General features: G+C 72.2%; 46 protein-coding genes (2 of these 46 running past the window's edge). 36 read left to right on the forward strand and 10 right to left on the reverse strand.

Translation table 11 applies throughout. The features are described from left to right. From CcI49_RS08255 to CcI49_RS44100, 12 genes are all read left to right on the forward strand, one after another. Positions 1–582 carry the 3' portion of an ArsR family transcriptional regulator gene (locus tag CcI49_RS08255; RefSeq protein ID WP_054566954.1) on the forward strand. Its footprint begins 252 nt before the window's first position, so only the last 582 of its 834 coding nucleotides appear in the window; the start codon falls outside the window, past its left edge; the stop codon is at positions 580–582. Continuing rightward, the gene (gene sufB, locus CcI49_RS08260; protein WP_054566955.1) at positions 579–1991 is read left to right on the forward strand and encodes a Fe-S cluster assembly protein SufB; all 1413 of its coding nucleotides are present in this window, start codon (positions 579–581) and stop codon (positions 1989–1991) included. Before CcI49_RS08255 ends, sufB begins: the two co-directional genes overlap by 4 nt. Then, entirely contained in the window at positions 1991–3136 is a 1146-nt protein-coding gene (sufD, locus tag CcI49_RS08265; RefSeq protein ID WP_076825464.1) for a Fe-S cluster assembly protein SufD, read from the forward strand. Before sufB ends, sufD begins: the two co-directional genes overlap by 1 nt. Continuing rightward, the gene (locus CcI49_RS08270) at positions 3133–3537 is read left to right on the forward strand and encodes a non-heme iron oxygenase ferredoxin subunit (RefSeq protein ID WP_076825466.1); all 405 of its coding nucleotides are present in this window, start codon (positions 3133–3135) and stop codon (positions 3535–3537) included. Before sufD ends, CcI49_RS08270 begins: the two co-directional genes overlap by 4 nt. A gap of 8 nt (positions 3538–3545) precedes the next feature. Continuing rightward, on the forward strand, positions 3546–4334 hold the full coding sequence (gene sufC / locus CcI49_RS08275; RefSeq protein ID WP_054567268.1) for a Fe-S cluster assembly ATPase SufC: 789 nt from the start codon (positions 3546–3548) through the stop codon (positions 4332–4334). Next, positions 4331–5656 carry a cysteine desulfurase gene (locus CcI49_RS08280; RefSeq protein WP_076825470.1) on the forward strand — a complete coding sequence of 442 codons (1326 nt, stop codon included), beginning with the start codon at positions 4331–4333 and terminating at the stop codon, positions 5654–5656. Before sufC ends, CcI49_RS08280 begins: the two co-directional genes overlap by 4 nt. Beyond that, a complete protein-coding gene (gene sufU, locus CcI49_RS08285) occupies positions 5653–6120 on the forward strand; it encodes a Fe-S cluster assembly sulfur transfer protein SufU (RefSeq protein ID WP_076825472.1) in 468 nt (155 codons plus the stop codon). The genes CcI49_RS08280 and sufU overlap by 4 nt, the downstream gene beginning before the upstream one ends. Before the next feature lie 2 nt (positions 6121–6122). Beyond that, positions 6123–6617, forward strand: coding sequence for a metal-sulfur cluster assembly factor (locus CcI49_RS08290; protein ID WP_054566959.1), 495 nt, complete (start codon positions 6123–6125; stop codon positions 6615–6617). Positions 6618–6841: 224 nt separating this feature from the next. Next, a complete protein-coding gene (gene glgC / locus CcI49_RS08295) occupies positions 6842–8080 on the forward strand; it encodes a glucose-1-phosphate adenylyltransferase (protein ID WP_076825474.1) in 1239 nt (412 codons plus the stop codon). A gap of 109 nt (positions 8081–8189) precedes the next feature. Then, on the forward strand, positions 8190–9392 hold the full coding sequence (gene glgA, locus CcI49_RS08300; protein ID WP_076825476.1) for a glycogen synthase: 1203 nt from the start codon (positions 8190–8192) through the stop codon (positions 9390–9392). A 469-nt stretch (positions 9393–9861) separates the two neighbouring features. Beyond that, a complete protein-coding gene (locus tag CcI49_RS08305; protein WP_235497933.1) occupies positions 9862–10497 on the forward strand; it encodes an ABC transporter ATP-binding protein in 636 nt (211 codons plus the stop codon). A gap of 11 nt (positions 10498–10508) precedes the next feature. Continuing rightward, positions 10509–13040, forward strand: coding sequence for an ABC transporter permease (locus tag CcI49_RS44100; protein WP_083473280.1), 2532 nt, complete (start codon positions 10509–10511; stop codon positions 13038–13040). Here CcI49_RS44100 and CcI49_RS08315 read toward each other — a convergent pair. From CcI49_RS08315 to rfbB, 4 genes are all read right to left on the reverse strand, one after another. After that, entirely contained in the window at positions 13037–19924 is a 6888-nt protein-coding gene (locus tag CcI49_RS08315) for a type I polyketide synthase (protein WP_076825478.1), read from the reverse strand. The genes CcI49_RS44100 and CcI49_RS08315 overlap by 4 nt on opposite strands. Before the next feature lie 73 nt (positions 19925–19997). Further along, complete coding sequence (locus tag CcI49_RS08320; RefSeq protein WP_116437362.1) at positions 19998–21800, reverse strand: PfaD family polyunsaturated fatty acid/polyketide biosynthesis protein; 1803 nt, start codon at positions 21798–21800, stop codon at positions 19998–20000. After that, positions 21797–23002 carry an SDR family oxidoreductase gene (locus tag CcI49_RS08325; protein ID WP_054566964.1) on the reverse strand — a complete coding sequence of 402 codons (1206 nt, stop codon included), beginning with the start codon at positions 23000–23002 and terminating at the stop codon, positions 21797–21799. The genes CcI49_RS08320 and CcI49_RS08325 overlap by 4 nt, the downstream gene beginning before the upstream one ends. 286 nt (positions 23003–23288) lie before the next feature. Further along, entirely contained in the window at positions 23289–24293 is a 1005-nt protein-coding gene (gene rfbB, locus CcI49_RS08330) for a dTDP-glucose 4,6-dehydratase (protein WP_054566965.1), read from the reverse strand. 270 nt (positions 24294–24563) lie between these two features. Between rfbB and CcI49_RS08335 the strand changes: the two genes are divergently transcribed. The 3 genes from CcI49_RS08335 (at position 24564) to CcI49_RS08345 (ending at position 28115) form a co-directional block, all read left to right on the forward strand. Next, positions 24564–26177: a circularly permuted type 2 ATP-grasp protein gene (locus tag CcI49_RS08335; RefSeq protein ID WP_076825480.1), complete on the forward strand. Its 1614-nt coding sequence runs from the start codon at positions 24564–24566 to the stop codon at positions 26175–26177. Then, positions 26171–27115, forward strand: a complete 945-nt coding sequence (locus tag CcI49_RS08340) for an alpha-E domain-containing protein (protein WP_054566967.1) — start codon at positions 26171–26173, stop codon at positions 27113–27115. Before CcI49_RS08335 ends, CcI49_RS08340 begins: the two co-directional genes overlap by 7 nt. Positions 27116–27269: 154 nt before the next feature. Then, positions 27270–28115: a transglutaminase family protein gene (locus CcI49_RS08345; RefSeq protein WP_054566968.1), complete on the forward strand. Its 846-nt coding sequence runs from the start codon at positions 27270–27272 to the stop codon at positions 28113–28115. 28 nt (positions 28116–28143) lie between these two features. On the opposite strand, the gene CcI49_RS08350 is transcribed toward CcI49_RS08345, so the two are convergent. Then, a complete protein-coding gene (locus CcI49_RS08350) occupies positions 28144–28338 on the reverse strand; it encodes a ferredoxin (protein ID WP_054566969.1) in 195 nt (64 codons plus the stop codon). Positions 28339–28556: 218 nt separating this feature from the next. After that, a complete protein-coding gene (locus tag CcI49_RS08355) occupies positions 28557–29123 on the reverse strand; it encodes a YceI family protein (protein WP_006538890.1) in 567 nt (188 codons plus the stop codon). A 231-nt stretch (positions 29124–29354) separates the two neighbouring features. On the opposite strand from CcI49_RS08355, the gene CcI49_RS39550 reads away from it, so the two are divergent. The 4 genes from CcI49_RS39550 to CcI49_RS08375 are packed head-to-tail and all read left to right on the forward strand — an operon-like array spanning position 29355 to position 34465. Next, positions 29355–30614, forward strand: coding sequence for a ComEA family DNA-binding protein (locus CcI49_RS39550; RefSeq protein WP_083473281.1), 1260 nt, complete (start codon positions 29355–29357; stop codon positions 30612–30614). Then, on the forward strand, positions 30615–33107 hold the full coding sequence (locus CcI49_RS08365; RefSeq protein ID WP_083749371.1) for a ComEC/Rec2 family competence protein: 2493 nt from the start codon (positions 30615–30617) through the stop codon (positions 33105–33107). It begins immediately after the preceding gene. 39 nt (positions 33108–33146) lie between these two features. Then, positions 33147–34184 (forward strand): DNA polymerase III subunit delta, encoded by a 1038-nt coding sequence (gene holA, locus CcI49_RS08370; protein WP_076825595.1) that lies wholly within the window; start codon positions 33147–33149, stop codon positions 34182–34184. Further along, positions 34181–34465 carry a hypothetical protein gene (locus CcI49_RS08375; protein ID WP_054566971.1) on the forward strand — a complete coding sequence of 95 codons (285 nt, stop codon included), beginning with the start codon at positions 34181–34183 and terminating at the stop codon, positions 34463–34465. The genes holA and CcI49_RS08375 overlap by 4 nt, the downstream gene beginning before the upstream one ends. A gap of 174 nt (positions 34466–34639) precedes the next feature. On the opposite strand, the gene rpsT is transcribed toward CcI49_RS08375, so the two are convergent. Continuing rightward, entirely contained in the window at positions 34640–34906 is a 267-nt protein-coding gene (gene rpsT, locus CcI49_RS08380; RefSeq protein WP_054566972.1) for a 30S ribosomal protein S20, read from the reverse strand. Between the two features lie 378 nt (positions 34907–35284). On the opposite strand from rpsT, the gene lepA reads away from it, so the two are divergent. Beyond that, entirely contained in the window at positions 35285–37144 is a 1860-nt protein-coding gene (lepA, locus tag CcI49_RS08385) for a translation elongation factor 4 (protein WP_054566973.1), read from the forward strand. 224 nt (positions 37145–37368) lie between these two features. Here lepA and CcI49_RS08390 read toward each other — a convergent pair whose 3' ends face one another. Continuing rightward, positions 37369–37572: a hypothetical protein gene (locus tag CcI49_RS08390; RefSeq protein WP_054566974.1), complete on the reverse strand. Its 204-nt coding sequence runs from the start codon at positions 37570–37572 to the stop codon at positions 37369–37371. A 230-nt stretch (positions 37573–37802) separates the two neighbouring features. Here CcI49_RS08390 and hemW point away from each other — a divergent pair, with 230 nt between their 5' ends. The 15 genes from hemW (at position 37803) to CcI49_RS08465 (ending at position 55375) form a co-directional block, all read left to right on the forward strand. Continuing rightward, positions 37803–39032, forward strand: a complete 1230-nt coding sequence (gene hemW / locus CcI49_RS08395) for a radical SAM family heme chaperone HemW (protein WP_054566975.1) — start codon at positions 37803–37805, stop codon at positions 39030–39032. A 318-nt stretch (positions 39033–39350) separates the two neighbouring features. Beyond that, positions 39351–40370, forward strand: a complete 1020-nt coding sequence (hrcA, locus tag CcI49_RS08400; protein WP_006538881.1) for a heat-inducible transcriptional repressor HrcA — start codon at positions 39351–39353, stop codon at positions 40368–40370. Further along, on the forward strand, positions 40370–41515 hold the full coding sequence (gene dnaJ / locus CcI49_RS08405; protein ID WP_076825482.1) for a molecular chaperone DnaJ: 1146 nt from the start codon (positions 40370–40372) through the stop codon (positions 41513–41515). The genes hrcA and dnaJ overlap by 1 nt, the downstream gene beginning before the upstream one ends. Then, the gene (locus CcI49_RS08410; protein ID WP_076825484.1) at positions 41512–42336 is read left to right on the forward strand and encodes a 16S rRNA (uracil(1498)-N(3))-methyltransferase; all 825 of its coding nucleotides are present in this window, start codon (positions 41512–41514) and stop codon (positions 42334–42336) included. Before dnaJ ends, CcI49_RS08410 begins: the two co-directional genes overlap by 4 nt. 205 nt (positions 42337–42541) lie before the next feature. Beyond that, complete coding sequence (locus CcI49_RS08415; RefSeq protein ID WP_054566977.1) at positions 42542–43579, forward strand: PhoH family protein; 1038 nt, start codon at positions 42542–42544, stop codon at positions 43577–43579. Positions 43580–43616: 37 nt separating this feature from the next. Next, on the forward strand, positions 43617–44096 hold the full coding sequence (gene ybeY, locus CcI49_RS08420) for an rRNA maturation RNase YbeY (protein ID WP_006538877.1): 480 nt from the start codon (positions 43617–43619) through the stop codon (positions 44094–44096). 15 nt (positions 44097–44111) lie between these two features. Continuing rightward, a complete protein-coding gene (locus tag CcI49_RS08425) occupies positions 44112–45470 on the forward strand; it encodes a hemolysin family protein (RefSeq protein ID WP_054566978.1) in 1359 nt (452 codons plus the stop codon). Next, complete coding sequence (locus CcI49_RS08430; RefSeq protein ID WP_054566979.1) at positions 45467–45862, forward strand: hypothetical protein; 396 nt, start codon at positions 45467–45469, stop codon at positions 45860–45862. The genes CcI49_RS08425 and CcI49_RS08430 overlap by 4 nt, the downstream gene beginning before the upstream one ends. Positions 45863–45867: 5 nt before the next feature. Continuing rightward, the gene (gene era, locus CcI49_RS08435) at positions 45868–46785 is read left to right on the forward strand and encodes a GTPase Era (RefSeq protein WP_054567273.1); all 918 of its coding nucleotides are present in this window, start codon (positions 45868–45870) and stop codon (positions 46783–46785) included. 134 nt (positions 46786–46919) lie between these two features. Beyond that, positions 46920–47651 carry a DNA repair protein RecO gene (recO, locus tag CcI49_RS08440; RefSeq protein WP_198955469.1) on the forward strand — a complete coding sequence of 244 codons (732 nt, stop codon included), beginning with the start codon at positions 46920–46922 and terminating at the stop codon, positions 47649–47651. A gap of 188 nt (positions 47652–47839) precedes the next feature. Beyond that, on the forward strand, positions 47840–48637 hold the full coding sequence (locus CcI49_RS08445; protein WP_006538872.1) for an isoprenyl transferase: 798 nt from the start codon (positions 47840–47842) through the stop codon (positions 48635–48637). Continuing rightward, a complete protein-coding gene (locus CcI49_RS08450) occupies positions 48630–49103 on the forward strand; it encodes an antibiotic biosynthesis monooxygenase family protein (protein WP_054566981.1) in 474 nt (157 codons plus the stop codon). The genes CcI49_RS08445 and CcI49_RS08450 overlap by 8 nt, the downstream gene beginning before the upstream one ends. A 65-nt stretch (positions 49104–49168) precedes the next feature. Further along, entirely contained in the window at positions 49169–52288 is a 3120-nt protein-coding gene (locus tag CcI49_RS08455) for a glycine--tRNA ligase (RefSeq protein WP_076825487.1), read from the forward strand. A 57-nt stretch (positions 52289–52345) separates the two neighbouring features. Then, positions 52346–53032: a YdcF family protein gene (locus tag CcI49_RS08460; RefSeq protein ID WP_054566983.1), complete on the forward strand. Its 687-nt coding sequence runs from the start codon at positions 52346–52348 to the stop codon at positions 53030–53032. A 459-nt stretch (positions 53033–53491) separates the two neighbouring features. Next, entirely contained in the window at positions 53492–55375 is a 1884-nt protein-coding gene (locus CcI49_RS08465) for a transketolase (protein ID WP_054567274.1), read from the forward strand. Positions 55376–55589: 214 nt separating this feature from the next. Here the strand turns inward: CcI49_RS08465 and CcI49_RS08470 are convergent, their stop codons facing one another. Beyond that, entirely contained in the window at positions 55590–56129 is a 540-nt protein-coding gene (locus tag CcI49_RS08470) for a PH domain-containing protein (protein ID WP_054567275.1), read from the reverse strand. A 40-nt stretch (positions 56130–56169) separates the two neighbouring features. Then, complete coding sequence (locus tag CcI49_RS42480; protein ID WP_006538866.1) at positions 56170–56325, reverse strand: hypothetical protein; 156 nt, start codon at positions 56323–56325, stop codon at positions 56170–56172. 1005 nt (positions 56326–57330) lie between these two features. Between CcI49_RS42480 and dnaG the strand changes: the two genes are divergently transcribed. Next, positions 57331–57671, forward strand: partial view of a DNA primase gene (gene dnaG / locus CcI49_RS08475; protein WP_076825489.1) — the start only. 1627 nt of this gene lie beyond the right edge of the window; only the first 341 of its 1968 coding nucleotides appear in the window; its start codon is at positions 57331–57333; the stop codon falls past the right edge of the window.

Consider the following 57671-nt stretch of genomic DNA (forward strand, 5'->3'; position numbering starts at 1 on the left):
GCGCTGACCGAGGCCGGGCACCGGGCCGGGCCGACGGCCTACTCCGATCTCGCGGCCAACGCGCTGAGCTTCCTCGCGAAGGCCTGCGGCCCGGACGCGGTGGCCGAGTTCGCCCGGGCTCGCGGAGTCGACCTGGAACGCCAGATCCGCGACGAGGTCGTCGCGGTCCCGCCGGCGGAACGCCCGGAGGCGATCGCCGCGGCCATGACCCAGGCCGGGTACACCGCCAGCGTCTCCGAGCTGCCGTCCGGCACCCAGATCTGTCAGCATCACTGCCCCGTCCAGCACGTGGCCGAGCAGTTCCCGGCCCTGTGCGAGGCCGAGACGGCGATGCTGTCGCGCCTGCTCGACACCCACGTGCAGCGGCTGGCGACGATCGCCCATGGCGACGGCGTCTGCACCACGCACATCCCGGTGATCCCCGTGGAGGCGATCACGGTGCTTCCCCCACCGTCAGCGGGGGGCGCCGTGGCCGCCGAGCCCGGGCCGGCGCCGGCCAGGTCGGCACAGGGTGCATCGCCCGACATGGCCCCGTCCGGGCAGACATCACAACCATCCAATATTTCGGAAGGTTCTCTATGACCACCTCTGCCGAGACCGCCCTTGAGGGCCTTGGCTCCTACCGGTTCGGCTGGGCAGACACGGACGCCTACGCCGTCGACGTGGAACGCGGCCTCTCCGAAGCAGTCGTGCGCAGCATCTCGGCAAAGAAGAGCGAGCAGTCCTGGATGACGGATCTGCGGCTCAAGGGGCTGAAGCTGTTCGAGCGCAAGCCCATGCCGACCTGGGGCGCCGACCTGTCCGGCATCGACTTCGACAACATCAAGTACTTCGTCCGCTCGACGGAGAAGCAGGCCGCCGACTGGGACGAGCTGCCCGAGGACATCCGCGCCACCTATGACCGGCTCGGCATCCCCGAGGCGGAGAAGCAGCGCCTGATCGCCGGTGTGGCGGCGCAGTACGAGTCCGAGGTCGTCTACCACAAGATCCGTGAGGACCTCGAGGAGCAGGGTGTCATCTTCCTCGACACCGACTCGGGCCTGCGGGAGCACCCGGAGATCTTCCAGGAGTACTTCGGTTCGGTGATCCCGGTCGGCGACAACAAGTTCGCCGCGCTGAACACCGCCGTGTGGTCCGGTGGCTCCTTCATCTACGTGCCGCCGGGCGTGCACGTGGAGATCCCGCTGCAGGCCTACTTCCGGATCAACACCGAGAACATGGGCCAGTTCGAGCGGACGCTGATCATCGTCGACGAGGGCGCGTACGTCCACTACGTCGAGGGCTGCACCGCGCCGGTCTACTCGTCCGACTCGCTGCACTCCGCGGTGGTCGAGATCATCGTGAAGAAGAACGCGCGCTGCCGTTACACGACCATCCAGAACTGGTCGAACAACGTCTACAACCTGGTGACCAAGCGGGCCGCGTGCCACGAGGGCGCCACCATGGAGTGGATCGACGGCAACATCGGCTCCAAGGTGACGATGAAGTACCCGGCCGTGTGGATGCTCGGCGAGCAGGCCCACGGCGAGGTGCTCTCGGTCGCCTTCGCAGGTGAGGGCCAGCACCAGGACGCCGGCGCCAAGATGGTGCACGCCGCGCCGCGCACGTCGTCCACCATCGTGTCGAAGTCCGTCGCCCGCGGCGGCGGCCGGACCTCGTACCGTGGCCTGGTCCAGATCAACGAGGGCTCGCACTCCGCGAAGTCGACGGTGAAGTGCGACGCGCTGCTGGTCGACACGGTCAGCCGCTCCGACACCTACCCGTATGTCGACGTCCGCGAGGACGACGCCTCCATCGGGCACGAGGCCAGTGTCTCCAAGGTCGGCGAGGACCAGCTCTTCTACCTGATGAGCCGTGGTCTGTCCGAGGAGGAGGCCATGGCGATGGTGGTGCGTGGCTTCATCGAGCCGATCGCGCGCGAGCTGCCCATGGAGTACGCCCTCGAACTCAACCGGCTCATCGAGCTCCAGATGGAAGGCGCAGTCGGCTGATGGCCGTCATCGATGCCACGGGACGCCCTCCCGCGCAGGCTGGCGCAGCTCCGCGTCCCGTCCGGTCCCGTGACCCCGAGGACCACGCAGTACCCGGCGGCCGTGAGGAGGCGTGGCGGTTCACCCCGCTGCGCCGCCTGCGCGGCCTGCTGAACGGCCCGGCCGCCGACAGCAGGATCGACGTGAAGGTCTCCGCGCCGGAAGGCGTGGAGATCGAGCGGCTCGCGCCGACCGACTCCCGGATCGGCCGCGTGCTCACCCCGGCCGACCGCCCGGCGGCGTTCGCCATGGCCCGGTCCGACGGCGGCCTGTCCGTCACCGTCCCGGCCGAGGCGGCGCTGACCGAGCCGGTCGTCATCCGCCTCGGCGGCAACGGCGGGGTCAGCTATGAGCACGTGCTCGTCGAGCTGGGCCCGTTCGCCACCGCGACCGTCGTGCTCGACCACGTCGGCAGCGCCACCTTCGCCGGCAACGTCGAGGTGTACATCGGCCACGGCGCCGCGCTGACGTTCGTCACCGTCCAGGACTGGGCCGACGACACCGTCCACCTGGGGGCGCACGCCTACTCGGTGGGGCGCGACGCCCGCCTGCGCTCGTTCACGGTGACCCTCGGCGGCGACCTGGTGCGGCTCAACCCGACGGTGGAGTACCGCGGGCCCGGCGGTGACGCCGAGCTCTACGGCCTGTTCTTCACCGAGGCCGGCCAGCACCAGGAGCACCGCCTGTACGTCGACCACCAGGCGCGGAACTGCCGCAGCCGGGTCGCCTACAAGGGCGCGCTGCAGGGCGACGGGGCGCACGCGGTGTGGATCGGCGACGTGATGATCGGCGCCGACGCCGTCGGCACCGACACCTACGAACTGAACCGCAACCTGGTGCTCACCGACGGCGCGCGCGCCGACTCGGTGCCCAACCTGGAGATCCTCACCGGCGAGGTGGTCGGCGCGGGTCACGCGAGTGCCACCGGCCGGTTCGACGACGAGTCGCTGTTCTACCTGATGTCGCGCGGCATCCCCGCCGACGAGGCGCGCCGGCTCGTGGTCCGCGGCTTCTTCGCCGAGATCGTGGACCGGATCGACATCCCCGAGCTGCGCGAGCGCATCATGGCGAGGGTCGAGGCGGAGCTGGCGGCGGTGGGCGTATGACCCCGTCGAACAGCCCGGCCAGCACGGCCGCCGCCGGCACCGACAGCACGGCCGGTGCCGCTGACAGCGGCGGGCCGGCCTGGCGGCGGGCCTGCGCCGCCTCCGACCTGGCCGACGAGTCCGCGCTCGGCGTGGAGATCGACGGCCAGCCGGTGTGCGTCGTCCGGTCGGGCGGCCGGTTCTACGCCGTGCGGGACGAGTGCTCGCACGCCGAGGTGATGCTCTCCGAGGGTGAGGTCGAGAACGGCCTCATCGAATGCTGGTTGCACGGCTCCCAGTTCGACCTGACCACGGGTGAGCCGACCAGCCTGCCGGCGATCGAACCGGTGCCCACCTACCCAGTGACCATCGACGGCGACGACGTCCTCGTCGACCTTCACACGAACCCGAAGCGAGGGTGACGACAGCGGTGTCTGTTCTCGAGATCCGCAACCTGCACGTGTCGGTCGACACCGACACGGACGGCCCGCGCGAGATCCTGCGCGGCGTCGACCTCACCGTCCGCAAGGGCGAGACCCACGCGATCATGGGGCCGAACGGCTCCGGCAAGTCCACGCTCTCCTACTCGATCGCCGGCCACCCGAAGTACACCGTCACCGAGGGCACCGTGACCCTCGACGGCGAGGACGTCCTGGCGATGTCCGTCGACGCGCGGGCGCGGGCCGGGATCTTCCTGGCGATGCAGTACCCGGTCGAGGTGCCCGGCGTCTCGGTGTCGAACTTCCTGCGCTCGTCGGCGACAGCGGTGCGCGGCGAGGCCCCGAAGCTGCGGCTGTGGGTCAAGGAGGTCAAGGAGGCGATGGCCGGGCTGGAGATGGACCCGGCGTTCGCCGAGCGCAGCGTCAACGAGGGCTTCTCCGGCGGTGAGAAGAAGCGCCACGAGATCCTGCAGATGGCGCTGCTCGCGCCGAAGATCGCCATCCTCGACGAGACCGACTCCGGCCTGGACGTCGACGCGCTGCGCATCGTCTCCGGTGGCATCGAGGCGGTCCGGGCCAAGGGGGAGACGGGCATCCTGCTCATCACCCACTACACCCGCATCCTGCGGTACGTGAAGCCCGAGTTCGTGCACGTCATGGCGGGCGGGCGGATCGTGGACGCGGGTGGCCCGGAGCTCGCGGCCAAGCTGGAGGAGTCCGGCTACGACAAGTACGTCAAGGCCGCGGATGTCATCGCGCAGCCGGCGGCGGTGTCATGACGATCATCGAGACCCGCCAGCCGGGAACCGTCGCGGCGAGCAGTCTGGGCTTCGACGTCGAGCGGGTCCGTCGCGACTTCCCGATCCTGGCCCGGACCGTGCACGACGGCCTGCCGCTGGTCTACCTCGACAGCGCCGCGACGTCGCAGAAGCCGCTGGCCGTCCTCGACGCCGAGCGGGCCTACTACGAGCGGCACAACGCCAACGTCCACCGCGGCATCCACGTGCTCGCGGAGGAGGCCACCGCCCTCTACGAGGACGCCCGGGACAAGATCGCCGCGTTCGTCGGGGCTCCCGACCGGCGCGAGATCGTGTTCACGAAGAACTCGTCCGAGGCGCTGAACCTCGTCGCCTACGCGATGAGCAACGCGGTGTCGGGTGGGGCGGAGGCGGAGCGGTTCCGTCTCCGCCCCGGCGACGAGGTCGTCATCACCGAGATGGAGCACCACTCCAACCTGGTGCCGTGGCAGATGCTGTGCGCGCGCACCGGCGCGACGCTGCGCTGGATCGGGCTGACCGAGGACGGCCGGCTGGACATCGCGCACCTCGACGAGGTCATCACCGAGCGGGCGAAGGTCGTCTCCTTCGTGCACCAGTCCAACATCCTGGGCACGGTGAACCCGGTCGCGAAGATCGTCGCCCGGGCCCGCGAGGTCGGTGCGCTCACCGTGCTCGACGGCTCGCAGTCGGTGCCGCACATGCCGATCGACGTCGTCGAGCTCGGGGTGGACTTCCTCGCCTTCACCGGGCACAAGATGTGCGGGCCCACCGGCATCGGTGTGCTGTGGGGCCGGCGCGAGCTGCTCGAGGTCATGCCCCCGTTCCTCGGCGGTGGTGAGATGATCGAGGTCGTCACCATGGAGGCCTCGACCTACGCGGCTCCGCCGCACCGCTTCGAGGCCGGCACGCCGATGATCTCCCAGGCGGTCGGGCTCGGTGCGGCGGTCGACTACCTGACCGGGCTGGGCATGGGCGCCATCGCCGCGCACGAGCACGACGTCACCGCGTACGCCATCGACGCCCTGTCGGCCGTGCCGGGCCTGCGGATCATCGGCCCGCCGACGGCGCAGGACCGCGGTGGGGCGATCTCGTTCGTCCTGCGTGACTCCGACGACCGCCCGCTGCACCCGCACGACGTCGGTCAGATCCTCGACGAGCAGGGCATCGCCGTTCGGGTCGGGCACCACTGCGCCCGCCCGGTCTGCCTGCGCTACGGCGTGCCCGCGACGACCCGGGCGTCGTTCCACCTCTACTCGACGACCGCCGAGGTCGACGCCCTGGTGGAAGGACTGGACCAGGTCAGGAGGTTCTTCCTGAGGTGAAGCTCGACTCGATGTACCAGGAGATCATCCTGGACCACTACCGCAACCCGCACCACCGTGGACTGYGCGACCCGTTCGACGCCGAGGTGCACCACGTCAACCCGRCCTGTGGCGACGAGGTGACCCTGCGGGTCCGCGTCGCCGACGGTGTCGTGGCGGACGTCTCCTACGAGAGCGAGGGCTGCTCGATCAGCCAGGCCTCGGCCAGCGTGATGGCCGACCTGGTGATCGGGAAGTCGGTGGCGGCGGCGCTGGAGCTCGAACGTGAGTTCCTGGCCCTGATGCAGTCGCGCGGCACCCAGGAAGGTGACGAGGACGTCCTGGAGGACGCGGTGGCGTTCTCGGGTGTGTCCAAGTACCCCGCCCGGGTGAAGTGCGCGCTGCTGTCCTGGATGGCCTGGAAGGATGCGACCGCGCAGGCCACCGGCGCCGCCCAGGCCGCCGTCCCCGAGCAGGAGAAGTAGCCATGAGTGATTCCGTCGCCACCGCCGAGGAGACCGTGGACGCGGTGTCCGCGGGCGAGGCGCCTGCCAGCGAGGCGCCCGTGAGCGAGGCGCCTGCCAGCGAGGCGCCCGCGGCCGCCGAGTCGGCGCAGGCACCTGCGGCAGCGCAGGCCGCCGAGCGGGCCCTGGTCGTGGAGAAGGCGTCGTTCGACGACGTCGAGGAGGCCATGCGCGACGTCGTCGACCCCGAGCTGGGGATCAACGTCGTCGACCTCGGCCTCGTCTACGGCATCAACATCGCCGACGACAACACCGTCACGCTCGACATGACGCTGACCTCGGCGGCCTGCCCGCTGACCGACGTCATCGAGGACCAGACCCGTTCGGCCCTGGTCGACGGGCCGGACAACCTGGTCAACGACGTCCGGATCAACTGGGTCTGGATGCCGCCGTGGGGTCCGGACAAGATCACTGACGATGGTCGCGAGCAGTTGCGGGCGCTCGGCTTCAACGTCTGATCTCCGCGCCGGTGTGATCCAGCCGTCCTCCCGTCGATGACGGGAGACGGCTGGATCGGTTAACTCTTTTGACGTGTAGCTACTGGCGGCCTCGCGCCCTTGTAGGCTCCGGGATGACCGGAATTCGGCGAAACCAGAGCACCTGTCCGGTTGCCGAACGGCCGGTCCCTGCCGGGTCGGATCCATCCCGGATCCGGGCGTACGAGGGGAAGCCGGGCCGAAAAATGCGCAGCCCGCGGGTGCTGGGTCTTGTTTTGGCAGGTGGCGCGGGGCGACGGCTGGCGCCGTTGACCGCTGACCGGGCGAAGCCGGCTGTGCCTTTCGGTGGCATCTACCGCCTGGTCGACTTCGTGCTGTCGAACCTGGTGAACGCCGGGTATCTGCGCATCGCGGTGCTGACCCAGTACAAAAGTCACAGCCTGGACCGGCACATCACCACCACCTGGCGGATGAGCAACCTGCTCGGCAACTACGTGACCCCGGTGCCGGCGCAGCAGCGCCTCGGCCCGCAGTGGTACGCCGGCAGCGCCGACGCCATCCACCAGTCGCTCAACCTGGTCCACGACGAGTCACCCGACATCGTCGTCGTCTTCGGTGCCGATCATGTCTACCGGATGGACCCGCGCCAGATGGTCGCCCAGCACCTGGAGACCGGGGCCGGGGTCACCGTCGCGGGCCTGCGGGTTCCCCGCTCGGAGGGCAGCGAGTTCGGGGTGATCAGCACGGCGCCGGACGGGCTCACCGTCACCGAGTTCCTGGAGAAGCCGGCGAATCCGCCGGGGCTGCCGGGCAGCCCGGACGAGATCTTCGCCTCCATGGGCAACTACGTGTTCACCACCGACGTGCTGATCGACGTCCTGCGCGCCGACGCCGCGAACTCCGACAGCCTGCACGACATGGGCGGGAACATCGTCCCGATGCTGGTCGAGCGGGGCATGGCCGCGGTGTACGACTTCGCCTCCAACGAGGTGCCCGGGGCGCTCGCCCGTGATCGCGGCTACTGGCGCGACGTCGGCACGCTCGACTCCTACTACGAGGCGCACATGGATCTGTGCGCGCTCGACCCGGTGTTCAACCTGTACAACCGCGACTGGCCGATCTACACCAACGTCCCGCCCGTCCCGCCGGCGAAGTTCGTCCACGACGCGCCCGGGCGGGTGGGTGTCGCCATCGACAGCGTCGTCAGCAACGGTGTGATCGTGTCCGGTGGGACCGTGCGGCGCTCGGTGCTGTCACCCGGTGTCCGGGTGAACTCCTGGGCCTCGGTGGAGAACGCGGTCGTGATGGACAACACGGTCATCGGCCGGCGCGCCGTGGTCCGGGACGCGATCCTCGACAAGAACGTCGTGGTACCTCCGGGTGCGAGTGTCGGGGTCGACAAGAAGCACGATCTGGATCGTGGCTACCAGGTCAGCGCGGGTGGAGTGACCGTCGTCGGCAAGGGCGTCACGATCGCCGACTGACCGGCGTCCGCCCCGCCGTCCCGTCCTGTCGCCCCGGCGTCCTGTCGTCCTGTCGTCCTGTCGAAGAAACCTGTCATACCTGCCGAGCCTGCGGAGGATCGAGAAGCGGATGCGCGTCGCGCTGCTCACCCGGGAGTTCCCGCCGAACGTCTACGGCGGTGCCGGGGTACACGTCGAGTACCTCGCCCGCGAGCTGGCCCGGCTGGTGGAGCTGACCGTCCACCACGAGGGCGACCAGCTTCCGTCCGCCGGCGCTGGTGGTGGCAGCGGTGGCAGCGGCGGCGGCGCGGCCGCGGTTCGGGCGCACCGGCCCTGGCCCGCCCTCGACGGGGCGAACGACGCGCTGCGGATCGCCTCGATGGACCTGTCGATGGCCGCGGCGGTCAACCGGGCCGGTGGCGCCGATGTCGTGCACTCCCACACCTGGTACACCAACCTCGCCGGGCACCTGATCTCGCTGGTCGAGGGCATCGGGCACGTGATGACCGCGCACTCGCTCGAACCGCGCCGGCCGTGGAAGGCCGAACAGCTCGGCGGCGGGTACGCGCTGTCGTCCTGGTGCGAGCGGGTCGCGATCGAGTCCGCGGCGGCCGTCGTGGCGGTCAGCGACGGCATGCGCACCGACATCCTCGACGCCTACCCCGCGGTCGAGCCGGCGCGGGTCCACGTCATCCGCAACGGTATCGACACCGACGAGTACGCCCCCGACCCGGGCACCGACGTCCTCGAGCGGTACGGCGTGGACCCCGACCGCCCGTATGTCGTCTTCGTCGGCCGGATCACCCGGCAGAAGGGCCTGCCGGTCCTGCTGCGCGCCGCCGCGGCGATCGACCCGGCCGCCCAGCTGGTGCTCTGCGCCGGCGCCCCGGACACCGAGGACCTGCACCGCGAGGTCACCGAGCTGGTCGACGGCCTGCGCGCCAGCCGCGGCGGCGTGGTCTGGCTGTCGGGGATGCTCGCCAAGCCCGAGGTCATCCAGCTGCTCTCGCACGCCACCGTGTTCGTCTGCCCGTCGGTCTACGAGCCGCTGGGCATCGTCAACCTGGAGGCGATGGCCTGCGCCACCGCGGTGGTCGCCTCCCGGGTCGGCGGCATCCCGGAGGTCGTCGCGGACGGTTCGACGGGCCTGCTCGTCCCGCCGGACGACCCCGCGGCGCTGGCGGGAGCCGTCAACGAGGTGCTCGCGGACCCCGCCCGCGCCGCCGCGATGGGCCGGGCGGGCCGGGAGCGTGCCGTCGCCGAGTTCGGCTGGGCCGCGGTGGCCGAGCGGACCGCCCGCCTCTATGCCGAGGTCGCGGCCCGACCTGGCTGAGCGGACCGGCGGTCAGCACGGCCCAAGGGACATCCCGCACCGTCGCGCCGCACCAGCAATTCACCTCAAGAGGGATAAAAGGGGCGCCGGGTCGCTTGACCATCCGCAAGGGTTGAGGATCCTGGCTGTCGGAACGACCAAAGTCCTCAACTCTTGCTCAGCAGCAGCCAAAGCTTGAAGTCGGAATGTCGCCGTACACTCGCCGACGATCGCGATCCACTACTCTGCGTGACGTATTGTCTGTGTGCYGTGAGTAGTTCGCAGGCTGGCGAGTGGGGGGTCGGTGCGCTGGAGCCGTGGCGACGCTGATCGCCCAGACTGTCCGGATCGTCCGGATCTCGGCGATCACAGAGATCACAGAGGTCGTACGGACAGCGCGGGGAGTGGCACGTCCGGCGCGCGGCTGGCGCTGGACGGGGTCGGCCGGCGCTACGGGGCCGGTGAGTCGGCGGTCACCGCGCTGGCCGGAGTGAGCCTGCGGGTGGAGGGCGCCGCCTTCATCGTCATCCTCGGTCCGTCGGGCTGTGGGAAGACGACACTGCTCAACCTCGTCGGCGCCCTCGACACCCCCACCTGCGGCACGGTGACGCTGGACGGGGCCGACCTGGCCGGTGCCTCCCGCCGCCGCCGCCGCGAGGTCCGGCGCCGGACCGTGAGCTTCGTGTTCCAGTCGTTCAACCTGTTCCCGGCGCTGACCGCGGGGGAGAACGTCCGCTTCGGCGCCGACGCGGCCGGTCGCGGCCAGGCCCGGGAGACCACCGAACGGCTGCTGGCCGAGGTGGGCCTGGGGCATCGGGCCGACCATTTTCCCCACCAGCTCTCCGGCGGTGAGCAGCAGCGGGTGGCCATCGCGCGTGCCCTGGCGACCGGCAACCCGATCCTGCTCGCCGACGAGCCCACCGGTGAGCTGGACTTCGGGACCGGTGTGCAGATCCTCGCCCTGCTGCGGGCACAGGCCGACGCGGGCCGCACGGTCCTGGTGGTCACGCACAACCGGGAGATCGCCCGGGTCGCCGACCGGGTGGTCGAGCTGTCCAGCGGCCACGTCGTGGCGGACGGCCCGCCGCCCGACGGGTCCATCCCCGTGTCCGACCTGCGCTGGTAGGCGGGCCTGCCGTGGGGGTCGGATCGACGGGGGACCGGTCGGCGGCGGCCGGGTCGGTGGCCCTGTGGCTGCGCTGGTCGTGGCGGGACCTGCGCCAGCGCTGGCTGCTGGTGCTCGCGCTCGCCGTCACGATCGGTCTCGGCACCGGCCTGTACGCCGGGCTGTCCAGCTCCTCGCAGTGGCGGCGGCAGTCCTACGACGCCAGCTTCGCCCAGCTCCACGTCCATGACCTGCGCGTGCACCTGGACGCCGGGAGCACGGTCGAGCAGGGCCGGCTCGCCGGTCTCGTCCGCTCCCTGCCGAGCGAGCCGGATGTGGCCGGCGTCGCCGAGCGGCTGATCTTCCCGACGGAGGTCGAGGTCACCGCCGGTGGGCAGGACGTCCTCGCGCGTGGTGAGGTCGTCGGGACCGACCTGACCGCGTCGCCGCCGGTCGACTCCGTCGGGGTCGAGGCCGGCCACGGGCTCGGTGTGTCCGCGGGCGGTGCGGCCGCGTCCGCGGCCGCGGGCGGACGGCCCGTCGGCGTGCTGGATCGCACGTTCGGGCGGGCGAACCACCTGCCGCCGACCGGAACCGTCCGGATCAGCGGCGGCACCGAGGTCACCTATGTCGGGCAGGGCCAGTCGCCCGAGTACTTCGTCCTGCCGGGGGAGCAGCCGGGCCTGATCACCCAGACCGGGTTCGCCGCGCTGTTCACCTCGCTCCCGACCGCGCAGCGCCTGGCCGGCCTGCCGGGCCGGGTCAACGACGTGGTGCTCACCGTCCGCCCGGGCACCGACGTCGACGCCGTGCGGGCGCAGCTGTCCGCAGCGCTGGCCGCGAGTTTCCCGGACGTCAGTGCGACCGTCACGAACCGGGACGAACTGGCGTCCTACCAGCTCCTCTACGACGCGATCGACAGCGACCAGCGGCTGTGGGACGTGCTGGCCGTCCTCGTGCTGGCCGGTGCGGTCTTCGCCGCGTTCAACCTGGTCGGCCGGGCGGTCGACGCCCAGCGGCGGGAGATCGGCATCGCCATGGCGCTCGGTGTGCGTCCCGGCCTGCTCGCGCTGCGGCCACTGCTGCTCGGCGTGCAGGTGGCGGTGCTCGGTGTCGTCGCCGGCCTCGGCGTCGGCCTCCTGGTCGCCGCGGCCATGGGCTCGCTGATGCGTGACATCGGCCCGCTGCCCCACTGGCACACCGACTTCCAGCCCGCCATCTTCGCCCGCGCCGCGGTCATCGGGCTGCTGCTTCCCCTGCTCGCCGCTGTCGGGCCGGTCCTGCGGGTGGTGCGTTCCGAGCCGGTCGACGCGATCCGGGTCAGCGCGGTCGCCGGCCGCTCCAGCGCGCTGGTGCGGGCCGTGCGGCGGCTGCCGTCTCCCGGCGGGAGCATTCGGCGGATGCCGGTGCGCAACCTGGCCCGTACCCCGCGCCGGACGCTGCTGACCGCCCTGGGCATCGCCGCGGCCATCACCGCCCTGGTCGTCTTCACCGGTCAGCTCGACACGTTCAACCGGACGACCGACAGCGCCGAGGCGGAGCTGACCACCGGCGCCGCGGACCGCCTGCGGGTGACGCTGCCCGAGGTGGAACCGGTGGACGGGCCGACCGTCGCCGCCGTCCGCCGCCTGCCCGCGGTCGCGGAGGTCGACGCCGGCCTGGCACTCCCGGGGCAGCTGCTGCCGTCCGGTGCCGGCGCTGGGCCTGGTGCGAGTACGGGCGCTGGTGCCGGCGTGAACGTGCTCACCTACGTCTTCGCCTACGACCACGCGATGTGGACCCCTCGAGTGACCGACGGCGGGCCCACCGGCGGACTGCTCATCGCCCAGAAGGCCGCCGAGGACCTGGGCGTCGAGCCCGGGGACACGGTGACACTGCGTCATCCGGCCCGGGTCGACGGCGGGCTGCGGACCGTCGACACGCCGCTGCGGGTGGCCGGTATCCACGCGTTCCCGGTGCGTTCGGTGGTGTTCCTCGACAGTGGGTCCGCCGGTGCGTTCAACCTGACCGGTGTGACGAACTCGCTGATGGTCCGGCCCGCGCCCGGCTATGACGAGAACGCGACGACCCGGGCGGTCCTCGCCGTCCCGGGGGTGGGCGCCGTCGTGCCGGCCACAGCGAGCACCGAGGAGATCCGCGCGCTGTTGCGCAACTTCGTCGGCATCCTGCGGATCGCCGAGCTCATCGTGCTCCTGCTCGCCCTGCTCATCGCCTACAACGCGATGACCATCGCGATGGAGGAGCGCCGCCGCGAGCATGCGACCATGCTCGCGTTCGGCCTGCCGGAGCGCACCGTGCTCGGCCTGACCGTGGCCGAGAGCGCGCTGGTCGGCCTGCTCGGGACGCTGCTGGGCCTGCTCGCCGGCTACTGGGCGCTTCGGTACACGGTCGAGGTGCTGGTCGCCGAGACCCTGCCCGACCTCGGGATCCCGGCGACCCTGTCCGCGCGGACGGTGGCCACCAGCCTGCTGCTCGGGGTGCTGACGGTGGCGGCCGCCCCCCTGCTGGCCGCGCGGCGCGTGCGCCGGATGGACGTCCCGGCCGCGCTGCGCGTCGTCGACTAGACCCGCGGGCGGACCCCCTGGGCGGTTTTCACCCGGTCGGGCCGCAGGACCAGCTCCACGCCGATCAGCTCGATCCGGGCGGCACCGTCGTCGTCGACGACCGCGACATCGCAGAAGGTGACGCTGTCGCCGTTCATCCCCGCCGCCAGCACGACCGCGCGGGCCGGCCGGGTCAGCAGGCCGGGCTGGTGGATGCGGCACTCCCGGACGGCCACCGGCAGGGCGCCGCCGAGCACCCGCCAGGCCCAGACACCGGCGAGCTGCATCCCGCCGTCCAGGGCCGCGACGTCGAGATACCAGTCGGCGCCGCCGCCCCAGTCCAGCGCGTCGACCCCGACGACGACGGCCTCGGCGCCCTGTTCGGACATGGCCGTCATCTGGGTGATGGCCTGGAAGCGGGGGCCGTGGAAGAGGGCGTCCTGGGCGTAGATGCGGGTCTGGTCCTGATCCGGGCCGCCGGGGATCAGCCCGTCCGGAGTCGGCCAGGAACCGTCGGCGGAGCCGGCCGCCCCGGCCGCCCCGGCCGCCCCGGACGGCCCGGACGGCCCGGACGGCCCGCGTCGGCGGTCGGGCTGGCGGGTCAGCCGCGCGGAGTACCGGGGCGCGCCGTCATCGCCGTACAGCCGCAGGACCAGCTCCGGCGGGCCGGGCGTGCCCGCCCGCTCGGGTGCGCCGGCCGCGTCGGCCGTGTCGGCGCGGACCAGCAGGTGGTGGCCCTGGTCGGCCAGGTGGGGGAGCGAGGCCTTGCGCAGCACCCGCAGATCCCGCAGGAGCAGGCCGGACTCGACGTCACGGGTGCTGGCCCGTGCCCCCCGCGCCAGCCAGTCGAGGGCCAGCGCCAGCGGCGCCACCGCCGTGCCGGCCGGGCTGTGGTCCGAAAGCCAGGAATGGGTCTGCCGGCGCACGGTGACCTGCCCCAGCAGCCCGGCCCTCGCCCAGCCGGCACCGTCGGCCGTGTCGTCGGACCGGTCGAGGACGTCCAGATGATCAACGGCGGTGGCGTTGGGGCCCGACGCGGCGATCATGATCCGGGGATCCGGCCGGTGCCGGGCGATCTCGTCGGCGAAGGCGGCGGCGCCCCGGGCGACCGGGATGGCCGCGACACCGGCCTGGGCGAAGACGCCGGCGAGCAGCGGGTCGACCATGCCCCCGGCCCACGGCCCCCAGGCGATCGACCGGACCACCCGATCGCCGCGATCGCCCGCCCGATCACCCGACTGATCGCCCGCCCGGCTGTCGCCGGGTCGCGCGGCCTCCCCGCCCGCCGCGAGCACCGAGGCCACCTGATCCACAGTGGCGTTGGCCATCGCGTAGTCGCACTGGCCGGCGTTCCCGAACCAGCCGGTCACCGAGGAGAACAGGCAGATCAGGTCGAGTGGGTCGTCGCGCAGCTGGGTGAGCATGGTCAGCAGGCCACCGGCCTTCGTGGCGAGAACCCGGTGGAACGCCTCGTCCGACTTGTCGGGGATGAGCTTGTCCGCGAGGGTTCCGGCACCGTGGACGAACGCGGTCACCGGCCCCCACTCCCGCCGGATCTCGCCGAGCGCCGCCGACACCGCGTCGGCGTCGCGCACGTCGGCGACCAGGTAGCGGGCCGGGACGCCGAGCTCCGCCAGCGCGGCGAGGGTGGCACGCACCTCGCGGACGGCGAGCACCTCGCGTGCCTCGGCGCGGATCCGCGCCGGTCCCACCTCCGGACCGCGCTGGGACGCCAACAGCTGGATCAGCCCGGCCTCGTCCGTCGCCGCCGCCAGGCCCGCCGGCTCGTCCGTCAGCCTGGTGCGACCCAGCAGCGCCAGCCGTGGGCGGTAGCGCCGCGCCAGTTCCAGCATGGCGGCGGCGGTGATCCCGCGAGCCCCGCCGGTGGCGACCACCACCGAGTCGGGGCCGAGGCGCAGCCCCGCCTGCGGGCTCGCCCCGGTCCGGCCTGCGCCGGACGTCGCGAGCGGGGCCGGCACCGTCCGGGCGGCGACGCGGGTGCCGCCGGCCGACAGCCCGACATCCCGTTCGGCGCCGCCCCAGAGCAGCTCCTGCGCGATGGCGGCGGCCACCTGGCCGGCGTCCCGCCCACCCCGCTCACAGTCGATGGCCTTCACCGAAGCCTCCGGCCACTCGGTGCCCGCGGCGCGGGCCAACGCGGCCAGACCGCCGAGCCAGGCCCGGTCGCCGTGGCGGCCGGACAGCCCGAAGTCGCCACCGGTGTCCTGGACGGTCACGAGGACGCCGGCGCGGGCCACGGCGGTGGCGGCGGCCGCGCGCACCCAGCGGAAGGACTCCTCCTGAACCGCCAGGGCCGCCACCGCCGCCGGCTGTGCCGGCTGGGTGGCGCCGAGCTCGGCCAGCGCGCCGAGCAGGATCAGGCCACCGGTCTCGGCGGGCAGCATGCCGTCCGGGGACAGCTCATTGCCCGGGGGTGACGTGCCGTCCGGCTTCGGCTGGTCACCGCCCCGGACCGTCACGTCGAGGCCGGCCGCCCGCAGCCGGTCCGCCAGCGGTGCGGCCACCCCGCTCCCGCCGTCGACGATCACCAGGGGTCCCAGGCCCAGCCCCGGCAGCGCCAGTCCGGGAGCCGGTGCCCGGACGACCGCCTCGACCGAGGCGGTCAGCCCGGCCGCGTCGTCGGATCCGCCTCCGCCCTGACCGGTTGGCGCGCCGCCTCGAAAGGGGGCCTCACCCCCGGCGGCCGGTGCGGCCGGGTCGTCGGGGGCCGGCTGCTGCCCGGTCGGCTGCCCCACCTGGACGTTCTGGCCGCCGGCCGCCTCGTTCGCCAGCGGGCTGGTACCGGCCGCGGCTCCGGCCTCATCCCCGGCTCCGGCCTCGCCCCCGGCAGCCTCGTCGATGTGCCGGCGGATCAGCTCCACCACGTCGCGCAGTGTCCGGGCCGCGCCCAGCTCGGCGATGTTGTCGCCCTCGCTCATGTCGAGCACCGCGTCGCCCGCGTGCTGGCGCAGCGCGGACAGGATCTCGATCTTCTTCAGCGAGTCGATGCCGAGGTCGTTCTCCATCTCCATGTCCAGCGAGAGCACCGAGACCGGATAACCGGTGCGCTCGGCCACGGTGTCGATCAGCAGCCGTGCGATCTCCTCGGGATCAGGTGCGGCCGCAGGCGGCGGAGGCATGGGCTCGGAGGTCTGCGGTGGCTGCATCGCCACATCCGGTGCCGCGCTCGTCGGGGTGCCGGCGGGCGCGCCGACGGGCGTGGGGCTGGGCGCTTCCTGGGCAGGGGCGGCCGGCACCGGGGCTACCTGGGCAGGGGCCGCGACGGGTGTCGCGATGGGGACGGGGGCAGGGGCGGGAGCGGGGGCGAGCGGTGCCGGTGGGCTGGACGCAGCCTCGGTGTACAGGACGTCCCCGGCGACCGCTTCGTCCTGCCCGGCGAGCAGCCAGGTGAAGGCAGTGCCCGACATGCGCAGGAACTCCAGGTGCGCCTCGGTCATGAGCTGCGCGAAGGCGGTGTGCGCCTCCGTGGTCCGCCGGTGTACGTCGACGAGTGCGGCCGACCAGGCCGATCCCGGCATGTCGATCGCCCCCGGCGCCGCCGTCGCGCCGGGCACCGCCATGGGCTCAGACGTCGAAACGGGCTCCGGTAGCGGCATCGCGTCCGGCGGTGCCACGGCCGCCGGCGGTGCCATCGGCTCCGGAGACGCCGCGGTCGCGGGCGGTGCCGTGCTCGCGGGCGGTGCCATGGCCTCCGGCGGTGTCATGGTCTCCGGGGACGCCGTGGTCTGTCGCGGTGCCGTGGCCTGCGGCGATGGCGTCGGTTCCGCCGGGGCGGGGGACGGCCGCGGCGGCGTGACCGGTGCCGGCGAGGACAGGCCGCGCGTCGGATAGTGCCCGTTACCGGTCCCGTTCGGTGGCACCGTGACAGAGCCGGCGGAGACCTGCGCCTCGCGTGACCCGGTCGACATGCCCAGATGCCCGTAGTTCGCTCCGTCGATCTCCATCGTCATCACCGGCCTCCGGGTCGGCGTCGCGGGTCGCGGTGCGTCCGTGACCAGACGCAGGTCGAGGGGCACGCCGTGCACGGCCAGCAGGCCCAGAGCGGACTGGAGCGACGCGTCACCGTCCTGCCCGGGGCGGTCCAGGCTGACGGCGACGTGGTCACGGCCATCGAGGATCTGCCCGACCAGCCCGGTCAGCGTGGAACCGGGGCCGACCTCGACGAACACCCGCGCCCCGGACGCGTACAGGGCCTCGATCTCGTCCAGGAACAGCACGGGCGAGGTGAGCTGCTCGGCGATCCGGTCGCGGATCAGCTCCGGGTCGTCGGGGTGCGGCCTTCCGTCGAGTCCGGCGTGCACCGGAATCCGCGGCGGGCGCATCGGCACGTCGTCGAGGAATCGTCGCAGCGGGTCGCGGGCCGCGCGGACCAGCGGGCAGTGGAAGGCCGTGGCCGTGTCCAGCCAACGGGTGGTGACGCCGTCGGCGGCGAGCCGTTCGCGCATGGCCTCCAGGCACTCGCCGGAGCCGGAGAGAACGACCTGGCGGGGAGCGTTGTGGTTCGTCAGCCATACCTCGGAGAGCCCGGCCCCGTCGATCACGGAGATCACGTCGTCGCGCGCGGCCGACACGGCGAGCATCCGGCCCGGTGTCGTGGCGATGGTCCGGCGCATCAGCTCACCGCGGAAGTGGGCGAGCCGGATGAGCTGGTCCGCGTCGAAGACCCCGGCCGCGTGCAGGGCGGTGAGCTCACCGAAGCTGTGCCCGGCCACCGCGGCCGGCTCGACGCCGTAGGACGCCAGCACCGCGAGCAGGGCCAGGGAGTGGGCGGCGATGGCGGGTTGCGCGGCCGCGGTCAGCGCGTCCCGGTGCGCCGCGCGTTCGGCGGCGGTGAACGCCGGTGGCGGGAAGACGATCCGCCGCAGCGTGTCCGAGCCGTTCGCGGTGCTGCCGTTCGCCGAGCTGTCGCCGGCCGCGCTGTCGTTCGCGGGGCCACCGTTCGCCGGTTCGCCGATCTTCAGGTCGCCGAACCGGTCCCAGACCGCCTTCGCGGCCGGGTAGCGCACGGCCACGTCCACGCCCATCCCGCTGAACTGGCTGCCCTGGCCGGGGAAGAGGAAGACCGGCCGCGCGGATGGCGGCGCGCCGGCGGCGTAGTGCACGCCCCGCGGGCTGGTGAAGGACTGCCCTGGCCGCTGGGCGATCAGGTTCGCCGCCTGGTCGAGCGCCTCGGCGAGGCACTCGGTGGTGTTCGCGACCACCGCGAGCCGGGCGGGGTGGCGAGGGTCGAAGTCCGCGGCACGCTCGCGGGCGACCTCGGCTGGCGGGCGCGCCTCGACCGCGCGGACGGCCCTGAGGAGATCCTCCGGGGACTCGGCGGAGAACAGGATCAGCTCGCTCCCGGGACCGGGCCAGGACCGGTGCGTGGACGTCGACACCGTGGAACGGGACGACTCGGTGGAACGGGACGACTCGGTGGGACGGGGCGACTCGGTGGGACGGGACGACGCGGGCGCGTCGCCATCCGGCCGGTCGACCGGATCCGGGGCCTCCTCGACCGCGATGTGGAAGTTGATGCCGCCGAAGCCGAAGCTCGACACAGAGCCACGGCGCGGATAGGCGGCTGTGCGCAGCCACGGCCGGCTGACCGTGTTCAGGTAGAACGGCCCGGACTCGAGATCAAGGTCGGCGTTCGGCTCGCCGACCTTGATGGTCGGGGGGAGCACCCGGTGGTGCAGGGCGAGCACGACCTTGAGCAGGCCGGCCGCTCCGGCCGCCGACTTCGTGTGCCCGATCTGCGACTTCACCGACCCCAGCGCACACCAGCGCCGATCGGGACGCCCGCTCTCCCCGAACACCTCGGACAGCGCGTTCACCTCGATCCGATCTCCGACCGGTGTGCCTGTGCCGTGTGCCTCGACCAGCTCGACCGTGTCCGGCCCGTACCCGGCGTCGGCGTAGGCGGCCCGCACGGCGCGGACCTGGCCGCCGATCGCCGGCGCGTAGATCGCCTGGCCCTGGCCGTCGGAGGAGGACCCGATGCCCCGGATGACCGCGTAGATCCGGTCACCGTCACCTTGCGCGTCGGCGAGCCGCTTCAGCGCGACCATGCCGACCCCTTCGCCGAGCAGCGTTCCGTCCGCCGCGGCGGAGAAGGGCCGGCAGTCCTCGGACGGGGACAGCGCCGGTGTCTTGGAGAAGCTGACGAAGGTGGTCGGGTTGTTCAGCGCGTCCACCCCACCGGCGATGATCATGTCGGCCCGGCCGAGGACCAGCTCGTTCACGCCGGCGGAGACCGCCGCCAGCGAACTCGCGCAGGCCGCGTCGACGGTGTAGTTCACCGCGTGCAGGTCAAGCTTGTTCGCGACCCGGCCCGCGACGATGTTGCCCAGTCCGCCCGGCAGGGTGGCCTCCTGCCACTGCGGATAGTCCCGGAGCATGCGCTGGCAGATCCGCTCCGCCTCCTCGGGCGGGTAGCCCAGCTCGCGCAGGGTCCGCAGCCAGGTGGGCCGGCCCAGCCGGGTGGAGACCTCGGTCAGCAGCTCCAGGTTCCCGCTGCCGAGGATGATCCCGATGCCGCTGCGGTCGGCGGAGTCGTACCGGTCGCCCAGGGCGTCGCGAAGGGTCTGGTCGGCCACCAGCAGCGCGAAGAGCTGGGCTGTGTCCGTCGCGGGGATGATGTTGGGCGGTATGCCGAACCGKGTCGGGTCGAAGGCCACGGTGGGCAGGAAGGACCCGCGGCGGACGTAGGTCTTGTCCGGCGTGGTCGGGTCCGGGTCGTAGTAGTCGTCAACCAGCCAGTGGGACGGCGGGACCGTCGTGATCAGGTCCTCACCTCGGATGATCGAGGTCCAGAAGCCCGCGGCGTCGGTCGATCCCGGCATGATGGCCCCGACGCCGACCACCGCGATCGGGGGCTGTGGGGCGCGTTCGGCGTCCGACATCTGGTCATCCTCCTTGTCCGCCGGCCTGTCGCCGTCTGTTCTCCGTTCCCACCGTCTGGTCGCGAACGTCGGCCTATCGCGGTTCGAGGGGGCGTGGGGCGAACCGCGCGACCGGCATCGGGAGCCCACAGGCACGCAGCTGCTGGAAACGGGTGTGCACGACGGCGCCCTCGAGCAGGTTGAGCGCGATCTGGACGACGGACCGGTTGGCCGGATCGGCCAGATGGCTGCCGCGGACCCAGTCGTTGAAGGCACCCATCGCCGGCCCGCACCAGATCTGGTAGTCGGCGCGCCGGCCGGTGTCGCCGGCGAGCGCCCACCGCCCGGAGCTGCCCAGGTACCACCGGAACACCAGGGCCATCCGGTGTTTCGGATCGTGCGAGGCGCGGTCGAGCTGGCCGGGATCGCGCTGCTGCCAGTAGTCGCGGGTGCGTGCCCACACGTCGTCGAACGTGGCGCCGAAGACGTCCCGCTCCAGCCTGGCCCGGGCCGGGCCGTCGATCGCCTCCAGCGACGGGTACTGGCGATAGGCGTCGTAGAGCGCACCGGCCCTGGCCGCGTACATCGTTCCGCGGCGCAGCACCTGGACCTTCGCGCCGAGCTCGAACATGTCCGCCGCCGGGGCCATCGCCACGTCGGCGATGCCGGCCGACGCCAGCATCGCCTGCGCCGGCCCGGACTGCCCGGACTCGGCGCTCACCTGGTTCACCGACCCGGTGAGCACGTAGGCCGCGCCGAGCGCGAACGCCGCCGCGACCGCCTGGGGCGTGCCGAGCCCGCCGGCCGCGCCCACCCGGATCGGCTCGCGGTAGCCGAAACGCGCCACGACCTGGTCCCGGGTGGCCTGCACCGCGGGCAGCAGCACGCCCAGCGGGCGCCCGTCGGTATGCCCGCCGCTGTCGGCCTCGACGGTGATGTCCTGCGCGATCGGGATCCCGGCGGCCAGCTCCGCCTCCTCGGCGGTGATCTCACCGCGGGCGGCCAGCGTGCGCAGCACCGACACGGGTGCGGGCGACATGAACTGCTCGGCCACCTCCGGCCGGGAGATCTTGGCGAAGATCCGGCGGGCGCGAACCACCGTCCCGTCCGGGGCCCGCCGCAGCCCGTCCACCGCGCAGCGGACCACGGCCGGCGTGATCGTCATGAACGCCGACGCGCAGATGCGGGGAACCGGGTGCCGCAGCAGGATCGCGGCGGTGGCCTCCTCCAGCACCGGGATGCCGGGCGAGTGCAGCAGGTTCACGCCCCAGTTCGACCGGCCGGCCAGATCCCGGGCCAGGGTGCGGACGGCGTCCTCGATCCGGTCGGGAGCCAGCCCGCCCGAGCCGAAGAACCCCAGCATCTGCGCCCGGGCCATCGCCGTGACCAGGCCGGTGGTGGCGATTCCGGTGGCCATCTCGCCGGCGATGTAGGGGAAGCGCACCTGGTGTGCCTCGGTGAAGGAGCGGTCACCCAGCCATTCCGGGTACAGCGGCGGCAGCGTCGCGACGACCGTGGGCCCGGATCCACGGCCGGGGCCGACCCGGCCGCCGACTCCGAGGCCGAGTCCGGTTCCCCGGCCGGGCACCGACAGCAGGTGCGCTGGCTCGCGTACCAGGCGTGCGGCCGCCGCCAGCTCCGGCCCGGTGAACGCGGCCGGCTGGGTCCCCGGCTGCCAGGTCGGCGGGCCGTACGCGGGCCGGCCGACCGGTGCGGCGCCGCGGATGTCGGGCCGCGCCACGCCGCGGGTCCCGAGCCGTGCCGCGCCGCGGGTCCCGACCGGGGCCGTGCCACGTGCGCCGACTCGTGTCGCGCCGGTCGTCGGCCGCCCGGTCGTCGGCCGCCCGGTCGTCGGCCGTCCCGTCGTCGGTCGCCCGGTCGTCGGTCGCCCGGTCATCGGGCGCCCTCCGGGGCGAGGGCGGCGCGCAGGCGCTCGGACAGCGCCTGGTCGAGATCATGGTCTCCCAGGGCGTCGCGAGTCTTCGGGGCGGTCGCGGCGCCGATCGCGGACAGCAGGTAGTCCCGGTCGACCGTGGTGTCGGACGTCCGCTCACCCAGCGTGGTCCGCGCCCGGGTGTCGTCGAAGACGTGCCGATGTTCCAGGTACCTGGGGAACCCCGGGATTCGGTAGATCAGCTCCTCGAGCGCGGTCGGATCCCGTGGGTAGTCGGCGACCAGCTGCATCCGTACCGCGAGCTGGCTCTCCAGCAGCTCGCACAGGGTCGAGACCGGCAGGTTCTCGCCGTGCACGATGTGAAACGTGCTGACCCCGCGCGGGCGGACCCGCTGCGCGATCCGGACCATGTCCCGCGCGGCGTCCTCGACCGGCATCATGTTCCAGCTGGCACGGGGGTTGCCCACGATGCGGAGGGTCCGGACGCGGCCCGGGTCCTGCGGGCCGGTGCCGAGCCCCCGGTCGACGGCCAGCGCGGCGACCGTCACGATCGCCCGGGTGACGGCCGTCAGCGTCTGCTCGGGCAGGTCGGGGCGCGGCGGCTGGTCCGTGACGAGGATGCTCGGCCGGTACACGACGGCCGGGCGGCCGGTTGCGGCCGACCATTCGTGGACGAGCACCTCGGCGTCGTACTTCGTGTGCTCGTAGTCGGTCTCGAAGCCGTCCGCGGGCCGGGCGAGGTCATCCTCGTAGATGACCGGATCGGACCTGCGGCCCACCACGAACGCGGTGCTCACATGGTGGACGACCGGCCGGCGCGCGCCGGCGGCCGCCAGCTCCAGGACGTGCCGGGTGCCGTCGACGTTCACCCGCCGCAGGTCCGCGAGCTCGCCGCTGAGGCTGGTGGACGCGGCGGAGTGCCACAGGACGTCGATCTGGTCGGCCAGCTCCTCGAAGGCGGCCTCGGTCAGGCCCAGCCGCGGCCGTGCGACGTCGACGTCCACGACCCGGACCCGGCGCAGCAGCTCCTCGGTCCGGCGCGGTCCGGCGCCGGTGGCCGTCAGGAAACAGGAGAGCCGGTCGATCGCCGCCGTGGATCCGGTGTGGGCGAGCAGGATCAGTGAATCGTCATGATCGCGATCGAGCAACGCCTGGACGAGACGGAGGCCGAGGAACCCGGTCGGGCCCGTTACCGCGGTTGCCATTGCGCATCACGCCCCTGACCAGCCGGGATACGGACGTGCCTCCCGGTGATCCGTGCGGGCGCGCAGCGGAATCCGTGCGCGGCCGAGGAAACGGGGCAGTTCCCCCCGACCCGGGATCAGAAGCCGGGAACACTCTTGCCGAGGGGGGATACCCGTTTGATAGGCCGGTAACAGTGTGGTCTCTCTTGGTGACCACGTGTTCGCGCCCGTTCGCCCGGCCGGTCTGGATCCGGCCCTCTGGATCAGGCCCTGCGGACCAGGCCGACCGGGCGGTTGGCCGCGATGCTCAGCTCTGCCAGGCGGTCTCCGTGACCGGGGAGCGCCCGATGAGGGGGCGCCACCAGGACTCGTTGTCGCGGTACCAGCCGATCGTCGCCTTCATCCCGTCGGCGAAGCTGATCCGGGGCTCCCACCCGAGCGCGGTGCGCAGCTTGCCGGAGTCGAGCAGGTAGCGGCGATCGTGGGAGGGGCGGTCGGGCACGATGGTCTTCAGCGACGCCGGCAGGCCCAGCTCACCGAGGATCATGTCCGCGATGGTCTCGATGTCGGCCTCGATCCCGCTGCCGACGTGGTACGTCTCGCCGACCGTGCCCCGTTCGAGCACCGCCTCGATGGCCCGGCAGTGGTCGATCACGTGCAGCCATTCGCGCCGGTTCTTCGTCGAGGCGTAGAGCGGCAGCGACTCGCCCTGCAGCGCCCGGGTCACGAACAGCGGGATGACCTTCTCCGGGAACTGGAAGGGCCCGTAGTTGTTCGAGCAGTTCGTGATCGTGATCGGCAGCCCGTAGGTGTACCCGTAGGCACGTACGGCATGGTCCGAGCCGGCCTTGGCGGCGTTGTAGGGCGTCCGCGGCAGGTAGGGCGAGTCCTCGGTGAACGCGCCCGGGTCGTCGAGATCCATGTCGCCGTAGACCTCGCAGGTGGAGATCTGGTGGAAGCGCGCGACACCGACCGTGCGCGCCGCCTCCAGCAGCGCCTGCGTGCCCATCACGTTGGTCGAGAAGAAGTCCCCGGGACGGATGATCGCGAGGCTGTTGTGCGACTCGGCGGCGAAGTTCACGACGACGTCGACCCGGTGCTCACGCAGCAGGGACTCGATCCGGTCACGGTCGCGGATGTCGCCGTGGACAAAGGTGATCCCCACCTCGATGTCCGCGAGGTTCTCCCGGCAGCCGGCGTAGGTCAGCGCGTCGAGCGCGACCACGCGGTCGCCCGGGTGCGTGCCCAGCCAGTACCGGACGAAGTTGGACCCGATGAATCCGGCAGCTCCGGTCACCAGCAGAGTCGTCATCCGTTCGCCTTTCGCCGCGTCATTCGGTGCATCGTCGCATCGGTCGCAGGTACATACTCGCCTACGCCCGGCGCCGGCCGGCGGTGAGGCCCACCCCGCGTCGCCCGATGGCCGACGGGCGCTCGGCAGCCGGCACGCAGCCGGCACGCGGCCCGCGGTCAGCTGGCGGGCAGGCGGCGGACCGACACCGGAGCGTCGTGTGCTGAAGATCGTCTGACCAGCGACGATGCCGACATGCGGAGGTAACACGGAACCCCTACGCTGCAGCCCGTGGCCGACCTGTTCGAGGGGTATGCGGCGGAGGTCGTTGCGGCGGCTGCGTGGGACGAGGTCTTCGACCCGACCCACCGCCCCCGGGATGTGTACTCCGCCCTGCACGACGCGCTCCAGCCGCTGAGCAGCGCCGACCTTGCTGCCCGCAAGGTGGCGTTGGACCGGGCCTTCCGGGACGCCGGCATCACCTTCAACCTCTTCGGGGAGGAACGTCCGTTCCCCCTGGATCTGGTCCCCCGGCTGCTCTCCGGGGACGAGTGGGACGTCATCGAACGCGGTGTCGTGCAGCGGGTGCGTGCCCTGGAGGCGTTCCTCGCGGACGTCTACGGGCCCGCCGAGGTGCTCGCGGACGGCATCGTGCCCCGCCGGCTCGTGCTGTCGAGCTCGCACTTCCACCGCGCGGCGCACGGCGTCGACCCGCCGAACGGTGTCCGTGCCCACGTCAGCGGCATCGACCTTGTCCGCGACGAGAACGGGGACTTCCGGGTCCTCGAGGACAACGTCCGCGTCCCGTCCGGAGTGAGCTATGTCATCGAGAACCGGCGGGCGATGACCCGGGTCTTCCCGGAGCTGTTCGCGACGCACCGGGTGCGTCCGGTGGCCGACTACGCCACCCATCTGCTGCACGCCCTGCGTGCGGCGGCTCCGCCCGAGGTCGCCGACCCGACCGTGGTCGTGCTCACCCCGGGGGTCTACAACGCTGCCTACTTCGAGCACGCGCTGCTGGCCCGGCAGATGGGTGTCGAGCTGGTCGAGGGCCGGGACCTGTCAGTGCGCAACAACCGGGTCACGATGCGCACCACCGAGGGTGACCAGCCCGTGCACGTGATCTACCGGCGGGTCGACGACGACTGGCTCGATCCGCTGCACTTCCGCCCGGAGTCGATGGTCGGGTGCGCCGGCCTGCTGAACGTGGCCAGGGCCGGCAACGTGACGATCGCCAACGCGGTCGGCAACGGCGTCGCCGACGACAAGCTGATGTACACCTACGTCCCGGACCTCATCCGCTACTACCTGGGTGAGGAGCCGGTTCTTCGCAACATCGACACCTTCCGGCTGGAGGAGTCCGACCAGCGGGCGCACGTCCTGGACAACCTCGACACGCTGGTGGTCAAGCCGGTGGACGGCTCCGGCGGCAAGGGAATCGTCATCGGGCCGCAGGCGACCGAGGCGGAGCTCGCCGAGCTGCGGGCCCGGGTGCTGGGCGACCCGCGCGGCTGGATCGCCCAGYCGGTCGTGAAGCTCTCCACCTCGCCGACGCTCGCCGGCGACCGGCTCGGCCCGCGGCACGTCGACCTGCGCCCGTTCGCGGTCAACGACGGGAACCGGATCTGGGTGCTGCCCGGCGGCCTGACCCGGGTCGCGCTGCCCCGCGGCAGCCTGGTCGTGAACTCCAGCCAGGGCGGGGGCTCCAAGGACACCTGGGTGCTCGCCCCGGAACGGCTCGGCCGGGAGACCGCGCCGCCGGTCCGGCGAACCGGGCCGTCCCCGTCGGTGGCGCCCGGGCCCGACCTCGGCCCGCACTCGTCCGACGAGCAGCAGCAACAGCAGTCCGAGCAGCAGAACCAGGCCCGGTCGAGCGCGATGGGGGAGGAGGCGCAGGCGTGCTGAGCCGCATCGCCGAGTCGCTGTTCTGGATCGGCCGCTACGCCGAACGGGCCGAGTGCACCTCGCGCATCCTGGACGTGCACGTCCACCGGGTGCTGGAGGACCCGTGGCTCGACGAGACGTCCGCCGGCGCCCAGCTGCTCGCGGTCATGGGTGTCGTCGACCGCACCGAACCCGCGGACTCACGGTATGTCACCGAGGTGCTCGCCTACGACGCCACGAACTCGTCGAGCATCCGAGGATCGCTGTCGGCGGCGCGGGAGAACGCGCGCGGTGCCCGTGTCGTGGTCTCCAGCGAGGTCTGGGAATGCCTGAACGCCACCTGGAACGAGCTGCCGCACACCGAGGAGCTCGCCCGCCGGATGGGGCCGAACGTCTACTTCCGCTACGTGCGGGATCGCACGGCCATGCTCGCCGGCCTGGTCGACGCCACCCTGGCCCGCGACGACGGATGGCGCTTCCTCGTGCTCGGCCGGAGCATCGAGCGGGTCGACATGACCGCCCGGCTGCTGTCGTCCAGCATCAGTGAGGACCCCAACTCGCAGAGCTGGATCAGCCTGCTGCGTTCCTGCGGTGCGCACGAGGCCTACCTGCGGACCTACCGACGTGCCGTGGACGCGGCCCGGGTCTCGGAGTTCCTGCTGCTGGACCGGCTCTTCCCACGGTCCATCTACTGGTCGCTGGCGCTCGCCGAACAGATCCTGGGCGAGCTGGACACCGGTCGTGGGGTGGTGCGCGCGACCGTGGACGACGCCGCGCGCCGTAGCGTCGGGCGGGCCCGGACGGAGCTGGAGTTCCGCGGTATCGACGAGCTCGTCGCGGAGATGCCCGACCTGCTCGCGGCGCTGCAGCGGACCTGTTCGGCGGTGAGCGCGGCGGTGACGGCCCGCTACTTCGCCCGGGAGAGTCCGCACACCTGGGCCAGCGAGGTACCGGCCTGACCGGGCCGACCGGCGTACCGGGCTGTGGGGTCCGCGCTGTGCGATCACGGATCCGGTGGGCCGCGGCGCCGGGCCGTACGGGTCTGGGCTGTACGGGGCTGGGGGTTACGGAGCTGAGTGTTACGGAGCTGAGGGGACGAGGAGACACACGACGATGAGCTGGCAGATCCGGATCGAGCACTCGACGGGCTACCGGTATGCGAGCCCGGTGATCTCCTCGTACAACGAGGCGCGGATCATCCCCCAGACCGGGGACCGCCAGCTGACGCTGGAAGCCACGGTACGGACCGAGCCGGCCTCGTCCACCTACCGGTACTGGGACTACTGGGGGACCCAGGTCACCGCCTTCGACCTGCACACCCCGCACACCGAGCTCGTCGTCACCGGGCGTTCGGTGGTGCAGACGGCGCCCGCGCCGCAGCCCCCGGTGGACGTCCCGAGCTGGCGGGATCTCGCCGACGACACCGTCGCGGACAGGTTCGTCGAGTTCGTCCGGCCCACTGCCTCGACCCCGGAGCACCCCGAACTGGTCGCGGCGGCCCGCGAGCTCGCCGCCGTCCACAGCCCCGCGGACTTCCTGCCCGCCGTCGGTGACTGGGTGCGGGAGAAACTGACCTACCAGCCCGGGACGACGGAGGTGCGCACGTCCGCCGTCGAGGCCTGGGAGCAGGGGGTCGGGGTCTGCCAGGACTTCGCCCACCTGGCCCTGGTGCTGATGCGGGCCGCGGGCCTGCCGGCGCGATACGTGTCGGGCTACCAGCATCCGTCGGCGGACGCCGAGGTGGGGGAGACCCTCAGCGGGCAGAGCCATGCCTGGGTCGAGGGCTGGCTCGGCCAGTGGTGGGCCTTCGACCCGACCAACGGGGTGCCGGCCGGCGAACAGCATGTCGTCGTCGCGCGCGGGCGTGACTACCACGACGTGCCGCCCCTGCAGGGCGTGTACTCGGGCGGTGAGTCGACGTCCCTCGGCGTGACGGTCGCGGTGACCCGCCTGGGCTGAACCCCGGGCGCGACGCCCAGCCGCCCGATCAGGCCTCGAGGATGCTGATCGCGTCGGTCGGGCAGGCCTCGGCGGCCTCATCAAGATCGTCTCGGAGGTCCTCGTCGGGCTCCTCGTCACGGAGATAGAGGTAGCCGTCGTCTCCGAGCTCGAAAACATCGGGTACCAGCTGGACGCAGGTGCCGCTGCTCGCACAGCGGTCGAAGTCGACGTGGACCTTCATCCGTTCGCTCCGGGGCTGGTCGCGGCCTCGATCGGGAGCGATGGTCCCACAGCGCGGCGGCCCGCGTCCGTGCTCTCGGCAACATGTCGACGACACGGCCTGGAGCACGGCGCGAGGTGCGCGCCTCGCGCCGTGCTCCAGGCCGCTGCCCGCGCTCTGTGATCTGCGGCGTGGCACTCGCGGCCCACGGTCCGTGGGCTGTGGCCGCGGCCCAGACGTCAGACCGACTTGATCGCGGAGACGTCCAGCTCGATCTTGATCTTGTCGCTGATCAGCACGCCGCCGGTCTCCAGCACGGCGTTGAACGTGATGCCGAAGTCCTTGCGGCTGATGCTCGTCGCGCCGGTGAAGCCGGCCCGGATGTTGCCGAACGGGTCCTTCGAGCTGCCCTCGAACGTGATCGCGAGCTCGACGGGCCGGGTGACGCCGCGGATGGTGAGGTCTCCGGTCAGCACGTAGCTGTCCTCGTCGGAGCCGGTCTTCGCGCCGGTGCTGACGAAGGTGATCGTCGGGAACTGCTCGACGTCGAGCAGGTCGGCCGACTTGACGTGCCCGTCGCGGTCAGGGGTGCCGCTGTCGAACGTGGCGGTCTCGATGGTCACGTTCGCCGTCGACGCGGTCGGGTTGGCGCCGTCGAGCTCGAGGGTTCCCTGCACGCCGGTGAACTGGCCGCGCACGGTGGTCACCATCGCGTGGCGGGCGGCGAAGCCGATCCGGGTGTGCGCGGGGTCGAGGGTCCAGGTGCCGGTCAGGTCGGTCAGGGGGGTGCTGGCTGGAGCGGTCATCGCGGATCTCCTCGTGGTGGTCGTCGCGTGTTGATGTCGCTGTCGCTGTCGGTGTCGGTGTCGCTCGCCGTGCCGCCGAGCCTGCTGGCGGGCCCGGCTTCGTTCGGTACGTTACTTGAGCCGTCAACCAAAGTGTTCGCGGGTCCATTCCGCATCTGTGGATGAGAAACGGATGTCCACAGTTAGGCGCCCAGGCGCCAGGGGTGCCCGGATTGTTCCTACGTTGCGTGCATGCACAGGCACTCATCGCGTCAGGGAAGCTGCAGGGGTGACACTGCCGGCGGTGGCACCCACCACGCCGGCGGCGGCACCCACCACGCCGATCACGCCAGCCAGGCCGCCGCCGTCCACGTCGACGACGCCGTGACCGAACCGCTGGGGCGGTCCTGGCCGGCGTTCCCGCCGTCAACTCGGCATCCGGGCCGGGGCACCGGCTCCACCGGCGAGCTGGACGCCGGCTGGTCCGGCAGCGGCTCCGACAGGGGGTCCGACAACGGCTCCGACAACAGGTCCGACGGCTGGTCGGATGACTGGTCGGACCTCGACGTCGACGGCTGGTCCGACGAGTGGGCGGGCAGCCGGTCGGTCGAGAACCGGCGTCGGGCTCATCCTGAGGATCTTGATGATCGTGACGGTCCCGAAGCTCCGGGGGATCCTGACGATGCCGGTCACGCTGGTGGTGCTGGTGGTCGCCGCGGCCTGGAGGGCCACGACCGGCGCGGGAGGCACCGCCAGCTGTCCGACCGCCTGCCGCCCGCGCTGCGCGGTGCGATCCTCGCGCCGAGCGCGCGGGCGGCCCTCGTGCTGGTCGTGGTCGCCGTCGCGGCCGCGGCGACCGCCGGCTGGCTGGCCTGGCGCGGCCGGCCGGTGGAGCTCGCCTCGAAGGGGCCGGGCCAGTCGGCTCTCGTGGCGCAGGAGGCCACGACGACCGCGCGGCCGGCCGCGGGCTCCTCGGTTTCGGGGGCGTCGGCGCCGGCCGTGCCCACCTCTTCGTCCGGGCGTCCGGCGGGCACGGAATCCGACGCCGGGCAGGAGATCGTCGTCGACGTCGCCGGCCGGGTCGCCCGGCCCGGAGTGGTGCGGCTGCCGGCCGGATCCCGGGTCGTCGACGCGCTGACCCTGGCCGGCGGAGCGCTGCCGGGCACCGACACGACCGGGCTCGCGCTGGCCCGTGTCCTGACCGACGGCGAGCAGATCCTGGTCGACGGCCGCGCGGGGCCGGCGCCACCACCCTCCGGGGGCGGGCAGGCCGCCGCCGGTGCGGCGGGTGGGGCAGGTTCGGCGGCGGGTGGCGGTCAGGCGCCGCTCGATCTCAACGCCGCGACGGCGAGCCAGCTCGACGAGCTGCCAGGCGTGGGCCCGGTCCTGGCCCAGCGGATCGTCGACTGGCGCGCCGCGAACGGGCCCTTCACGTCAGCCGACCAGCTGGGCGAGGTCACCGGGGTCGGGGATCGGCGGCTCGCGGATCTGCTGCCGCTGGTGACGGTCTGAATGGTCTCCGTCGTCATGGAGGTCGGCGTCGGTCTTCCGGCCGACGCGAAGGACGCGCCTCGAGATCGCCTCGACCTGCGCCTGGCTGTGCCGGCCGGCGCGGTCTGGGCCGGCGCGGCGCTGGGCGGTTACTGGGTGCCCAGCCGGGAGCTCCTGGGAGGCGTTGCCGTCGTTCTGGCCGGCTGCGCGCTCGCGGTGCTCGCCGGGGCCTGGCAGCGGGGCGGCGGGCCGGCCGGCGCGGCTGCCGGGCCCGGGTGGCGGCTTGCCGGCTGCGTCGCCGTCGCCTTCCTCGCGGCGGGGCTGCTGATCGGAGGCACGGCCGGGCGGGCGAGGGCGGTCGGGCCGCTCGCCGCGCTGGTCCGCACCGAGCGGACAGTGGAGGCCGTCGTGGTCCTCACCGACGATCCGAAGGTCTCGCGGCCGCCGGCCGGGGCCACCGGCACCGCCGCGGGAGGTCCGGGCGGTGCCGCGTCAACGGCCACGGTGCGAGCCCGTCTTGAGGCGGTCACCGGCCCTGAGCGCCGGGTACGTGCCGCGGTTCCTGTGCTGCTGGTCGGGCGGGCGGGCTACCTAGTGCCCTACCTGCCGGGGCAGCGGCTGGCGGTTCGGGCCACGCTCGCCCCACCAGGGCCGGGCGAGACGATCGCCGCGGTCCTGTTCGCCCGGGCGCCGCCGCACCCGCAGGGGCGGCCGCCCATGGCACAGCGGGCGGCCGGGTGGTTGCGCGCGCGCCTGCGCACGGCGGCGAGTGTGGTCGCCCAGCCTGCGGGTGGGCTGCTCCCAGCCATGGTCGTCGGTGACACCTCGAAGCTCGATCCAGAGCTGAAGGACGACTTCCGCGTCGCCGGGCTGAGTCACCTCACCGCTGTCTCGGGAGCGAACGCCGCCATCGCCACCGGTGCCGTCCTCGTCGTCCTCGCCCGTACCCGGCTCGGCTCGCGGAGCAGGGCGTTCGCCGCCGCGGCGGCGCTTGTCGGCTTCGTGATCCTGGCCCGGCCGTCCGCGAGCGTGGTCCGAGCGGCGGCGATGGGGCTGGTGGGCCTCGCGGCGCTGGCGGCCGGGCGGCCACGTGCCGTTATGGCCGCACTGGCGACGGCGGTGCTGGCTGTCATCGTGCTGGACCCGACCTTCGCTCTCTCCGCCGGCTTCGCGCTGTCGGTGCTCGCCACCGCCGGGATGGTCGTCTGGGGGCCGGGCTGGTGTGACGGGCTCGAGCGGCGGCTTGCGGCGCGCCGGCCGCAGCCGTCGCGCCGACTCCTCGCCGGTGCCACCCGGATCGCGCAGGCGGTGGCCGTCGCGGCGGCGGCCCAGCTGGCGTGCACTCCGGTGCTGGCGTGGCTCGGCGGTGGCATCAGCCTCGTCGCCATCCCGGCGAACGTGATCGCGGCGCCCGCGGTCGCGCCAGCCACCCTGCTCGGCCTGCTCACCATGGCCGTGGCCACGCTGCACCCGTCCGCGGCCGAGCTGTTCGCCCGGCTGGCGGGCCTGCCGTGCCGGTGGCTTGTGCTGGTCGCCGGCCGGGCGGCCGACCTTCCGGGGGCGGCGATCGGCTGGCCGTCCGGGCCGCTCGGCGCGGCGGCTGCGCTCGCCGGGGTCGTGCTGGCCCTCGCCCTGGCCCGGCGTCCGCCGACCCGCCGGTTGCTCGCCGTGGCGCTCGCGAGCCTGCTGGTGGCACGCCTGTTCCTGGTGCCGAGGCTGGCGGGCTGGCCACCGGCGGGCTGGCGGCTGGTGGCCTGCGACGTGGGCCAGGGCGACGGGCTGGTGCTACGGGCCGGAGCCGGCTCGGCGGTCGTGGTCGATGTCGGGCCCGACCCCGAGCTGATGGCCGCCTGCCTGGCCGATCTCGGGGTCCGGCGGGTGCCGCTTCTGGTGCTCAGTCACCTGCACGCCGACCATGCGGCGGGTCTGAGCGGGGTGCTGGGCCGGTTGCCGGTGGGTGAGATGATCGTGAGCCCGCTGCCCGAGCCGACGGAGCAGTGGGCCGAGGTCGAGCGCGGTGCCCGGGCGGCAGGGGTCAGGGTCCGCTCGGTGCTCTCGGGCTCGGCTGGTGCGTCCGGCACGGTCGGGGATGTCCGCTGGCAGGTCATCGGCCCGCAGCGGGTTCTGCGTGGCACGGCCAGTGATCCGAACAACGCCAGTCTTGTGCTGCTCGCGGAGGTCGGTGGCGTGACCATGCTGCTGAGCGGGGACGCGGAACCGCCGGAGCAGCGCCAGGTCGCACGGGCCGGCGCGGTGACGGTGGACGTGCTCAAGGTCGCCCACCACGGCTCCGCTGATCAGATCCCGGAGTTCCTGACCGGGACGGGCGCGCGGGCCGCCCTGATCAGTGTCGGGGCCGGGAACACGTACGGGCATCCGGCGGCCGCGACGCTGGCGAGCCTGCGCGCGGCCGGGATCACCGTCGGCCGGACCGACCTGCACGGCGCGGTGGCGGTCGTCCGGCAGCCGTCCGGCCGGGTGGCGCTGGTGGCGCGTCGGCCCGGTCGGATGTGAGGGCGGCGGGGTGGCGTGAGGGCGGCCGTCCGGCGTGACATGCTGATCCGCGTGCCACAGCCCGCTGCCCCGCCGCCGCTGGTCGTCGTGAGCGGTGACGAGGAGCTCCTCGTCGCGCGTGCCGTGCGGGAGGTCCTCGCCGCCGCTCGGGCCCGCGATCCCGAGGTCGAGATCGTCGATCGCGCACCGGGCGAGCTCACCGATGCCGACATGATCGATCTCGGTGCCACCTCGATGTTCGGCGGTGGGCGGGTTCTGGTCGTCCGTGGTGCCGCCGAGCTGTCGGAGGATCTGCGGGATGCGTTGCTCGCGTACGTCGGGCGCCCGCTCGACGACGTGACGCTGGTCGTGGTGCACAGCGGCGCGGTGAAGAACCGCAAGCTCGTCGACGCGATGAAGAAGGCCGGCGCCAAGGTCATCCCAGCTGCCAAGATCACCCGGCCGCGTGATCGGCATGACTTCGCGGTGGCCGAGATCCGCCGGCTCGGTGGCCGGACGACCGACGGCGCGATCCAGGCGCTGCTCGACGCCGTGGGCGGCGACCTGCGGGAGATCGCGGCCGTGTGCGACCAGCTCGTGGCGGACACCGATGGTGTGATCGACGAGGCCGCGGTGGGTCGCTACCACCGTGGGCGTGCCGAGACCAGCGGCTTCGCGGTGGCGGACGCGATCATCGGTGGCGATCTCGCGGGTGGGCTCACCCTGTTGCGCCAGGCTCTCGAAGGCGGTACCGCCCCGGTGCTGATCACGAGTGCCATCGCGGGTGGCCTGCGCGATCTGGCCCGGGTGGCGGCTGCCGGCGGCGGATCCAAGTGGGACATCGCCAAGGCTCTCGGGATGCCGGACTGGAAGGTCGAACGGGCCCAGCGATCCGCCCGTGGCTGGTCGGACGCCGGGCTGGCCCGGGCGATCCGGGCGGTCGCGGTGGCCGACGCGGGCGTGAAGGGCGCGGCAGTGGATGCGGGGTACGCGCTGGAACACCTGCTCCAGGAGGTCGCACGAGCCCGGGGCCGGTCGGTCGGCACCGAGGAGCGTGGCCGGGCGGAGTTCGCCGGCCGGGGAGGACGAGCACGATGAACGCGTCAGCAGGGCAGCACCGTGACTCCAACGGGCCCGGGGGGACCGCGGCATCCGGTGACGGGCACGAGCAGGTGCCACCCGGTGGCATGTTCGGCCTACGGGTGCTGCCGGCGGGTTGGATGCGCGTGTTGGTCGTGACCGTCACCGTGCTGGTGACGCTGGTCATCGCGATGGGTGACCTGGCCAGCGCCTGGGTTCTGTTGGTGCTCCCACTGGCGGTTGCGGCACTGGTCGCCTACGCCGAGGTGCTCGAACGCGCCCTGGACCGCGACGGCTGAGGGGGCCCGCTGGGCCCGCACCGAGAGAATGCGTGGGTCCGCACGGAGAACCCCGAGCGGACTCCCGAGCGAGGGCGGTCGCCGCACGCGGTCGCCCCAGGCATGACATCGCCCCGAGCATGACAAGGGCCGGGATCTTCCCGCTGGGAAGCCCGGCCCCGACCCGACAGGACGTCAGGCGCTGACGCCCGCGTTCGCCTTCGCCATCGCCGACTTGCGGTTAGCGGCCTGGTTCGGGTGGATGACACCCTTGCTGGCGGCCTTGTCCAGCTTCTTGGCGGCGAGACGGAAGGCGGCGTCGGCGCGCTCCGCGTCCCCGGCCTCGACGGCGTCGCGGAAGCGGCGGACGTGGGTCTTCAGCTCGGACTTCACGGCCTTGTTGCGCAGCCGTCGCTTCTCGTTGGTGAGGTTGCGCTTGATCTGCGACTTGATGTTGGCCACGCGGGAGAACCTCTGGGTTTCGAGTCGGGATGGTACGTGGGGAGGCCCGCCGTGCAGAAGATCTCAGCCACCCCGAGATCTCACTGGAGTCCCACCGACTCGGGCTGCCTCAGGACCCTGGAGCCAGATGAACTGGTCGACTCCAGAACCCGCAGGCTGCCCCAACCAGGGCCCACAGCGAAGCGCTACCGACATTATCAAACCAGCCGGCGGTGCCGGCTGCAGGGCGTGCCGGCTGCAGGGCGTGCCGGCTGCAGGGCGCGGCCGCGAGGGCGGGCGCCTGTGCCCGGCGCGCCGGCCTGTGCCTGGCACGATGGAGGCCTGGCACGATGAAGCACGCGAGACAGACCGACGAGCAGCGAAACGAGACCAGCCCGCGTGTCCGAAGCACCGCACGAGGCAGCCGGCGTCGACCCGGCGTCGATCCGCAACTTCTGCATCATCGCCCACATCGACCACGGCAAGTCCACGCTCGCCGACCGGATGCTGGGCGTGACCGGCGTGGTCGAGGCCCGCAACATGCGCGCTCAGTACCTCGACCGGATGGACATCGAGCGCGAGCGTGGCATCACGATCAAGGCGCAGAACGTCCGGCTGCCGTGGCGGGCGGATGACGGTGCGGACTACGTCCTGAACCTCATCGACACGCCCGGCCATGTGGACTTCTCCTATGAGGTGAGCCGCTCGCTGGCCGCCTGCGAGGGCGCGGTCCTCCTGGTCGACGCCGCGCAGGGCATCGAGGCCCAGACGCTGGCGAACCTCTACCTGGCGATCGAGAACGATCTCACGATCATCCCGGTGCTCAACAAGATCGACCTTCCGGCCGCGCAGCCCGAGAAGTACGCCGAGGAGATCGCGACGATCATCGGGTGCGATCCGGGTGACGTGCTGAAGGTCTCCGGCAAGACCGGGCAGGGCGTCCCGGAGCTGCTCAACGAGATCGTCCGCCGCATTCCGGCGCCGAGCGGCGACCCGGACGGCCCGACCCGCGCGATGATCTTCGACAGCGTGTACGACATCTACCGCGGTGTCATCACCTATGTCCGGGTCGTGGACGGGACGCTGTCGACCCGTGACCGTTGCCTGATGATGTCCACCGGCGCCAGCCACGAGACGCTCGAGGTCGGTGTCATCTCCCCGGAGCCGCGGCCGACCGGCTCGCTGTCGGCGGGCGAGGTGGGCTACGTCATCCCCGGGGTGAAGGACGTCCGCCAGGCCCGCGTCGGCGACACCATGACCTCGGCGCGCCGGCCGGCGACGGAGATGCTCGGCGGGTACCGCGATCCGCGTCCGATGGTCTACTCGGGCCTGTATCCGCTGGATGGCAGCGAGTACCCGGCCCTGCGCGAGGCGCTGGACAAGCTGCAGCTCAACGACGCGGCACTGACCTTCGAGCCGGAGACCTCGGCGGCGCTCGGGTTCGGCTTCCGCTGCGGGTTCCTCGGTCTGCTGCACCTGGAGATCGTCCGTGAGCGGCTCGAGCGCGAGTTCGACCTCACGCTCATCTCGACGGCGCCGAACGTGGTCTACCGGGTGGTCATGGAGGACGCCTCCGAGGTCACCGTGACCAACCCCAGCGACTGGCCCGGGGGCAAGATCGCGGAAGTGCACGAGCCGGTGGTCGAGGCGATGCTGCTGCTGCCGACCGACTTCGTGGGCGCGGTGATGGAGCTGTGCCAGGGCCGCCGCGGTGTGCTCCAGGGCATGGACTACATCTCCACGGACCGGGTGGAGCTGAAGTACACGCTGCCCCTCGGTGAGATCATCTTCGACTTCTTCGACGCGCTGAAGTCGCGCACCCGCGGCTACGCGAGCCTCGACTACGAGCCCGCGGGCGAGCAGACGTCCGATCTGGTCAAGGTGGACATTCTGCTCCAGGGGGAGGCCGTCGACGCGTTCTCGGCGATCGTGCATCGGGAGAAGGCCTACGCGTACGGGGTCGCGATGACCTCGAAACTCCGTGAGCTGATTCCGCGCCAGCAGTTCGAGGTGCCGATCCAGGCCGCGATCGGCAGTCGGATCATCGCCCGCGAGAACATTCGCGCCATCCGCAAGGACGTGCTCGCCAAGTGCTACGGCGGTGACATCAGCCGCAAGCGCAAGCTGCTGGAGAAGCAGAAGGAGGGCAAGAAGCGGATGAAGACCATCGGTCGGGTGGAGGTCCCGCAGGAGGCCTTCATCGCCGCCCTGTCGACGACGGAGAGCCCGAGCTCGTCGGGGTCGAAGCCAGCGCGCTGACGGGGCGCGGGTGCCTGGCCTGGCCTGGCCTGGGCGCGGCCCGGCCGGCCGCCGGGCGTGGCTGGCACGGCGGGCATCGTGAGGTGCCGCCGCCGGGGCTCCGATGTCCGGCATCAGGTGCCGGACATCGGCGGCTCCGGTCGCGGTGCCGCCCGGCGCGTCAGCGGGTCGGGCCGGCGGGTCGGGCCGGCGGGTCGGGCCGGCGGAGCAGACGGTGTCCGCGGTCAGACGGTGTCCGCGGATGGGCCGATCCGGGGTACGCGGATCGGCTCGGTGGCCGGCTCCGCCTCCGCGAAGCCGAGCGCCAGGACGGATCCTGACCGGTACTCCGTGGTTCGTGGTGGTAGCAGTTCCTCGATGGTCACGATTCCACTGGTGAGCTCCTCCTGCATGGTCGGATCATTTCGCAGCCAACTCGACTGAGCCATGACCGGTTGCCCACCGTTTGGCCCTGCCACTGTCAACAGATCGCAAACATGTGATTCCGGCCCCGAGTGGGCGCCGACGGTGCCTCGGATGGCGCATTCGGGCGGCCCGTGAGCCTCCTTGTCCGATACTGGTCCTGATGTCGCCAGGTGATGATCGAATCACTGTGGTGGGGCCTGTTGACAAAACAGAGCGTTGCGGTCTGTGCGCGCGTTGGGAGCACACTGGGGTCATGCCATCCAAGCCTCTCGAAGGGGCGCCGGCGCCCGTCGACGGCGCACTCCCCGACGCCGCGCTCGCCACGGTCGGTTCCCGGCCGTTCGGCGTCTACGTTCACGTCCCGTACTGCGCGGCACGCTGCGGCTACTGCGACTTCAACACCTACACCCCGGCCGAGCTCGGCGCGGGCGGCCAGGGTGGGGCCGCGTCCTTCGTCGACTCCATCGCCACCGAGGCCCGCCTCGCGCGTTCGGTTCTCGGCGAGCGGGAGCTGCCGGTGGCGACGGTCTTCGTCGGCGGTGGCACCCCGACACTGCTGCCCGCCTCCGACCTGGCGAAGGTGCTGCGGATCCTGGACGACACCTTCGGCCTCGCGGGCGACGCGGAGGTGACGACCGAGGCCAACCCGGAGTCCGTCGACCTGGAGGCACTCGAGCATCTGCGGGCCAGCGGATTCACCCGGATCTCCTTCGGCATGCAGAGTGCCCGCCCGCACGTGCTGGCCGCGCTGGACCGTCAGCACACTCCCGGCCGGGTCGCCGAGGTCGTGGGCTGGGCCCGCCAGGCCGGCTTCGAGCAGCTCAGCCTCGACCTGATCTACGGCGCACCGGGCGAGTCGGAGGCAGACTGGGCGGCCAGCCTGGAGACGGTCATCGAGCTCGCTCCGAACCATGTCAGCGCCTACTCGCTGACGGTGGAGGAGGGCACGAAGCTGTCCCGGCGGGTCCGCCGCGGCGAGCTCCTGGAGCCGGATGACGACCTGCTGGCGGATCGCTACCTACAGGCGGACGAGGCGTTCGCGGCCGCCGGGCTGAGCAACTACGAGATCAGCAACTGGTCCCGCGACCGGGCCTCCTGGTGCCGGCACAACCTGGGCTACTGGCGGGGCGACGACTGGTGGGGCCTGGGGCCGGGCGCGCACAGCCATGTCGGTGGGGTCCGGTGGTGGAACGTCCGCCACCCCACCGAGTACGCGACGAGGGTCGGCGCGGGCCGCAGCCCGGCCGCCGCCCGTGAGGTGCTCGACGCCGCCGCGCAGCGGGTCGAACGGGTCATGCTGGGGGTGCGGCTCGTCGAGGGGCTCGAGACGGTCGCGCTGTGCGATCGGGGGCGGGCGGCGGCCGACGAACTGGCGGCGGACGGCCTCATCCTCGACCGGGAGCTCGCGGCCGGGAGAGTGGCGCTGACCCGCCGCGGTCGCCTGCTGGCCGACACCGTGGTGCGTGCGCTGCTGCCCGACTGAGCGGTGGCCCTCACCCGGCCGGGCGGGGCGGCTACCCGGCCGGGTGGCGGTGCCAGCCCGGCTGGGTGGCGGTGCCAGCCCGGCCGGGTGGCGGCGCGGCTACCCGGCTGGGCGGTGGCGGTCACCTGACGGAGCTGTGACGGTCGCCTGACCAGCCTGTGACGGTCGCCGAACGCGGGTCTGGTCACGATGGCTGCTCCGACCAGGGCGGGAAGCTACACTTGGCACTCGTGGCGGAAGAGTGCCAGGGCAGGTGACTGCGCCGGCACACCGCCATCCCCGCCTGGCGTAGGGAACCGGCTGAGGGGGTGTGGTCACGTGTTGGAAGAACGGCGCCTGGAGGTTCTGCGGGCAATCGTCGAGGACTTCGTGCTCAGCAATGAGCCGGTGGGATCCAAGACGTTGGCCGAGCGTCATGCCCTGGGGGTATCGCCCGCCACGGTGCGTAACGACATGTCCGCGCTGGAGGAAGAGGGCTACATCACGCAGCCACACACCAGCGCCGGCCGGATCCCGACGGACAAGGGCTACCGCCTCTTCGTCGACCGGCTGTCCGGTGTGAAGCCGTTGTCACGAGCCGAGCGCAAGGCCATCCAGAGCTTTCTGGAAGGCGCTGTCGACCTCGACGACGTGGTCCGCCGATCCGTGCGGCTGCTCGCACAGCTCACCCGGCAGGTGGCGGTGGTGCAGTATCCCTCGCTGTCGATCAGCAGCGTGCGGCACATCGAGATCGTCACGCTGAACCCGAACCGGCTGTTGCTGGTCCTGATCACCGACACCGGCCGGGTCGAGCAGCGGGTGGTGGACATTCCCGCGCCGGTCGACGACGGGGTCGTGGGGGAGCTGCGGGGCCTGCTCAACGGGTCCCTGCGCGGCCGGCGGATCGCGGACGCCACCGAGGCCGCGGCCGACCTGCCGGACACGGTCCGCCCCGACCTGCGCCCCTACCTGACGACGCTGACCACGGTGGTGCTGGAGGCCCTGCTGGAGCGCCAGGAGGAGCGCGTCGCRCTGGCCGGGACGGCCAACCTCACCAGGGCGTCCGTGGACTTCGCCGACTCGTTGCGCTTCATCCTGGAGGCCTTGGAGGAGCAGGTGGTGCTCCTCAAGCTGATCGGTTCGGCGCGTGAGACCGGTACTGTTACGGTGCGCATCGGGCGCGAGACGGACGTCGACGCCCTGCGATCGACCTCTGTTGTCGCCACCGGGTACGGTCTCGGCCCGGCTGCACTGGGCGGAATGGGAGTCGTCGGCCCGATGCGGATGGACTATCCGGGAACGATGGCGGCTGTCCGGGCCGTCGCCAAGTACGTGGGTGAACTCTTGGGTGCCGACTGATGGCAGTGGATTATTACGCGACACTCGGTGTGCGGCGTGACGCAACCGGTGACGAGATCAAGCGGGCGTACCGCAAGCTGGCCCGCGAGCTGCATCCGGACGTGAATCCGGATCCAGAGGCGCAGCAGCGCTTCCGGAACGTGACGAACGCCTACGAGGTCCTCTCGGACCCCGAGAAGCGTCAGATCGTCGATCTTGGTGGTGATCCGCTCGCGCCCGGTGGTGGCGGGGGCGGTGCCGGCTCGCCCTTCGGTGCGGGTTTCGGCGGCCTCGGCGACATCATGGACGCGTTCTTCGGGGGCGGGGCCAGCCGCGGCCCGCGCTCGCGGGTCCGGCGTGGCAACGACGCGCTCCTGCGTCTCGAGCTCGACCTCGCCGAGACCGCCTTCGGGGCGACCCGGGACATCACCGTCGACACGGCGGTGGTGTGCCCGACCTGCACCGGGGCGGGTGCGGCGCAGGGCACGCAGCCGTCCACCTGCTCGACCTGCCACGGCCGTGGCGAGGTCCAGCAGGTGACCCGCTCGTTCCTCGGCCAGATGGTGACGTCCCGGCCGTGTCCGCGCTGCTCCGGCACCGGAACCGTCATCGAGCACCCGTGCCGGGAGTGCTCGGGCGACGGCCGGGTCCGCAAGCGGCGCACCCTGACGGTGAAGATCCCCTCCGGGGTCGAGGACGGGATGCGCATCCGCCTGTCCGGCGAGGGTGAGGTGGGCCCCGGCGGCGATCCGCCCGGCGACCTGTACGTGGAGGTCTCCGAGCGCCAGCACGCCGTGTTCACCCGCGAGGGTGACGACCTGCACTGCGACCTGCGGCTGCCGATGACAGCCGCGGCGCTGGGCACGGTGGCGACGCTGGAGACGCTCGACGGCTCCGAGACCATCACGGTGAAGCCGGGCACCCAGCCCGGTGAGGTGATCCGGCTCGCCGGGCGCGGTGTTCCGCACCTGCGCGCGGTCGGGCGAGGCCACCTCCACATCCACATCGTGGTCGAGACGCCGACGAAGCTCGACGCCGAGCAGGAACGCCTGCTGCGGGAGCTGGCGAAGCTGCGGGAGGAGGAGTCGCCGGCCGTGGCGGTCGGCGGTTCCTCCGGTGGCTCGGGCCTGTTCTCCCGGCGCCGCAGCGGGCGGCGTAACCGCTGACCGCCCCCGTCTTCCACCTTGATCCGCTGCCGTCGACGGACGTCTTCGTGCTTTCCGGCGCGGAGGGCCGGCATGCCGCCACCGTTCGCCGGCTGCGGCCGGGTGAGCGCCTGGACGTGACCGACGGCGCCGGTACCGCGCTGGAATGCGAGGTCGGCTCGGTCGGCCGGGACGAGCTCGAATGCGTGGTGCTGCGTCGTCGGAGGGTGCCCGTACCGGTCCCGCGGCTGGTGGTGGCGCAGGCGCTGGCCAAGGGCGACCGCGGCGAGCTGGCGGTCGAGATGATGACCGAGGCCGGTGTCGACGAGATCGTGCCCTGGGCGGCGTCGCGGTGCGTGGTCCGCTGGGAGGGGGAGCGCGGCGAGCGGTCCCGGGCCCGGTGGGACCGCACGGCGCGGGAGGCCGCGAAGCAGTCGCGCCGCCTGGTCTGGCCCGAGGTCGGCGGACTGGTCACCACCGCCGCGCTCGCGCGGCGCGCTCGGCAGGCCGCGCTCGCCGTCGTTCTGCACGAGACGGCGTCGACGCCGGTGGCCGGTCTCGCCCGCGGGCTGTCCGTTCCGCAGGCCGTGCCGGCCCCGGCAGCACCACCTGGGACGGCTGGGACTCCCGGGATGCTCGGCACGGCACCGGATGCGCCGGAGGTGCCTGAGGTGCTGCTGGTGGTGGGCCCGGAAGGTGGTGTGTCCGACGAAGAGCTCGCGACGCTCACCGCCGCCGGGGCCGTCGCCGGGCGGCTCGGCCCGACCGTGCTGCGGACGTCGACGGCGGGCGTTGTCGCGGCGGCGGTGGTACTCGCCGACATCGGTCGCCTGGGCGGATAGACTGGGTTCGTCTGCGGGCCACCTTCGCCCCAGGCTGACACGATCGTGCTCCCGTGGCGATGCTCCTGTGGCCGTGCTCCTGCGGCTTGGGGGCTTGCCTGCCCTGGTGTTTGCGCGGCCCGGTGCCTGCGCGATGCCATGTGATCCATGCTCGTGTGATCCACGCTCGATGTGAGAGGTGCTCCGGCCCAGGCGGCCGTACTACATGCCCGATTCCGACGCTCCCCCAGACGCGCGGGCCATCACGCGCATCGTCGTTCCCGGCCCGCACAGCATGGTGAGTCTGCTCGGCCACCAGGACCAGTTGCTGCGTGCGGTCGAGAAGGCCTTCTCCTCCGACATCCACGTCCGCGGCAACGAGATCACCATCACCGGTGACCCGGCCGAGAACGAGCTCGCGGCCAAGCTGTTCTCCGAGCTCATAGCGCTGCTGGACGCCGGGACGGAACTCAGCCCGCAACATGTGGACCATTCGGTGGCGATGTTGCGCAGCGGTTCGGATGAGCGGCCCGCGGAGGTTCTCACCCTCAACATCGTGTCCAACCGTGGCCGGACGATCCGCCCGAAGACCCTGAACCAGAAGCGTTATGTGGACGCGATCGACCAGCACACGATCGTGTTCGGAATCGGGCCCGCGGGAACCGGCAAGACCTACCTGGCGATGGCCAAGGCGGTCCAGGCGCTCCAGGCGAAGAAGGTCAACCGGATCATCCTCACCCGGCCGGCGGTCGAGGCCGGTGAGCGCCTCGGCTTCCTGCCGGGCACGCTCTACGAGAAGATCGATCCGTACCTGCGCCCGCTCTACGACGCGCTGCACGACATGATCGACCCCGACTCGATCCCGCGGCTCATGCAGAGCGGGACCATCGAGGTCGCACCGCTGGCGTACATGCGTGGCCGCACCCTCAACGACGCCTTCATCATCCTGGACGAGGCCCAGAACACCTCGCCGGAGCAGATGAAGATGTTCCTCACCCGGCTCGGGTTCGGCTCGAAGATCGTCGTCACCGGTGACATCACCCAGGTCGACCTGCCGGCTGGCACGCACAGTGGCCTTCGCGTGGTCCGCGAGATCCTCGACGGGGTCGGCGACGTCCACTTCGCCACGCTGACGAGCACGGACGTCGTCCGCCACCGCCTGGTCAGCGACATCGTCGACGCCTACGCCCGCTGGGACGCGGCGAGCCCGGTGCCGGCCGCCGACTCGCGCCCGGCCCGGGCCACCCGCCGGGACCGCCGGTGAGCGCCCGGGAAGCGAGCGCCACGGAAAGGGAACGGTAATGGCGGTCTTCGTCGCGAACGAGTCGGGTGTGACGGACTTCGACGAGGTCACCCTGGCCGCGCTGGCCCGGTTCGTGCTGGACACCATGAAGGTCAACCCGCTCGCGGAGCTTTCGGTCATGCTGGTCGAGGTCGACGCGATGACCGACCTGCACGTCCGCTACATGGGCGAGGACGGGCCGACCGACGTGCTTGCGTTCCCGCAGGACGAGGCGTTCGAGCCGTCCTGGTCGGAGTCGGTGGAGGAGGACCCGACCACCCTGCTCGGCGACGTCGTCCTGTGCCCCGAGGTGGCCCGCAGGCAGGCCGGGCAGGCCGGTCACGGGATGGAGCGGGAGCTGCACATCCTCTGCACCCACGGCATCCTGCACCTGCTCGGCTACGACCACGCGGAGCCGGAGGAGGAACGGGAGATGTGGAAGCTCCAGAACAGCCTGCTGGCCTCCTGGGACATCGCGGCCGGCGCCGGCACCTCCTGAGGAGCCCGGTCCGTCATGGAGTCCGGTGATCTCCTGTTGGTCTTCATCGCCGCGGTGGCCGCCCTCGCCGCCGCGGGCCTCGGCGCGGTGGACGCCGCCCTCACCAGGGTCTCCCGGGTAAGCGTCGAGCAGTTCGGCCGGCAGCACAAGGCGGGCGCCGCGAACCTGGCCCGGGTCGTGGCCGATCCGGGGCGCTACCTCGCGCTGCTGCTGTTGCTGCGGATCGTCGGCGAGATGGCCGCCGCGGCGTGCATCACCGTCCTCGCCGTCCACGCCTACGGGGCCGGGTTCGCCGCGGTCGGCCTGGGCGCGCTGGTCTCCACCCTGGTGGCCTACATCCTGGTCGGGGTGATGTTCCGGACGCTGGGCCGCCAGCACGCCCCCGCGGTGTCGCTGGCCACCGCCGGGCTCACCATCCGGCTGGCGCGGATCTTCGGGCCGCTGCCCCGGCTGCTCATCGCGTTCGGCAACGCGGTCACTCCCGGCCCCGGCTACCGCGACGGGCCGTTCGCCTCGGAGGCGGAGCTGCGCGACCTGGTCGACCTCGCGGAGGAGAACGAGGTCATCGAACCCGAGGAACGGGACATGATCGCCTCGGTGTTCGAGCTGGGTGACACGCTCGTCCGCGAGGTCATGGTGCCGCGCCCGGACATGCTCTTCATCGAGTCCGACAAATCCGTGCGGCAGGCGATCTCGCTGGCGCTGCGCAGCGGTTTCTCCCGCATCCCGGTGATCGGCGAGAGCGTCGACGACGTCGTCGGGATCGCCTTCCTCAAGGACATGGTCGGCTGGGAGCGGGAAGGCCGGGAGGAGAGCCGGGTCGCCGAGATCATGCGGGCGCCTGTGCTCGTCCCCGAAAGCAAGCCCGCCGACGACCTGCTGCGCGAGATGCAGGCGTCGCGGACCCACATGGCGGTGGTCATCGACGAGTACGGTGGCACCGCCGGGCTGGTGACCATCGAGGACATCCTCGAGGAGATCGTCGGTGAGATCACCGACGAGTACGACAGCGCCACGCCCCCGGTCGAATGGCTCGACGACGACACCGCGCGGGTGACGGCACGGCTGGACGTCGACGACCTCGCCGAGCTCTTCGGCGTCGAGGACGTGCCCGGCGCCCGCGATGTCGAGACGGTGGGCGGGCTGCTCGCCAGCGCGCTCGGCCGGGTGCCCATCCCCGGCGCGACCGCGGACGTGGCCGGGCTGCGGCTGTCCGCCGAGCGGGCGGCCGGTCGGCGCAACCAGATCGGCACTGTCGTCGTCCGGCGGCTGACCCCGTCGACCCGCGACCCGGACGCGCCGGAAGGGCCGGCCGGGCCAGGCGGGACGGACGGGACGGACGGGCCGGAGCAGAGCAGAAAGGTGACATCGTGACGTCTTCCACCCCCCCTTCCAGCCCGCCGGCCGGACCGGTTCTGGAGGCGGAGGACACCAAGCTTGTGGTGCTGGCCCGCGCCGCCCGGCTGCGGGCCTACACGCCCGGCGGCCAGCTCGCGGAGGGCGCGGCGGTGCGCGACACCGACGGCCGGACCTACGCGGCCGCCACGGTCGCGCACGCCCGGCCGGAGCTGGCGACGTCGGCGCTGCGGGCCGCGGTCGTGGCCGCGGCGTCCAGCGGCGCGCGGCGTTTCGAGGCCGCGGCCGTGGTGACGGAGGCCGATACGGCCGCCGCCGACGATCTGGCCATGCTCGCCGAGTTCGGTGCGGGAGTTCCCCTCTTCCTGGCCGGCCCGGACGGCGTCGCGCGCACCCGGACGTCGAGCTAGTGGACCTGGACCTGGCGACGGGATTCCGCTCGGGATTCGCCTGTGTCGTGGGCCGACCGAACGCGGGCAAGTCCACGCTGACGAACGCGCTGGTGGGGACGAAGGTGGCGATCACGTCCGGGCGCCCGCAGACGACCCGGCACGCCATCAGGGGCATCATCCATCGTCCCGACGCGCAGCTGATCCTGGTCGACACCCCGGGTCTGCACCGCCCGCGCACGCTGCTGGGCCAGCGGCTCAACGACGTCGTGCGCGCGACGCTGTCGGAGGTCGACGTGATCGGCTTCTGCATGCCGGCCGACGAGCCGCTCGGGCGGGGCGACCGTTTCATCGCCGACGAGCTGGGCCGGCTGGCGCGGCGGACGCCGGTGGTGGCCATCCTCACCAAGGTCGACAAGGTCGCCGACCCGGACCGGGTCGGCGCCCGGCTGCTGGAGGTCTCCGGGCTCGGTGACTTCGCCGAGATCGTGCCGGTCAGCGCGGTGTCCGCGTTCCAGGTCGACCGGCTCGCGGACGTGCTGGTAGCCCGGCTGCCGGAGGGCCCGCGGCTCTATCCGGAGGGGGAGCTGACCGACGAGCCCGAGCAGGTGATGGTCGCGGAGCTGGTGCGCGAGGCGGCTCTGGAGGGTGTGCGCGACGAACTGCCGCACTCGTTGGCCGTGGTGGTCGAGGAGATGCTGCCGCGGGAGGGCCGTCCCGCGGACCGGCCGTTGCTCGACGTCCGGGTCAACGTCTTCGTCGAGCGCCCGAGCCAGAAGGCGATCGTCATCGGCTCCGGAGGCTCCCGGCTGCGTGACGTCGGCACCCGGGCCCGTACCCAGATCGAGGCGCTGCTGGGGACGCCGGTCTACCTGGACCTGCACGTCAAGGTGGCCAAGGACTGGCAGCGGGACCCGAAGCAGCTTCGCCGGTTGGGTTTCTGACGGCTCCGGGCCGGGCCGGGGCCGGGTTTCCGGCGGCGTCTCATGGCGCTCGGCGGCGTCGCCGGCCGTGCCGGCAGGCCGGGACGGATGCGGCCCCACCTGGTCGTGTGGAGCAGGCATGTAACCATGGGAACGTGCCGGTGTATCGCGATGAGGGCGTCGTCCTGAGGACGATGCCCTTCGCCGAGGCCGACCGTGTCGTCACGGTGCTCACGCGGCGTAACGGTCGGGTCAGGGCAGTCGCCAAGGGCGTCCGCAGGACGTCCTCCCGTTTCGGTGCCCGGCTGGAGCCGGGGACCTACGTCGACCTCCAGCTCCACGAGGGCCGGTCGCTGGACACGGTCACCCAGGCGGACATCCTGGGTGCCTACGGTGCGACGATCGCCCAGGAGTACGCGCGGTACACGGCCGCGGCGGTGATGCTGGAGACCGCGGAGCGGCTGACCAGCGAGGAACGCCAACCCGCCTTCCGGCTGTTTCTGCTGCTCGTGGGCGGTCTGCGTACGCTGGCAGCGGGCGAACGTACGCCGTCCCTGGTCCTGGATGCCTTCCTGCTGCGATCGCTCACCGTCTCCGGCTACGGGATGGCGTTGGACGAGTGCGCGCTCTGCGGCGAGCCAGGACCACACCACTCGCTGTCCGTCGCCAGTGGCGGCGTAGTGTGCCCGGAATGTCGACCGCGAGGCGCGGTGTCGACGTCTCCGGCCGCTGTGCGGCTGCTGGCCGACCTTCTGCACGGTGACTGGGACGGCGCGGAGGCGGCCGACGTCCGCACCCGACGGGAGGCCGGGGGGGTCGTTGCCGCCTACCTTCAGTGGCATCTCGAACGGGCGCTGCGGGCCCTGCCGCATCTTGAACGGACGTGAGGCCACGGGCATGAAGAGCCGATGGGCGCGGAGGCGGTGGCCTGACCGGGCACGGGCGTGTACGTCGGGCGAGGGGACCGTGTGAGGAGCGGGGACGGGATGTGTGCTGCGAGACCGGTGGTCCGGGTGGGCTCGGGCCGGCGGGGGTCGGTCGGTGAGGCGCCGGCCCGGACGAAAGGATGTCGGCTGTGAGCCTGCGTGAAGAGGTGGGCAGACGGTTCCGCGATCCGCGTCCGCATCCGTCCGGAGCGCAGCCGCCGCCGTTGCCGCCGGCCCTTGTCCCGCGTCATGTCGGGATTGTCATGGACGGCAACGGCCGCTGGGCGAAGCTTCGCGGCCTGCCCCGTACCAAGGGGCACGAGGCCGGTGAGGACTCGCTGTTCGACTGCGTCGAGGGCGCGATCGAGATGGGCGTGCGCTGGCTGTCGGTCTACGCGTTCTCGACCGAGAACTGGAAGCGCTCGCCGGACGAGGTGGCGTTCCTGATGCGCTTCACCGACGGTGTCTTCGGGCGGCGCATCGACGACATGCACGAGCTCGGTGTCCGCGTGCGCTGGGCCGGGCGGCGGCCCCGCCTGTGGGGGAACGTGATCCGGCGGCTGGAGGCGGCGGAGGAGCTCACCCGCGACAACGACCGGCTGACGCTGGTGATGTGCGTGAACTACGGCGGGCGCGCGGAGCTCGCGGACGCCGCCGCGGCGATCGCCCGGGACGTGCGCGACGGCCGGCTGCGCCCGGAACGCATCAACGAGGAGACGGTCGCGCGATACCTGGACGAGCCGGATATGCCGGACGTCGACCTGCTGATCCGCACCTCCGGCGAGCAGCGGCTGAGCAACTTCCTGCTCTGGCAGGCGGCGTACGCGGAGTTCTCCTTCGTGCCCACCCTGTGGCCTGATTTCGACCGCCGCGATCTGTGGCTGGCCTGCGAGGAGTACGCCCGCCGCGACCGGCGCTACGGCGGCGTGGTCGCGAAGCATGCCTGACCACCGGCCGGCAGCCGCCGCGGGGCCTGTGGTGGCCGCCGGGGCTCCGGTGGTCGCGGTCCTCAGGTTCGAGGTGCCTGAAGCGGCCTGGTCCGATTTCGCCGCGGCCGGCGAGCGGGTGGTCGCCGCACTGGCCGCGCAGCGCGGCTTCCGCACCGCCCGGCTCGGCCGCAGCGTCGACGAGCCGGGCGCCTGGCTGCTGGTCACCGAATGGGCTGGTCCGGGCGCCTGGCGGCGGGCGCTGTCCGCCTTCGACGTCCGCTGTGAGCTGACGCCCACGCTGGTCTGGGCCCAGGACGCCCCGGGCGCCTTCGAGGTCCTGTACGAACGCGACGCCGACGGGCCGGCCTACTCCCACGGCTCGGCTCTCGCGCCGGACGCGGCGGTCATCGCCCCCGGCGCGGGCGTCCGCACGGGGGCCCGCGCCGGAGGCGACGACGGCGTGTGGAGCCTGGACGCGCGGTAGCGGCCCTGCCACCCGGTAGCCTCGGCGGGGTAACACCCGATCACCGAGCTGCCGAGGCTGACCCGATGCTGACCATGCAGGACGCCCTGCTGACGTTGACCCGCTACTGGACCGAGCGCGGCTGCATGATCGTGCAGCCGTTCAACACCGAGGTCGGCGCCGGTACGCACAACCCGGCGACCATTCTCCGGGTGCTGGGCGGCGAGCCGTGGCGGGTCGCCTACGTCGAGCCCTCGGTGCGTCCGGACGACTCCCGGTACGGGTTCAACCCGAACCGGCTGCAGACCCACACCCAGTTCCAGGTGATCCTCAAGCCTGACCCGGGCGACCCGCAGGAGCTCTACCTGGGCAGCCTGCGTGCGCTGGGCATCGACACCGCCGCRCACGACGTGCGCTTCGTCGAGGACAACTGGGCCTCACCGGCGCTGGGCGCCTGGGGGCTCGGCTGGGAGGTCTGGCTCGACGGCCAGGAGATCACCCAGTTCACCTACTTCCAGCAGGCCGGCGGCCAGTCCCTCGACCCGGTGAGCGTCGAGATCACCTACGGGATCGAGCGCATCCTGATGGCGCTGCAGGAGGTCCGGCACTTCACCGAGATCGCCTACGCGCCCGGGGTGTCGTACGGCGAGGTGTTCGGCCAGTCCGAGTACGAGATGTCCCGGTACTACCTGGACGAGGCGGACATCGACACGGTGCGCCGGATGTACACCGAGTTCGCGGCCGAGGCACGCCGGCTCATCGACGCCCGGCTGCCGGTCCCCGCGCACACGTACGTGCTCAAGTGCTCGCACGCCTTCAACATCCTCGACTCCCGTGGCGCCGTCTCGACCACCGAGCGGGCCACCTCGTTCACCCAGATGCGTGGAATGTCGCGCGAGGTCGCCGCCCTGTGGCGGGACCGGCGTGTCGAGCTCGGCAGCCCGCTGGGCGAGACGCCCCGACCGGCCGCGGCGACCCCGGCCACCGTCGACCCGGCGGCGGTGCCGACCGGGCCGGCCACCCTGCTGTTCGAGATCGGCGTCGAGGAGCTGCCGGCCGCCGAGGTGACCCGGCAGACCGAGGCCGTCCGCGCGGCGCTCGTCGAGCGGCTCGCGGCCACCCGCCTCACCCACGGCGAGGTGCTGGTGCGGGGGACCCCGCGGCGGATCGTCGCCGTCGTCGCCGACGTCGCGCCCCGGGAGCCGGACGTGGAGCGGGTCGTCCGCGGCCCGCGCCGCGCGGCCGCCTACGACGCGGCGGGTGAGCCGACGAAGGCGGCGACGGGCTTCGTCCGCGGGCAGGGCGGCGACGTGGCCGATCTGACTGTTGTCGAGTACCGCGGTGTCGAGCACGTCGCGCTGGTGCGTACCGACGTCGGCCGGCCCGCGACGGAGGTGCTCGCCGAGGTGCTCGGCGCGGTGCTCGCCGGCCTGCGCGCCGAGCGGAACATGCGCTGGAACGACCCCGAGCTGTCCTTCAGCCGGCCGGTGCGCTGGGTGGTCGCGCTGCTCGGCGCCGCGGTGGTGCCGGTCGCCGTGTCCACGCTGGCCGCCGGCGCGACGTCGCGCGGTCATCGCCGCGCCGGTTCGCCGCCGATCGAGGTGGCGGGTGCCGACGGCTACGCGGACCTGCTCGCCGGGCACTCCGTCCTGCTCGACCCGGCGACCCGCCGCGAGCTGATCGTGGACGAGGCGGCGAAGCTCGCCGCCGAGCACCAGGGCACGATCGACCTCGACCTGGAGGGCGACGTCCTGGCCGAGGTGACGAACCTGGTGGAGTATCCGCGTCCGGTGCTGGGCTCGTTCGAACAGCGGTACCTCGAGCTGCCGGCCGAGATCCTCACCACGGTCATGCACAAGCACCAGCGGTACCTGGTGGTGCGTGACGCCGCCGGCGCGTTGCTGCCCTGCTTCGTGACGATCGCCGACGGGGCCGTCGACGTGCCGCTCGTGCGTGCGGGCAACGAGGCGGTGCTGCGTGCCCGGTTCGAGGACGCCGCGTTCTTCTTCGACGCCGATCTCAAGGTGCCGCTGGCGACGTTCCGCGCGGGGCTTGCGAAGCTCACCTTCGAACAGCGCCTCGGCTCGGTGGCCGACCGCGCGGACCGCATCGCCAGGCTGGCCGGAGTCCTCGCCGACCGGCTCGGCACCGGCGAGGGCACTGCGACCGGCGAGGGCACTGCGACCGGCGAGGGCACCGCGACCAGTGGGGGCACCGCGGTCGCCGGGGGCCTGTCCCCACAGGATCGGGCCACGCTGGAGCGGGCAGGGGCGCTGGCCAAGTTCGACCTCGCCACCCAGATGGTGATCGAGCTGTCGAGCCTGGCCGGGACGATGGCCCGGGAGTACGCCCGCCGGGCCGGCGAGCCCGAGGCGGTGGCCGTGGCGCTCTACGAGATGGAGCTGCCGCGCCGTGCCGGCGGGGTGCTCCCGCAGACGGTGCCCGGCGCACTGCTGGCGCTCGCCGACCGGCTCGACCTGCTGGCCGGGCTGTTCGCGCTCGACGCCGCGCCCACCGGCAGCTCGGACCCGTTCGGGCTGCGCCGGGCCGCGCTCGGGGTGACCGCCATCCTGGCGCAGCGCCCCGCGCTCGCCGGCCTCGCCGTGGCGGACATGCTGGCCGAGGCGGCGAAGCTGATCCCGGTTCCGATGTCACAGGAGGCCCTGGAGCAGGCGGACGCGTTCGTGCGCGGCCGTTTCACCCAGCAGCTTCTCGACACGGGGGTGGATCACCGGCTCGTCGCCGCCGTGGCGCCGCTGACCGCTCGACCGGCCCGCGCCGCCTCGACCGTGGCGGAACTGCGCGTCCTGGTGGAGGACCCGTCGTTCGCGCGGCTCGCCGCCGCGGTCGGGCGGATCCGCCGGATCGTTCCGGCCGACACGGCGCCGGGCATCGCGATCGCGGATCTCGTCGACCCGGTCGACCACAGACTGRCCCAGGCCGCGACCGAGCTGTCCCGTCAGCTGGTGGTCCGCACCTCCGGCCGGGCGCCGGAGCTCGTCGACTTCGTCGCCGCCGCGGCCGCGCTGCCGGAGGCGGTCGAGGCGTTCTTCGACGGTGTGATGGTCATGGCCGAGGATCCGGCGCTGCGTGCCGCGCGGCTCGGCCTGCTCGCCGAGATCCGTGACGTCGCGGGTGAGGTGCTGGACTGGGACGCGCTCGGCGCGCTGCCGACGGCCTCGGCGGGTGCCGTCGAGGCCTCCTGAGCGTCGATCTGTGGCCGGAAGGTTTAGGCAGGTCCGCTGCGGCTAACGTGATATCGCGTGGACCTGTCCTTTCGGCGGCTTCTGCCCCGTCCGCCCTCGGCGGCCTGGTTTCGGGTGCCGTGGTGGCGCTGGGCGGTGCGCATCGTCCTGATGGCCGTCGCACTTCTGCTCGTGGGCTCTGCCGCGACCTTCGGGCAGGTGTGGTGGGTAGGGCGCGGCGACGACCGCCGGGCCTCCGACACGTTGATCGTCCTCGGCGCGTCGCAGTACGACGGTCGGCCGTCGGCGATCCTCACCGCCCGCCTGGACCATGCGCTCGAGCTCTACCGTGCCGGTGTGGCGCCGCGTGTCATCACGGTGGGCGGGAACCAGCCGGGCGACCGTTTCACCGAGGCGGAGGTCGCCGCGACGTACCTGCGTGACCACGGGGTTCCGGCCGGTGCCGTGCTGGCGGTTCCGCAGGGCAGGGACACGCTGTCGTCGATGATCGCGGTGGCCAGTCTGATGGACAGCCGGAACTGGGGGTCTGCGGTGGTGGTGACCGATCGCTGGCACAGCCTCCGGTCCCGCACCATCGCCGCCGATCTCGGCATCGCGGCGGTGGCGTCGCCCTCGACCAGCGGGCCGGCGAACCGGGGCTTCGGCACGCAGGTCCACTACATCCTGCGTGAGGGCATCGGCTATCGCTTCTACCAGCTCTTTCACCGTGCCTCGCCGGCCGCGGCGCACACCCCGGCGGTCTGAGCCCGCCGGGCGAACCACCGAGATGGCCGGCGGGTCGGTGGGCCCCCTGGTAGGTACCCCCGTCCGGGCTCGTGCCGGTGCCGCCAGCGGTGATCAACGCCACGGGGGTGGCGGCCGGCGGGGAACGGATGCGACACCGGGCGGTCCCAGCGGCCCTGCTTCGTGGGCCGTCCGGCACGTGCCCGCCGCCGGCGTGGGGCTCCTCGACGGCCGTCGTATGTGACGAAGGCCAGCTTTCCGCTGGTGTGGCGGGGCGGGGGTGCTGGTACGGTTCGGATCGCGGAGTGACGGGGTAGTGCGACAGGCGTCAGACGCCGGGTCGGCCGGCCCGCGGTACATACGACACTCGACCTGTGCGGGCCGTACGTTCACGACTGCCCATCACGCCGGCATGCCGGCAGGTGCACCGGCCTGACCAGGACGACCGAAAACAGCACAATGCTGACGAAGGAGACTGGTGTGGCAACTCCCGTGTCCGAAGTGGTTGGAGTCGCCGACCTGGAGACGGTTCGGGAACTCGCGCAGCAGCTGCGAGTCGACTCGGTACGTAGCAGCACCTCGGCGGGTTCCGGTCATCCGACGTCCTCCATGTCTGCCGCGGATGTCATGGCGGTGCTGCTCACACGCCATCTCCGTTACGACTGGGACAACCCGGACGACCCCGCGAACGATCACCTGATCTTCTCCAAGGGGCATGCCTCACCCCTGATCTACTCGATGTTCAAGGCCGTCGGCGTGATCTCCGACGAGGAGCTCATGACCGGGTACCGCCGTCTGGGCCAGCGCCTGCAGGGCCACCCGACCCCGGTCCTGCCCTGGGTGGACGTCGCGACCGGATCGCTGGGCCAGGGCCTGCCCGACGCGGTCGGCGTCGCGCTCGCCGGCAAGTTCCTGGACAAGGTGCCCTACCGGGTCTGGGTGGTCTGCGGCGACAGCGAGATGGCCGAGGGCTCCATGTGGGAGGCGCTGGACAAGGCCTCGTACTACGGCCTGTCCAACCTCGTCGCGATCGTGGACGTCAACCGGCTCGGCCAGCGCGGGCCCACCGAGCTGGGCTGGGATATGGAGGCCTACGCCCGTCGGGTCGAGGCCTTCGGCGCCCGGGCGGTCGTGATCGACGGTCATGATCTGGGCGTGATCGACGCGGCGCTGGCCGACGCCGAGGACGCGGCCCGGCCCACGGTGATCCTGGCCCGCACCCGCAAGGGCGACGGCTTCTCCGAGGTGGCCGACGCCGAGGGGTGGCACGGCAAGCCGCTGCCGCAGGACATGGCCGCCCGCGCGATCGTCGAGCTGGGCGGTGAGCGCAACCTGCGGGTGCGTGGCCCGGTGCCGTCGGCGGACCTGCCCCGGCCCACGCCGGCGCCCCGCCCGGCGATCACCCTGCCGACCTACGAGCTCGGTGCCAAGATCGCCACCAGGCGGGCCTACGGGCAGGCACTGGCCGCGGTCGGCGCGTGGACGAACGTGGTGGCCCTCGACGCCGAGGTCAGCAACTCGACCTACTCCGAGGACTTCACCAAGGTCCACCCGGACCGCTTCTTCGAGATCTTCATCGCGGAGCAGCAGCTGGTCGCCGCGGCCGTCGGCCTCTCGGTGCGCGGCTACGTCCCGTTCGCATCGACGTTCGCGGCGTTCTTCTCCCGCGCGTACGACTTCATCCGGATGGCGGCCATCTCGCAGGCCGACATCCGTCTCTCCGGGTCGCACGCCGGCGTGGAGATCGGTCCCGACGGGCCGTCACAGATGGCGCTGGAGGACCTCGCGATGATGCGGGCGATCGGCGGCTCGACCGTCCTCTACCCGAGCGACGCGACGTCCACCGCGAAGCTGGTCGAGGCGATGGCCGGGCTCTCGGGTATCAGCTACATGCGGACCACCCGGGGTGCCTACCCGGTGCTCTACGGGCCGGACGAGCAGTTCGTGCCCGGTGGTTCGAAGGTCCTGCGCAGCTCGGACGCCGACACCGTGACGCTGATCGGTGCCGGCGTCACCCTGCACCACTGCCTGGCCGCGGCGGATGTCCTCGCGTCGGAGGGGGTCGCGGCGCGGGTGATCGACCTGTACTCGATCAAGCCGGTCGACGCCGCCACGCTCGCCGAGGCCGCGCGGGCGACCGGCGGGCGGCTGGTCGTGGTGGAGGACCACTACACCGAGGGCGGTATCGGCGGCGCGGTGCTGGAAGGGCTCGCGGGAGTCCTGCGGGACGGAAGCGTGTCCCTGCGGCTCGCGCACCTGGCGGTCACCGAGCTGCCCGGCTCCGGCACCCCTGACGAGCTGCTGGACTTCGCCGGCATCTCCACGCCGCACATCGTGGAAGCCGCGCGCGGCCTGCTGCGCTGAGCCAGCCGTACACGGAACCCTGGCTGCACACGGATCCGGCCCCTCGGCGTTTGAGACGAGGGGCCGGATCCGTCAGGACATGGTGATGCGAGGGGTCGTGAGCGGGGTTGTGATGCGAGGGTGTGACAGGAGAGACCGGTACCAGGTCAGCCCTGCCGGCTCCAGCCGCCCGCGCTGACCTTTCGCCGGTGTCGACTCAGCCGGCCCAGCCGGCTCAGTCGTCACCGGCCGGGGACGGCCCACCACCGAAGGTCATGTCGACCAGGGTGAGATAGAGCCGATCCGGCCGCGGAAGGAAACTGATCTTCGAGAGAGCCTGGTCCTGACCGGCGGACTCGACGACGAACTCGCCATAGCCCAGGACCCGCCCGAGCGGGTCCCGGTTGTAGGTGAGGTCGGTGATCTTCGACAGCGGCATCGTCTGGACCTTCCGGAAGACGATCCCCGACACCTTCAGCAGACGCTTGTCTGTGATCATCAGGTGGTCGAAGTGCCAGTCCGCGATCTTCCAGAGCATCCGGAGGATCATGAAGAGGGCGAAGTACCACAGCACCGTGGTGATGGGCCCGGTTTCGATGCCCTGCGTCGCCAGGATGATGTTCGCGACGAGGGCCAGCAGTACCGCGCCCAGTGTCTGCCCGAAGATCGGCAGCATGATCGCCCAGTGCAGGCGCACCATCATGACCAGGCGCTCCTGGGAAGCCAGGTACTTGGTGTCCCGCAGCGCTGGGTCGGGAAGCTGGAGTCTCGGCACGATCAAAGTCTCGCAGACGCCGGGTCCGGCAGGTGCGGGTTCACAGGGCTGTGTCTGTAACGAACTCCGACGCTCCGTTCCCGATGTCCTCAAGCCAACCGATGACCCGGTCGATGATGCTCGCGGCGCTGTCCGGTGCGGTGACGACGAAGAAGATAAGGAACGCGATCGCACCGTACTTGACGATCTTGTCCACGGCGGGCCTCCGGGCCGAGTTGGGGGAACGGGGTGCGCCCAAAGTATCGTTGTTGCGATCGACGTAGGTACGAGAATCGGCCTGATACGCATAGCTTCGTGGTCAGTGAGTGGTATGAACCCGCTGGCGCGGGCCTCTGAACTCGCAAAACAGGCCGAAGGTCACCGTCGGTGAGTGTCTGTAGCCCCCCGAATCGGTGCTGATCCACAAGTCCGCTTCGGCGTGTCGCGCCCTCTCTGGGGGAGTGTGGTCGTCCGGTCGTTGGGTGCGGTGGCCGTCCGGCTCGCCGGGTTGCCCCGGCGGTGCCATCCCCGCGTCATCCAGGTGCTGCATTGTGCCGCCTGTGCTGTCCTGTCCCGCCTGCGCTGTCCTGCGCTCCTGTGTCGTCCCGGCCCGGCTGGTGTCCCCGGGCGTGGTCGGCGGGCCACCGGTGCGTCGCCGGCGAGGGGGCGATGTCGGCCGTTGCGGGGCACTGACGGGCCGACAGCTACCAACGGCACTGTGACCAGCGAAAAACGACGTACGCTGTGATCGCTGTCGACTGTGTTTGGGATGGGATGGGGTCGTGGCGCGACACTGGAGTGATGAGGGTGGTTCGTCGGTGGCTTCCGATGTGGCCCGTGTCGCATCATGGACCCTGCAGGGGTGTGCCGATCGGTGCCGGTCGTCGTCGCTGCGGCGCCAGCCGGGCCGTGTGACCCGGGTGGCTGGGGCCGTCCGGCCCTTGCCCGGCCGCTCGCGGGCGAGCGCGTGGCATGATCGACACTGTCGGCCGGATGACAAGTACCATCACGCGAAAGGACCGTTGACACCGACACCATCGGTGGCCTAGCCGGCTCGACGGCAGCGCCGTCCCGCCGGGCAGGCGGCCGGCAGCGTCGTCTGAGGTGACCGGACACATCGAGGCCCGCGACTCGCGCAACCCCAGGGCGGGGGGCGCCGTCTATCCAGTGAACTCGGAGCCCGTAGGTGGCGGGCCCGCCGGACGTGATCAGGGAGGGTTCGGTGGCCGGACGCATCCGCGACGCCGACATCGCTCTCGTCCGGGAGCGGTCACCCATCGCGGACATCGTCGGTGATCATGTCCAGCTCCGTCCGGTCGGTGGCGGCAGCCTCGTCGGCCTGTGCCCCTTCCACGACGAGAAGTCGCCGTCGTTCAACGTGCGGCCATCGGTCGGCTTCTTCCACTGTTTCGGCTGTAACGAGGGTGGAGACGTCTACGCCTTCGTCCGCAAGATCGACGGTCTCAGCTTCCCGGAGGCGGTGGAGCGGCTCGCGCGCCGGGCCGGGATCACCCTGACCTACGAGGGCGGCGGGCCGACCAGCCGGGCGGTCACGAGCCAGCG

Source organism: Frankia sp. CcI49, assembly GCF_001983215.1.
In the GTDB taxonomy this organism is placed as follows: domain Bacteria; phylum Actinomycetota; class Actinomycetes; order Frankiales; family Frankiaceae; genus Parafrankia; species Parafrankia irregularis.

Bases quoted from the DNA above. Each gene is read 5' to 3' on its own strand.
- sufB (WP_054566955.1), top strand. From the start codon at position 579: ATGACCACCTCTGCCGAGACCGCCCTTGAGGGCCTTGGCTCCTACCGG.
- sufD (WP_076825464.1), top strand. From the start codon at position 1,991: ATGGCCGTCATCGATGCCACGGGACGCCCTCCCGCGCAGGCTGGCGCA.
- CcI49_RS08270 (WP_076825466.1), top strand. From the start codon at position 3,133: ATGACCCCGTCGAACAGCCCGGCCAGCACGGCCGCCGCCGGCACCGAC.
- CcI49_RS08280 (WP_076825470.1), top strand. From the start codon at position 4,331: ATGACGATCATCGAGACCCGCCAGCCGGGAACCGTCGCGGCGAGCAGT.
- CcI49_RS08290 (WP_054566959.1), top strand. From the start codon at position 6,123: ATGAGTGATTCCGTCGCCACCGCCGAGGAGACCGTGGACGCGGTGTCC.
- glgC (WP_076825474.1), top strand. From the start codon at position 6,842: ATGCGCAGCCCGCGGGTGCTGGGTCTTGTTTTGGCAGGTGGCGCGGGG.
- glgA (WP_076825476.1), top strand. From the start codon at position 8,190: ATGCGCGTCGCGCTGCTCACCCGGGAGTTCCCGCCGAACGTCTACGGC.
- CcI49_RS08320 (WP_116437362.1), bottom strand. From the start codon at position 21,800: ATGACCGGGCGACCGACGACCGGGCGACCGACGACGGGACGGCCGACG.
- CcI49_RS08325 (WP_054566964.1), bottom strand. From the start codon at position 23,002: ATGGCAACCGCGGTAACGGGCCCGACCGGGTTCCTCGGCCTCCGTCTC.
- rfbB (WP_054566965.1), bottom strand. From the start codon at position 24,293: ATGACGACTCTGCTGGTGACCGGAGCTGCCGGATTCATCGGGTCCAAC.
- CcI49_RS08345 (WP_054566968.1), top strand. From the start codon at position 27,270: ATGAGCTGGCAGATCCGGATCGAGCACTCGACGGGCTACCGGTATGCG.
- CcI49_RS08350 (WP_054566969.1), bottom strand. From the start codon at position 28,338: ATGAAGGTCCACGTCGACTTCGACCGCTGTGCGAGCAGCGGCACCTGC.
- CcI49_RS08355 (WP_006538890.1), bottom strand. From the start codon at position 29,123: ATGACCGCTCCAGCCAGCACCCCCCTGACCGACCTGACCGGCACCTGG.
- CcI49_RS39550 (WP_083473281.1), top strand. From the start codon at position 29,355: ATGCACAGGCACTCATCGCGTCAGGGAAGCTGCAGGGGTGACACTGCC.
- CcI49_RS08365 (WP_083749371.1), top strand. From the start codon at position 30,615: ATGGTCTCCGTCGTCATGGAGGTCGGCGTCGGTCTTCCGGCCGACGCG.
- holA (WP_076825595.1), top strand. From the start codon at position 33,147: ATGCTGATCCGCGTGCCACAGCCCGCTGCCCCGCCGCCGCTGGTCGTC.
- CcI49_RS08375 (WP_054566971.1), top strand. From the start codon at position 34,181: ATGAACGCGTCAGCAGGGCAGCACCGTGACTCCAACGGGCCCGGGGGG.
- CcI49_RS08390 (WP_054566974.1), bottom strand. From the start codon at position 37,572: ATGGCTCAGTCGAGTTGGCTGCGAAATGATCCGACCATGCAGGAGGAG.
- hemW (WP_054566975.1), top strand. From the start codon at position 37,803: ATGCCATCCAAGCCTCTCGAAGGGGCGCCGGCGCCCGTCGACGGCGCA.
- dnaJ (WP_076825482.1), top strand. From the start codon at position 40,370: ATGGCAGTGGATTATTACGCGACACTCGGTGTGCGGCGTGACGCAACC.
- CcI49_RS08415 (WP_054566977.1), top strand. From the start codon at position 42,542: ATGCCCGATTCCGACGCTCCCCCAGACGCGCGGGCCATCACGCGCATC.
- ybeY (WP_006538877.1), top strand. From the start codon at position 43,617: ATGGCGGTCTTCGTCGCGAACGAGTCGGGTGTGACGGACTTCGACGAG.
- CcI49_RS08425 (WP_054566978.1), top strand. From the start codon at position 44,112: ATGGAGTCCGGTGATCTCCTGTTGGTCTTCATCGCCGCGGTGGCCGCC.
- CcI49_RS08450 (WP_054566981.1), top strand. From the start codon at position 48,630: ATGCCTGACCACCGGCCGGCAGCCGCCGCGGGGCCTGTGGTGGCCGCC.